The 55,734-nt window shown below is 61.9% G+C and carries 53 protein-coding genes (1 of these 53 only partly in view); 34 read left to right on the top strand and 19 right to left on the bottom strand.

The window, feature by feature from the left end; genetic code table 11:
* Nucleotides 1-12: 12 nt before the first annotated feature.
* Nucleotides 13-522 carry a winged helix-turn-helix transcriptional regulator gene (locus HMPREF9695_RS07305; protein ID WP_006020188.1) on the top strand — a complete coding sequence of 170 codons (510 nt, stop codon included), beginning with the start codon at nucleotides 13-15 and terminating at the stop codon, nucleotides 520-522.
* Between the two features lie 21 nt (nucleotides 523-543).
* On the opposite strand, the gene fabF is transcribed toward HMPREF9695_RS07305, so the two are convergent.
* The 3 genes from fabF to HMPREF9695_RS07320 all read right to left on the bottom strand — a co-directional run bounded on the left by fabF (nucleotide 544) and on the right by HMPREF9695_RS07320 (nucleotide 4,086).
* Nucleotides 544-1,806: a beta-ketoacyl-ACP synthase II gene (gene fabF, locus HMPREF9695_RS07310; RefSeq protein ID WP_024921319.1), complete on the bottom strand. Its 1,263-nt coding sequence runs from the start codon at nucleotides 1,804-1,806 to the stop codon at nucleotides 544-546.
* A 130-nt stretch (nucleotides 1,807-1,936) separates the two neighbouring features.
* Nucleotides 1,937-3,130: an acetyl-CoA C-acyltransferase gene (locus tag HMPREF9695_RS07315; protein WP_006020190.1), complete on the bottom strand. Its 1,194-nt coding sequence runs from the start codon at nucleotides 3,128-3,130 to the stop codon at nucleotides 1,937-1,939.
* Between the two features lie 185 nt (nucleotides 3,131-3,315).
* Nucleotides 3,316-4,086: an enoyl-CoA hydratase gene (locus tag HMPREF9695_RS07320; RefSeq protein WP_006020191.1), complete on the bottom strand. Its 771-nt coding sequence runs from the start codon at nucleotides 4,084-4,086 to the stop codon at nucleotides 3,316-3,318.
* 166 nt (nucleotides 4,087-4,252) lie between these two features.
* Here HMPREF9695_RS07320 and HMPREF9695_RS07325 point away from each other — a divergent pair, with 166 nt between their 5' ends.
* The 9 genes from HMPREF9695_RS07325 (at nucleotide 4,253) to HMPREF9695_RS07365 (ending at nucleotide 14,225) form a co-directional block, all read left to right on the top strand.
* Entirely contained in the window at nucleotides 4,253-4,879 is a 627-nt protein-coding gene (locus tag HMPREF9695_RS07325) for a TetR/AcrR family transcriptional regulator (protein WP_006020192.1), read from the top strand.
* 111 nt (nucleotides 4,880-4,990) lie between these two features.
* Entirely contained in the window at nucleotides 4,991-6,487 is a 1,497-nt protein-coding gene (locus HMPREF9695_RS07330) for a CoA-acylating methylmalonate-semialdehyde dehydrogenase (protein ID WP_006020193.1), read from the top strand.
* 20 nt (nucleotides 6,488-6,507) lie between these two features.
* Nucleotides 6,508-7,653: an isobutyryl-CoA dehydrogenase gene (locus HMPREF9695_RS07335; RefSeq protein WP_006020194.1), complete on the top strand. Its 1,146-nt coding sequence runs from the start codon at nucleotides 6,508-6,510 to the stop codon at nucleotides 7,651-7,653.
* Nucleotides 7,650-8,738 carry an enoyl-CoA hydratase/isomerase family protein gene (locus HMPREF9695_RS07340; protein ID WP_006020195.1) on the top strand — a complete coding sequence of 363 codons (1,089 nt, stop codon included), beginning with the start codon at nucleotides 7,650-7,652 and terminating at the stop codon, nucleotides 8,736-8,738. Before HMPREF9695_RS07335 ends, HMPREF9695_RS07340 begins: the two co-directional genes overlap by 4 nt.
* A gap of 33 nt (nucleotides 8,739-8,771) precedes the next feature.
* A complete protein-coding gene (gene mmsB, locus HMPREF9695_RS07345; RefSeq protein WP_006020196.1) occupies nucleotides 8,772-9,656 on the top strand; it encodes a 3-hydroxyisobutyrate dehydrogenase in 885 nt (294 codons plus the stop codon).
* A 9-nt stretch (nucleotides 9,657-9,665) separates the two neighbouring features.
* Nucleotides 9,666-11,393 carry an AMP-binding protein gene (locus HMPREF9695_RS07350; RefSeq protein WP_006020197.1) on the top strand — a complete coding sequence of 576 codons (1,728 nt, stop codon included), beginning with the start codon at nucleotides 9,666-9,668 and terminating at the stop codon, nucleotides 11,391-11,393.
* Between the two features lie 181 nt (nucleotides 11,394-11,574).
* A complete protein-coding gene (locus HMPREF9695_RS07355; RefSeq protein ID WP_006020198.1) occupies nucleotides 11,575-12,039 on the top strand; it encodes a MaoC family dehydratase in 465 nt (154 codons plus the stop codon).
* Nucleotides 12,040-12,072: 33 nt separating this feature from the next.
* Entirely contained in the window at nucleotides 12,073-13,005 is a 933-nt protein-coding gene (locus HMPREF9695_RS07360; protein ID WP_006020199.1) for an SDR family NAD(P)-dependent oxidoreductase, read from the top strand.
* A 5-nt stretch (nucleotides 13,006-13,010) separates the two neighbouring features.
* Nucleotides 13,011-14,225, top strand: a complete 1,215-nt coding sequence (locus HMPREF9695_RS07365) for a BaiN/RdsA family NAD(P)/FAD-dependent oxidoreductase (protein WP_006020200.1) — start codon at nucleotides 13,011-13,013, stop codon at nucleotides 14,223-14,225.
* Here HMPREF9695_RS07365 and HMPREF9695_RS07370 read toward each other — a convergent pair.
* Entirely contained in the window at nucleotides 14,222-16,042 is a 1,821-nt protein-coding gene (locus tag HMPREF9695_RS07370; protein ID WP_006020201.1) for an ABC-F family ATP-binding cassette domain-containing protein, read from the bottom strand. The genes HMPREF9695_RS07365 and HMPREF9695_RS07370 overlap by 4 nt on opposite strands.
* 15 nt (nucleotides 16,043-16,057) lie before the next feature.
* Nucleotides 16,058-16,525, bottom strand: a complete 468-nt coding sequence (locus HMPREF9695_RS07375; protein WP_006020202.1) for a YaiI/YqxD family protein — start codon at nucleotides 16,523-16,525, stop codon at nucleotides 16,058-16,060.
* A 161-nt stretch (nucleotides 16,526-16,686) separates the two neighbouring features.
* Between HMPREF9695_RS07375 and HMPREF9695_RS07380 the strand changes: the two genes are divergently transcribed.
* Nucleotides 16,687-17,484: a hotdog fold domain-containing protein gene (locus HMPREF9695_RS07380; RefSeq protein WP_006020203.1), complete on the top strand. Its 798-nt coding sequence runs from the start codon at nucleotides 16,687-16,689 to the stop codon at nucleotides 17,482-17,484.
* A 927-nt stretch (nucleotides 17,485-18,411) separates the two neighbouring features.
* Here the strand turns inward: HMPREF9695_RS07380 and HMPREF9695_RS26770 are convergent.
* The gene (locus HMPREF9695_RS26770; RefSeq protein ID WP_157223916.1) at nucleotides 18,412-18,561 is read right to left on the bottom strand and encodes a hypothetical protein; all 150 of its coding nucleotides are present in this window, start codon (nucleotides 18,559-18,561) and stop codon (nucleotides 18,412-18,414) included.
* A gap of 77 nt (nucleotides 18,562-18,638) precedes the next feature.
* Entirely contained in the window at nucleotides 18,639-21,017 is a 2,379-nt protein-coding gene (locus HMPREF9695_RS07385; RefSeq protein WP_006020205.1) for a xanthine dehydrogenase family protein molybdopterin-binding subunit, read from the bottom strand.
* Nucleotides 21,018-21,381: 364 nt separating this feature from the next.
* Between HMPREF9695_RS07385 and HMPREF9695_RS07390 the strand changes: the two genes are divergently transcribed.
* Entirely contained in the window at nucleotides 21,382-22,455 is a 1,074-nt protein-coding gene (locus tag HMPREF9695_RS07390) for a Ppx/GppA phosphatase family protein (protein ID WP_006020206.1), read from the top strand.
* A 136-nt stretch (nucleotides 22,456-22,591) separates the two neighbouring features.
* Nucleotides 22,592-23,290, top strand: coding sequence for an RlmE family RNA methyltransferase (locus HMPREF9695_RS07395; RefSeq protein WP_006020207.1), 699 nt, complete (start codon nucleotides 22,592-22,594; stop codon nucleotides 23,288-23,290).
* Between the two features lie 3 nt (nucleotides 23,291-23,293).
* On the opposite strand, the gene HMPREF9695_RS07400 is transcribed toward HMPREF9695_RS07395, so the two are convergent.
* Nucleotides 23,294-24,757: a DHA2 family efflux MFS transporter permease subunit gene (locus HMPREF9695_RS07400; protein WP_006020208.1), complete on the bottom strand. Its 1,464-nt coding sequence runs from the start codon at nucleotides 24,755-24,757 to the stop codon at nucleotides 23,294-23,296.
* Between the two features lie 328 nt (nucleotides 24,758-25,085).
* On the opposite strand from HMPREF9695_RS07400, the gene guaB reads away from it, so the two are divergent.
* The 3 genes from guaB to HMPREF9695_RS07415 all read left to right on the top strand — a co-directional run bounded on the left by guaB (nucleotide 25,086) and on the right by HMPREF9695_RS07415 (nucleotide 28,556).
* On the top strand, nucleotides 25,086-26,582 hold the full coding sequence (guaB, locus tag HMPREF9695_RS07405; RefSeq protein WP_006020209.1) for an IMP dehydrogenase: 1,497 nt from the start codon (nucleotides 25,086-25,088) through the stop codon (nucleotides 26,580-26,582).
* Nucleotides 26,583-26,749: 167 nt separating this feature from the next.
* On the top strand, nucleotides 26,750-27,373 hold the full coding sequence (locus HMPREF9695_RS07410; RefSeq protein ID WP_041711996.1) for a hypothetical protein: 624 nt from the start codon (nucleotides 26,750-26,752) through the stop codon (nucleotides 27,371-27,373).
* 148 nt (nucleotides 27,374-27,521) lie between these two features.
* Nucleotides 27,522-28,556, top strand: coding sequence for an NADP-dependent oxidoreductase (locus HMPREF9695_RS07415; protein WP_006020211.1), 1,035 nt, complete (start codon nucleotides 27,522-27,524; stop codon nucleotides 28,554-28,556).
* A 167-nt stretch (nucleotides 28,557-28,723) separates the two neighbouring features.
* On the opposite strand, the gene HMPREF9695_RS07420 is transcribed toward HMPREF9695_RS07415, so the two are convergent.
* Both HMPREF9695_RS07420 and HMPREF9695_RS07425 read right to left on the bottom strand, forming a co-directional pair.
* Complete coding sequence (locus HMPREF9695_RS07420; protein WP_006020212.1) at nucleotides 28,724-29,578, bottom strand: metallophosphoesterase family protein; 855 nt, start codon at nucleotides 29,576-29,578, stop codon at nucleotides 28,724-28,726.
* A gap of 183 nt (nucleotides 29,579-29,761) precedes the next feature.
* Nucleotides 29,762-30,286: a hypothetical protein gene (locus HMPREF9695_RS07425; protein ID WP_006020213.1), complete on the bottom strand. Its 525-nt coding sequence runs from the start codon at nucleotides 30,284-30,286 to the stop codon at nucleotides 29,762-29,764.
* A 146-nt stretch (nucleotides 30,287-30,432) separates the two neighbouring features.
* Between HMPREF9695_RS07425 and HMPREF9695_RS07430 the strand changes: the two genes are divergently transcribed.
* Together HMPREF9695_RS07430 and HMPREF9695_RS07435 are read left to right on the top strand one after the other, a co-directional pair.
* On the top strand, nucleotides 30,433-30,780 hold the full coding sequence (locus tag HMPREF9695_RS07430; RefSeq protein ID WP_006020214.1) for a hypothetical protein: 348 nt from the start codon (nucleotides 30,433-30,435) through the stop codon (nucleotides 30,778-30,780).
* 54 nt (nucleotides 30,781-30,834) lie between these two features.
* Entirely contained in the window at nucleotides 30,835-32,136 is a 1,302-nt protein-coding gene (locus HMPREF9695_RS07435; RefSeq protein ID WP_006020215.1) for an RsmB/NOP family class I SAM-dependent RNA methyltransferase, read from the top strand.
* A 4-nt stretch (nucleotides 32,137-32,140) separates the two neighbouring features.
* Here the strand turns inward: HMPREF9695_RS07435 and HMPREF9695_RS07440 are convergent, their stop codons facing one another.
* The gene (locus HMPREF9695_RS07440; RefSeq protein ID WP_006020216.1) at nucleotides 32,141-32,515 is read right to left on the bottom strand and encodes a nuclear transport factor 2 family protein; all 375 of its coding nucleotides are present in this window, start codon (nucleotides 32,513-32,515) and stop codon (nucleotides 32,141-32,143) included.
* Nucleotides 32,516-32,658: 143 nt separating this feature from the next.
* Here HMPREF9695_RS07440 and guaA point away from each other — a divergent pair, with 143 nt between their 5' ends.
* On the top strand, nucleotides 32,659-34,254 hold the full coding sequence (gene guaA, locus HMPREF9695_RS07445) for a glutamine-hydrolyzing GMP synthase (RefSeq protein ID WP_024921339.1): 1,596 nt from the start codon (nucleotides 32,659-32,661) through the stop codon (nucleotides 34,252-34,254).
* 74 nt (nucleotides 34,255-34,328) lie between these two features.
* Here guaA and HMPREF9695_RS07450 read toward each other — a convergent pair whose 3' ends face one another.
* Nucleotides 34,329-35,303, bottom strand: coding sequence for a TY-Chap domain-containing protein (locus tag HMPREF9695_RS07450; protein ID WP_006020218.1), 975 nt, complete (start codon nucleotides 35,301-35,303; stop codon nucleotides 34,329-34,331).
* 128 nt (nucleotides 35,304-35,431) lie between these two features.
* Nucleotides 35,432-36,343 (bottom strand): LysR family transcriptional regulator, encoded by a 912-nt coding sequence (locus tag HMPREF9695_RS07455; protein WP_006020219.1) that lies wholly within the window; start codon nucleotides 36,341-36,343, stop codon nucleotides 35,432-35,434.
* 97 nt (nucleotides 36,344-36,440) lie between these two features.
* On the opposite strand from HMPREF9695_RS07455, the gene ilvD reads away from it, so the two are divergent.
* On the top strand, nucleotides 36,441-38,291 hold the full coding sequence (ilvD, locus tag HMPREF9695_RS07460; RefSeq protein ID WP_006020220.1) for a dihydroxy-acid dehydratase: 1,851 nt from the start codon (nucleotides 36,441-36,443) through the stop codon (nucleotides 38,289-38,291).
* A 71-nt stretch (nucleotides 38,292-38,362) separates the two neighbouring features.
* Here the strand turns inward: ilvD and HMPREF9695_RS07465 are convergent, their stop codons facing one another.
* Together HMPREF9695_RS07465 and HMPREF9695_RS07470 are read right to left on the bottom strand one after the other, a co-directional pair.
* Nucleotides 38,363-38,848, bottom strand: a complete 486-nt coding sequence (locus HMPREF9695_RS07465) for an SRPBCC family protein (protein WP_006020221.1) — start codon at nucleotides 38,846-38,848, stop codon at nucleotides 38,363-38,365.
* A complete protein-coding gene (locus tag HMPREF9695_RS07470; protein ID WP_006020222.1) occupies nucleotides 38,845-39,183 on the bottom strand; it encodes an ArsR/SmtB family transcription factor in 339 nt (112 codons plus the stop codon). Before HMPREF9695_RS07470 ends, HMPREF9695_RS07465 begins: the two co-directional genes overlap by 4 nt.
* Nucleotides 39,184-39,319: 136 nt before the next feature.
* Between HMPREF9695_RS07470 and HMPREF9695_RS07475 the strand changes: the two genes are divergently transcribed.
* The 3 genes from HMPREF9695_RS07475 (at nucleotide 39,320) to HMPREF9695_RS07485 (ending at nucleotide 41,790) form a co-directional block, all read left to right on the top strand.
* On the top strand, nucleotides 39,320-39,916 hold the full coding sequence (locus HMPREF9695_RS07475; protein ID WP_006020223.1) for a 2'-5' RNA ligase family protein: 597 nt from the start codon (nucleotides 39,320-39,322) through the stop codon (nucleotides 39,914-39,916).
* Between the two features lie 30 nt (nucleotides 39,917-39,946).
* Complete coding sequence (locus HMPREF9695_RS07480; RefSeq protein WP_006020224.1) at nucleotides 39,947-40,294, top strand: ArsC family reductase; 348 nt, start codon at nucleotides 39,947-39,949, stop codon at nucleotides 40,292-40,294.
* Between the two features lie 170 nt (nucleotides 40,295-40,464).
* Nucleotides 40,465-41,790, top strand: coding sequence for a dicarboxylate/amino acid:cation symporter (locus HMPREF9695_RS07485; RefSeq protein ID WP_006020225.1), 1,326 nt, complete (start codon nucleotides 40,465-40,467; stop codon nucleotides 41,788-41,790).
* A gap of 25 nt (nucleotides 41,791-41,815) precedes the next feature.
* On the opposite strand, the gene HMPREF9695_RS07490 is transcribed toward HMPREF9695_RS07485, so the two are convergent.
* The gene (locus HMPREF9695_RS07490; protein ID WP_006020226.1) at nucleotides 41,816-42,421 is read right to left on the bottom strand and encodes a PAS domain-containing protein; all 606 of its coding nucleotides are present in this window, start codon (nucleotides 42,419-42,421) and stop codon (nucleotides 41,816-41,818) included.
* 342 nt (nucleotides 42,422-42,763) lie between these two features.
* On the opposite strand from HMPREF9695_RS07490, the gene HMPREF9695_RS07495 reads away from it, so the two are divergent.
* The 8 genes from HMPREF9695_RS07495 to HMPREF9695_RS07530 all read left to right on the top strand — a co-directional run bounded on the left by HMPREF9695_RS07495 (nucleotide 42,764) and on the right by HMPREF9695_RS07530 (nucleotide 50,486).
* Nucleotides 42,764-43,519: an ABC transporter ATP-binding protein gene (locus HMPREF9695_RS07495; protein WP_006020227.1), complete on the top strand. Its 756-nt coding sequence runs from the start codon at nucleotides 42,764-42,766 to the stop codon at nucleotides 43,517-43,519.
* The gene (locus HMPREF9695_RS07500; protein WP_006020228.1) at nucleotides 43,512-44,228 is read left to right on the top strand and encodes an ABC transporter ATP-binding protein; all 717 of its coding nucleotides are present in this window, start codon (nucleotides 43,512-43,514) and stop codon (nucleotides 44,226-44,228) included. The genes HMPREF9695_RS07495 and HMPREF9695_RS07500 overlap by 8 nt, the downstream gene beginning before the upstream one ends.
* A 28-nt stretch (nucleotides 44,229-44,256) precedes the next feature.
* On the top strand, nucleotides 44,257-45,486 hold the full coding sequence (locus tag HMPREF9695_RS07505) for an ABC transporter substrate-binding protein (protein ID WP_006020229.1): 1,230 nt from the start codon (nucleotides 44,257-44,259) through the stop codon (nucleotides 45,484-45,486).
* 86 nt (nucleotides 45,487-45,572) lie between these two features.
* On the top strand, nucleotides 45,573-46,769 hold the full coding sequence (locus tag HMPREF9695_RS07510) for an ABC transporter substrate-binding protein (protein WP_430648570.1): 1,197 nt from the start codon (nucleotides 45,573-45,575) through the stop codon (nucleotides 46,767-46,769).
* A 78-nt stretch (nucleotides 46,770-46,847) separates the two neighbouring features.
* A complete protein-coding gene (locus HMPREF9695_RS07515) occupies nucleotides 46,848-47,711 on the top strand; it encodes a branched-chain amino acid ABC transporter permease (RefSeq protein WP_006020231.1) in 864 nt (287 codons plus the stop codon).
* Nucleotide 47,712: 1 nt separating this feature from the next.
* On the top strand, nucleotides 47,713-48,678 hold the full coding sequence (locus HMPREF9695_RS07520; RefSeq protein WP_006020232.1) for a branched-chain amino acid ABC transporter permease: 966 nt from the start codon (nucleotides 47,713-47,715) through the stop codon (nucleotides 48,676-48,678).
* A 137-nt stretch (nucleotides 48,679-48,815) separates the two neighbouring features.
* The gene (locus tag HMPREF9695_RS07525; RefSeq protein WP_006020233.1) at nucleotides 48,816-49,460 is read left to right on the top strand and encodes a DUF47 domain-containing protein; all 645 of its coding nucleotides are present in this window, start codon (nucleotides 48,816-48,818) and stop codon (nucleotides 49,458-49,460) included.
* A gap of 15 nt (nucleotides 49,461-49,475) precedes the next feature.
* Nucleotides 49,476-50,486: an inorganic phosphate transporter gene (locus HMPREF9695_RS07530; RefSeq protein WP_006020234.1), complete on the top strand. Its 1,011-nt coding sequence runs from the start codon at nucleotides 49,476-49,478 to the stop codon at nucleotides 50,484-50,486.
* Nucleotides 50,487-50,627: 141 nt separating this feature from the next.
* On the opposite strand, the gene sugE is transcribed toward HMPREF9695_RS07530, so the two are convergent.
* The gene (gene sugE / locus HMPREF9695_RS07535) at nucleotides 50,628-50,942 is read right to left on the bottom strand and encodes a quaternary ammonium compound efflux SMR transporter SugE (RefSeq protein ID WP_006020235.1); all 315 of its coding nucleotides are present in this window, start codon (nucleotides 50,940-50,942) and stop codon (nucleotides 50,628-50,630) included.
* 157 nt (nucleotides 50,943-51,099) lie between these two features.
* Here sugE and HMPREF9695_RS07540 point away from each other — a divergent pair, with 157 nt between their 5' ends.
* Entirely contained in the window at nucleotides 51,100-52,719 is a 1,620-nt protein-coding gene (locus HMPREF9695_RS07540) for a peptide chain release factor 3 (protein WP_006020236.1), read from the top strand.
* Between the two features lie 118 nt (nucleotides 52,720-52,837).
* Complete coding sequence (locus tag HMPREF9695_RS07545) at nucleotides 52,838-53,452, top strand: hypothetical protein (RefSeq protein WP_006020237.1); 615 nt, start codon at nucleotides 52,838-52,840, stop codon at nucleotides 53,450-53,452.
* Between the two features lie 62 nt (nucleotides 53,453-53,514).
* Here HMPREF9695_RS07545 and HMPREF9695_RS07550 read toward each other — a convergent pair whose 3' ends face one another.
* Together HMPREF9695_RS07550 and HMPREF9695_RS07555 are read right to left on the bottom strand one after the other, a co-directional pair.
* Nucleotides 53,515-53,970 (bottom strand): SRPBCC family protein, encoded by a 456-nt coding sequence (locus HMPREF9695_RS07550; protein WP_006020238.1) that lies wholly within the window; start codon nucleotides 53,968-53,970, stop codon nucleotides 53,515-53,517.
* 202 nt (nucleotides 53,971-54,172) lie between these two features.
* A complete protein-coding gene (locus HMPREF9695_RS07555) occupies nucleotides 54,173-55,147 on the bottom strand; it encodes a Bug family tripartite tricarboxylate transporter substrate binding protein (RefSeq protein ID WP_006020240.1) in 975 nt (324 codons plus the stop codon).
* Nucleotides 55,148-55,325: 178 nt separating this feature from the next.
* On the opposite strand from HMPREF9695_RS07555, the gene HMPREF9695_RS07560 reads away from it, so the two are divergent.
* Nucleotides 55,326-55,734, top strand: the 5' portion of a protein-coding gene (locus HMPREF9695_RS07560; RefSeq protein ID WP_006020241.1) for an NnrU family protein. The gene runs 176 nt beyond the window's last position; the window shows 409 of its 585 coding nt (coding positions 1-409); its start codon is at nucleotides 55,326-55,328; its stop codon lies off the right edge, out of view.

Raw genomic sequence — 55,734 nt, forward strand, 5'->3', positions numbered from 1 at the left:
GAAATGACTGGTATGCGAGAGCCTTCTTTCAGCCGGTTGAACTGCTCGATCGCCCGTTCGCTCGCCGTGCTCGGCGACGCGTGGTCGCTTTTGATCCTGCGGGATGCGCTGGCGGGCGTCCGCACATTCGAAGGATTTACGAGCGGTCTCGGCATTGCAAGGAATACGCTCACGGATCGGCTCCGGCACCTCGTGGAAGAGGGAATGCTAACCCAGATGGATGTCGGCAAGCGCGGAACGCGCTTTGAATACGTTCCGACAGTGAAGGCGAAGGAATTTCAGGTCGCGCTGATGGCCATCATGCAATGGGGCGACCGCTGGGTGTCGGGGCGCGGCAACGAACCGGCCGTCGCGTTCGACCGCGTCAGCGAGTCGGCAGTTGCACCGCTGGTCTTGCGCTCCACATCAGGACGCACGGTTTCTTCGGACGAACTGATGTATAAGCCCGGACGTGGTGCGACGCCGGTAACGCGAGACTATCTCACCGCGAAGAACAAGCGGCTGACACGCAAGCCAGTTTAGCTTTCCGCGTCTGGCCGCGCCTTACCAGGCGCGGAACAGAACGCTGGCGTTGACGCCGCCGAAGCCGAATCCATTCGACAGTACGTGCTCCATGGCCATCGGCCGTGCGGCGCCACGAACGAGGTCGACACCTTCGGCGGCCGCATCCGGATGATCCAGATTGAGGGTCGCGGGAGCGATCTGATCGCGCAGCGCCAGCACCGAGAAGATCGCTTCGAGGCCGCCGGCTGCACCGAGCAGGTGACCCGTTGCAGATTTCGTGGAGGAGACCGCGACCCGGCCTTCGGTCCCGAACACAGCTTTGATCGCCGCGAGCTCGCCGTTGTCGCCGACAGGTGTCGAGGTCGCATGCGCGTTGAGATGCTGAACCTCGATCGGCGAAATCCCCGCCTGCCGAAGCGCAATCTCGATCGAACGCCGCGCGCCGTCACCGTCTTCCGGTCCGGCGGTCATGTGATAGGCGTCGGACGTGGTGCCGTAGCCGACGAGTTCGGCGATCGGCGTTGCCCCGCGGCTCAGCGCGTGGTCGAGTGTTTCGATGACTAGGATACCCGCGCCTTCGCCCATCACGAAGCCGTCGCGGTCACGGTCGAAAGGGCGCGATGCGCGCTGCGGATCGTCGTTGAAATTGGTCGAGAGCGCGCGTGCCGCGGCGAAGCCGCCGAGGCTGACGCGATCGATGCAAGCTTCCGCGCCGCCGGCGATTGCGACATCCGCTTCACCCGCAAGAAGAAGGCGGGCGGCATCGCCGATGGCTTGAACGCCGGCCGCGCATGCGGTCACGGGTGCACCAAGTGCTCCCTTGAAGCCATGCTTGATAGAAACCTGTCCCGCCGCGAGATTCACCAGGAATGACGGCACGGTGAACGGCGAAAGGCGGCGCACGCCGCGTTCGTCGGCGGTGCGGACCGCATCGACAATGGCGGGAAATCCGCCGACCCCTGAGCCAATAATGGTCGCGGTGCGCTCGCGGGACCGCGCATCTTCCGGCTTCCATCCGGCCTGTGCGATCGCTTCGTCTGCCGCCATCATGGCGAACTGGATGAAGCGGTCCATCTTCTTCTGATCTTTTTTCGGAATTGCGCGATCAGGATCGAATCCGAATTCCGGATCTTCGACGATATCGGGAACGATGCCGCAGGCTTTAACCGGCAGGTCAGCCGCAACATTATCGGACAGTGCGCGGATGCCGGATTGCCCGGCAATCAGCCGCGACCAGTTGGCCTCTACGCCGGCGCCAAGCGGGGACACCGCACCCATTCCAGTGACGACGATGCGTCGTATCGCGCTGTTTCGTTTCACGATCTCACCACAGGTTGCTTGCACACGAACAACGCAGCCCGCTTGTCGGGTATGCGGCACATGGCACCGGCGGAAATCCCGCCGATGCACTACAAGTTTGCGCGGCGCGCGATCAGTTGAGCTTGCGCTCGACTGCGATGGCGGTCGCTTCGCCGCCGCCAATGCAAAGCGAAGCGATGCCGCGCTTGACGTTGTTCTTTTCCATCGCGTGCAGCAGGGTCACGATCAGCCGTGCACCGGTTGCGCCGATGGGGTGACCGAGCGCGCATGCGCCGCCATTGACGTTGAGCTTGTCGCGCGGAATTCCCAGATCGCGTGCGGCCGCCATCGGCACCACGGCGAAGGCTTCATTGATCTCGTAGAGATCGACGTCGCTTGCGGTCCAGCCGATCTTTTCGAGGAGCTTGCGGATCGCCGGAATAGGAGCGGTGGTGAACCAGTCGGGTGCCTGGCTGTGAGTCGAATGGCCCTTGATCTCGGCAAGGATCGGCAGGCCTTCCTTCTCGGCGATCGAGCGGCGGGTCAAAACCAGCGCTGCTGCGCCGTCGGCATTGGCCGAGGAAGCCGCTGGCGTAATGGTGCCGTTGGGCCGGAACGCCGGTTTCAGATTCGGAATTTTCGCCGGATCGACCTTCAACGGATGTTCGTCGTTCTCGACGACGCGAACGCCGGCTTTCTCTTTCACGGAGATAGGCGCGATCTCCTTCTTGAACGCTCCGCTCTCGACGGCATTGCGTGCGCGGGTCAGCGTCTCCATCGCATATTCGTCCTGATCCTTGCGGCTGAACTGATAGGCTTCCGCGGCGGCTTCGCCGAAATCCCCCATCGAGCGGCCGGTCTCATAGGCGTCCTCAAGACCATCCATCATCATGTGGTCGATGATGCGGTCGTGGCCGACGCGATAACCGCCACGCGCCTTTTGAAGCAGATACGGTGCATTGGTCATGCTCTCCATGCCGCCGGAGATGACGATGTCTGCCGAGCCTGCGCTGATGATGTCGTGGGCGAGCATGGTGGCCTTCATGCCCGAGCCGCACACCTTGTTGACGGTGGTGGCTCCGGTGGCATCAGGCAGCTTTGCGCCGCGTGCCGCCTGGCGGGCAGGGGCCTGCCCTTGTCCGGCGGGCAGAACGCAGCCCATGAAAACTTCGTCGATTCGCTCGGGTGAAAGTTTCGCGCGCTCAAGCGCCGCGCCGATGGCGTGCGAGCCAAGATTGTGCGCGCTGAACGAAGACAGGTCGCCCTGAAAGCGGCCAAGGGGAGTGCGGACAGCGGATACGATGACAACGGGATCGGACGTAGACATGCAACTCTCCTGGTTCGCGCACGGAGCAGCGCCGTGTTAGATGACATGCATCATATGAAAAGATGCGGAAATAGCAATCCGCGTGATGACAATAAAAGCATGAATCATATGCGGACAAGCAGCCCGACGTTTAAAACATGCCGTGGCATGCCACAGGCATGAGATATTTTCGTGCGACGGATGAATTATTTTCGTCTGTCGAGAAAGGCCTGCATGTGGCGCTGGGGTTCGCCGGTCAGGAACGACTTTCCGAAGACACCGACACTCAGATTGACGGATTCGGTGAGGGGGAGTTCCTCCCACTGTTTCAGCAAAGCCTTCTGGCTTCGCATGGCCTCCGGTCCGCATTCCGCAATCGCTGAGGCTGTTGCTGCGATCGCTGCGTCGAGATCGGTCTCGGCCACGACCTGATCGACCAGGCCCCAGTTGAGTGCCGTCGGCGCATCGATGGTCGCCGCAGTCAGGATCAGCCAGCGCGCGCGTCCCCAGCCGATCAATCGCGGCAGCAACGCCGCATGGATGACGGAGGGGATGCCGACCTTGACCTCGGGCATGGCGAACTTTGCGTCCTGCGATGCGATGCGCAGATCGCACGCTGCGGCAAATTCGAGTCCGCCGCCGAGGCAAAATCCACGCAAACGCGCGATGACCGGTGCGGGAAATTGCCGAACCGCCTCGCACAGGTCCCGCAGGCCGGTGATGAACTTTTCAGCCGAGGCTTGATCGAGCGTGGCCATCTCCTTGATGTCCGCTCCGCCGATCATGCTTTTCTCGCCGGAGCCTCGCACCACCAGCGCGCGGATGCTGGTGTCTGTGGCGAGAAGCTCGAGTCCCTCGCGAACGCTGCGAATGACGGCCGAGTTCATGATGTTCAGCGGACCCGCATTGCAGATTGTCAATTGTGCGATGCCGTTGTCGCCGCGTGCGACGGTGCAGTGGTCATTGATTGTTTGCATTTTTAGGGAGCCTGACATTTGCGCAGTGCAGCGAGTAGATGCGAATGGTGCGCGATCTCCTTCCTGCCGTCAAATCCGCGCATGGCAGCTATTTTACAGTGCGAAATGAGCGCTTCTGGCTCAGGAATGTGTTATTATATGATCCGGGACATTTGATGAGGCGACGATGCGCTATTCGAAAGATCACAAGGCTGAGACCCACGCCCGGATTGTGAAGAACGCGTCCGTGAGGCTGCGCGAGCGGGGGGCCGCGAGCCTCGGTGTTGCGGAGCTGATGAAGGAATCCGGTCTCACTCACGGCGGGTTCTACGCTCACTTTCCGTCTCGCGACGCCCTGATCAGTGAAGCTTTTGCGTATGCGATGCAGCAGACCACCGGACGTTGGCGCAAGCGCGCGGAGCGGGAGACCGACGGCAGCCGTCTCGCTGCGATCGTGAATGGCTATCTTACAGCCGAGCATCGCGACGACGTTGGCAACGGTTGCGCGTTGCCGTCGCTCGGCACGGAGGTATCCCGTGCCAATCCCAAGACACGCAAGGCTTTTGCCAGCAAAGTCGAAGACATGATTTCGATGGTGGTCGAGCAATTGCCGGAACTGCCGCCGAAGACAGCCCGCCGCGAAGCCATCGGCGTCATCTCGACCATGATGGGGGCGATGATTCTGGCGCGTGCCGCGGGTACGAGTGAGTTCTCCGACGAAATCCTCAGCGCTGGTCGCCAGGCGGCCCTGCGATCCGAGAATGCGGCGAAACCGGGCGCGAAGAAGCCAAAAGCGGCGAAAACCGAGAACTGAGCTACCCGGTCTCTTTGCATTGCGCGCCACCGTGCTGTGCGCAGAACCCGGTTCCTAACTCGGTATTCGCGATGCTAAAAGCCTCCAAACACACGCTTTTGGAGGATACGCATGCGCACGATCGGTCATTTTATTGGCGGCAAAGAGGTCAAGGGCACGTCGGGGCGTTTTGGGGACGTGTTCGAGCCGATGACGGGCGAGGTGCAGGCGCAGGTTGCGCTGGCGACCAAGGCCGAGGTGCGCTCTGCGGTCGAGAATGCGAAGGCTGCACAGGAAGCGTGGGCCAACACCAACCCGCAGCGCCGCGCGCGGGTGATGATGAAGTTCCTCGAACTGGTGCAGCGCGACTACGACAAGCTGGCGGAACTTCTGGCGCGCGAGCACGGCAAGACGGTGCCCGACGCCAAGGGCGACATCCAGCGCGGGCTGGAAGTGGTAGAGTTCGCCTGCGGCATTCCGCACCTGATGAAGGGCGAGTACACCGAAGGCGCCGGCCCCGGCATCGACATCTATTCGATGCGCCAGGCGCTCGGCGTGGTGGCCGGCATCACCCCGTTCAACTTCCCGGCGATGATCCCGATGTGGAAGTTCGCCCCGGCGATCGCCTGCGGCAACGCCTTCATCCTGAAACCCTCGGAGCGCGATCCGGGCGTGCCGATGGCACTGGCGGCGCTGATGATGGAGGCGGGACTGCCCGCCGGCATTCTCAACGTGGTCAACGGCGACAAGGAAGCGGTTGACGCGATCCTCGACGATCCGGACATCAAGGCCGTCGGCTTCGTCGGCTCCTCGCCGATCGCGCAGTATATCTATGAGCGTGCCGCGCAGACCAACAAGCGGGCGCAGTGCTTCGGCGGCGCCAAGAACCACGCCATCATCATGCCGGATGCCGACATGGACCAGACCGTCGATGCGCTGATCGGCGCAGGCTACGGTTCGGCGGGCGAACGCTGCATGGCGATCTCGGTGGCGGTGCCGGTGGGCAAGACCACTGCGGACCGGCTGATGGAGAAGCTGATCCCGCGGGTCGAGGGTCTGAAGATCGGTCCTTCGACCGATCCAAGCGCCGACTTCGGCCCGCTGGTGACCAAGGCCGCGCTGGATCGCGTCAAGGATTACGTCGAGATCGGCATCCAGGAAGGCGCCAAGCTTGCTGTCGACGGCCGCGGCTTCAAGATGCAGGGCTACGAGAAGGGCTTCTACATGGGCGGCTGTCTGTTCGACAATGTCACGAAGGACATGCGGATCTACAAGGAAGAGATCTTCGGCCCCGTTCTGTCTGTGGTGCGCGCCCACGATTACAGCGAGGCGCTGGCGCTGCCGTCGGATCACGACTACGGCAACGGCGTTGCGATCTTCACCCGCGACGGCGACGCGGCGCGCGACTTCGCGGCCAAAGTCAATGTCGGCATGGTGGGCATCAACGTTCCGATCCCGGTGCCGATTGCCTACTACACGTTCGGCGGCTGGAAGAAGTCTGGGTTCGGCGATCTCAACCAGCATGGACCGGACTCGATCCGCTTCTACACCAAGACCAAGACCGTCACCTCGCGCTGGCCATCCGGCGTCAAGGACGGCGCTGAGTTCACCATCCCAACGATGAACTAAATCCAGCAAGCGAGCCCGCCATGCAATTCGCCCTGACCGAGGATCAAATCGCGGTTCGCGACATGGCGCGCGAGTTTGCCGCCGAGAAAATCGCTCCCTTCGCGCAAAAGTGGGACGAGGAAAAGTTTTTTCCCGTCAACGTGATGCGCGAAGCGGCAGCGCTCGGCATGGGCGGCATCTATATCCGTGACGATGTGGGCGGCTCGGCGCTGACGCGGTTCGACGCCGCGCTGATCTTCGAGGCGCTCGCGACCGGATGCCCGACGGTGTCGTCATTCATTTCGATCCACAACATGGCATCGTGGATGATCGATGCCTACGGCTCCGATGCGCAGCGGCAGAAGTGGCTGCCGCGTCTGTGCACCATGGAACTGATCGCGAGCTACGCTCTGACCGAGCCGGGCGCAGGCTCGGATGCCGCCGCGCTTTCGACCCGCGCGGTGCGTGACGGCGATCACTACGTTCTCAACGGACAGAAGCAGTTCATTTCCGGCGCTGGAACCAGCGACATCTATGTCGCGATGGTTCGCACCGGCGGTGAAGGCGCACGTGGCGTCTCCACACTGGTGATCGATCGCGACACGCCGGGCGTCTCGTTCGGCGCGAACGAGCGCAAGATGGGCTGGAACGCGCAGCCGACCCGTGCGGTGATTTTCGAGAACGCCCGCGTGCCGGTTGCAAATCGCCTTGGCGAGGAGGGTATCGGCTTCAAGGTCGCAATGGCTGGTCTTGATGGCGGACGTCTCAACATTGCGGCGTGTTCGCTCGGCGGCGCGCAATCGGCGCTCGACAAGTCGCTCGCTTATACAAAGGAGCGCAGGGCCTTCGGCCAGCGCCTCGATGAATTCCAGGCCTTGCAGTTTCGGCTCGCCGATATGGCGACCGAACTGGAAGCCGCGCGGACGTTCCTGTGGCGGGCCGCGGCGGCGCTCGATCGCAAGGACCCCGATGCGACCATGCTCTGTGCCATGGCCAAGCGCTTCGGCACCGATGCAGGTTTCGAGATTGCCAATCAGGCGCTGCAATTGCACGGCGGTTATGGCTATCTGGCGGAGTATGGAATCGAGAAGATCGTCAGGGATCTGCGTGTGCACCAAATTCTCGAAGGAACCAATGAAATCATGCGCGTGATTGTCGCCCGCAAGCTGGTCGAGGGCGCGCGATGAGCGCGCACGCGGCGATGACGGAGACGCCCGAGAAGGACGTGATCATTTGCCGCGAGGGCGCGGCGGGAATTATCCGGCTCAATCGTCCCAAGACGATCAATGCACTGACGCTTGAGATGACGCGCGAGATTGTCACCGCGCTTGATGCGTTCGAGACGGACCCCGGTGTATCTCTGGTATTGCTCGAAGGTGCAGGCGAGCGCGGCCTTTGCGCAGGCGGCGACATTCGGGGCCTTTATGAAAGTGCGAAAGCGGGCGGCGATCTCGGGCCGGTGTTCTGGCGCGAGGAATACATCCTGAATGCGCGCATTCCCGATTTTCCGAAGCCCTATGTTGCCTACATGGATGGTCTCGTCATGGGCGGCGGCGTCGGTCTCTCGGCGCACAGCGCGCACCGGATCGTGACTGAAAAGACCAAAATGGCGATGCCGGAGGTCGGTCTCGGCTTCTTCCCGGATGTCGGCGGAACCTGGCTGCTGTCACGCGCCCCTGGCGAGATCGGAACCTATTTCGCGCTGACGGGCCAGACGATGAGTGGTGCCGATGCGGTGTATGCAGGCGCCGCGGATGTGCTGATTGCCACGAAAGACTGGCCTGCGCTTCGGGATGCGCTGACCAATGCTCCATTGCAGGCAAGAGATAACGATGTGCGCGGAATTCTGGCGCGTTTTGGCATTCAGGATGGTCAGGCTCCCGTCGCGAAGCACCGCGACCTGATCGATCGCGCGTTCGCTCACGACACAGTCGAAGAGATCGTAACCGCGTTGAAAGGCGACGGCTCGGATTTCGCGCTCGCGGCGCTCAAGGCGCTTTCGGAGAAATCCCCGACAGCGCTCAAGGTGACGCTGGAACTGCTTCGCCGCGCGCGAAATTCCAAATCGCTCAAGGAGTGTCTGATCCGTGAGTACAATTCTGCGCTGGCGGTCTTCACCAGCGCGGAATTCGTAGAGGGCGTCCGCGCCGCGATCATTGACAAGGATCGCAATCCGAAATGGTCGCCTTCGCGGATCGAGGATGTGACGCCGGAGATTGTCGGGAAGTATTTCGCGCCGAATAGCAAGTATAAGCTGGTCTTTCCGGACTGACTGGTTCCAAAGAAGCAATAACGAGGGCAGGAAATGGCAAACATTGCATTCATCGGTCTCGGCAACATGGGCGGACCCATGGCGGCCAACCTCGTCAAGGCCGGGCACAAGGTGCAGGGCTTCGATCTCGCGCAGGCATCCAGGGATGCTGCGAAAGCGGACGGCGTCGGCATCGCCGCCAGCGCCGGTGAGGCCGTCAGGGACGCGCAGATCGTCATCACCATGCTGCCCGCTGGCAAGCATGTGCTGGGCGTTTGGAAAGAGATCATTCCATCGGTCGGCAAGAACACACTCATGATCGACTGCTCGACCATCGATGTGGAAAGCGCGCGGCTGGCGCACGCTCATGCAACAGAACACAACCTGCCATCGATCGACGCGCCGGTGTCCGGCGGCACCGGAGGTGCAAAGGGCGCGACACTGACGTTCATGTGCGGCGGGACCGCTGCTGCTTTCGCGGCCGCAAGGCCTGTCCTTGAGAACATGGGCAAGAAGGTTGTCCATTGCGGCGAGGCCGGTGCAGGGCAGGCGGCCAAGATCTGCAACAACATGATCCTCGGCATCTCGATGATCGGCGTTTCAGAGGCGTTTGCGCTCGGCGAGAAGCTCGGCCTGTCGCATCAGGCGTTGTTCGATGTGGCCTCCACGTCGTCGGGCCAGTGCTGGTCGCTGACGTCCTATTGCCCCGTGCCGGGGCCGGTTCCGGCTTCGCCCGCAAACAACGATTACAAGCCGGGCTTTGCCGCGGCGCTGATGCTGAAAGACCTGCGTTTGTCGCAGGAGGCTGCGAAGGCCGCGGGAGCTGCGACGCCGCTCGGCGCGCACGCCGAAAGTATCTATGATGCGTTCGAGAAGGCCGGCCATGGCGGCGTGGACTTTTCCGGCATCATCAAGCATGTGCGTGGACTGGCGAAATAGGATTCCTTGATGACGACATTCCAGGACGCGCGCGCTTTCCTGCTCAAACATCGCACCGATTACGACAAGGCCGTTGCGGATTTCCGCTGGCCGGATGAGAAGCAGTTCAATTGGGCGCTCGACTGGTTCGATGCCGGGCTGGCGTCCAGTCCCGAGAGCCGGGACCGCACGGCACTCTGGATCGTTGATGCGGCGAGCAGCACCGAGACGAAACTGTCGTTCGCGGAACTGTCGCGCCGCTCAAATCAGACCGCGAACTTTCTGCGTGATCTCGGCCTGAAGCGCGGCGATCACCTGCTGCTGTTGCTCGGCAACGTGGTCCCGCTGTGGGAGACCATGCTGGCTGCGATGAAGCTGGGCGTCATCGTCATCCCCGCGACCACATTGCTGACAGCGGATGAACTGCGTGATCGGCTTGATCGCGGCAAGGCAAAGGCCGTCGTTGCCACGCAGGATCAAGTAGCGAAATTCGAAGGGCTTGGCGGCGCGGATTTCACCAAGATTGTTGTCGCGGCGACAGCCGACCATGAGGGCTGGCGCAAGTTCGAAGACGCGGCGAACTATACGGAGACGTTCACGCCAGAGGGGGCGACGGGCGCGAACGATCCGATGCTGCTCTATTTCACCTCGGGCACCACGGCCAAGCCGAAGCTCGTGCTTCATAGCCACAGCAGCTATCCGGTGGGATCGCTATCCACGATGTACTGGCTCGGCCTTCAGCCGGGCGACATCCACCTCAACATTTCATCGCCGGGCTGGGCCAAGCATGCGTGGAGCTGTTTCTTCTCGCCGTGGAATGCCGGCGCGACCATCTTTATCGTCAATCAACCGCGCTTCGATGCGAAAGGTTTGCTCGCAACGGTTGCCCGCTGCGGTGTGACCACGTTGTGTGCGCCGCCGACGGTGTGGCGGCTGTTCATTCAGGAGCGGCTGGCGGACTACAAGGTCTCGGTGCGCGAGGTTTGCGGCGCAGGCGAGCCGCTCAATCCAGAAGTCATCGATCAGGTCAAGGCGGCGTGGGGCCTCACGATCCGAGACGGTTATGGCCAGACCGAGACCACCGCGCTTGCGGGCAACTCGCCGGGGCAACCGGTGAAGATCGGATCGATGGGCCGGCCGATGCCGGGATATACGGTGCGTGTCGTGGACGCTGACGGCAATCCGGCGAAGGAAGGCGAGGTCTGCCTTGTGCTCGGCGCCAATCGTCCGGCGGGGCTGATGCTCGGCTATCAGGGCGAGGACGGCAAACCGAAAGGTGCAGACGGCGAGGTCTATCAGACCGGCGATGTGGTGTTTCTCGACGACGACGGATACCTGACCTTCGTCGGCCGCTCCGACGATGTGTTCAAGTCCTCCGATTACCGCATCAGCCCGTTCGAACTTGAAAGCGTCCTGCTGGAGCATGATCTGGTCGCCGAAGCCGCCGTGGTGCCAACGCCGGATCCGATCCGTCTTGCGCTTCCGAAGGCTTACGTCTCTGTGGTGTCCGGTACTGCGATGTCCCGCGACACTGCGCTGTCGATCTTCCAGTATGTTCATTCGCGGCTGGCGCCATTCAAACGCATCCGCCGTATCGAACTGGTGACGGAGTTGCCGAAAACGATCTCGGGCAAGATTCGCCGCGTGCAACTGCGCCGCCTCGAGCATGACAACGACCGCAAGGATGCTTTGCGCGGCCAGGAATTCCGGGAGGAGGATTTTCCGGAATTGCAGAGCGGTCAGAGCGCGGCCCGATAACGCCCGGGCGGCTTTCCGTCCCGGCTCCATCTCATAACGTGTTTGAAACGGCATCCATGGTCGCCCTCAGCGAGAGCGAATGCCGCTCATGCAACCGTGCTGGTCAGCAAATTTCGCTTGGCCGGACGGCTGATCTGTGGAATGTGCGAACGCAATTCGAATTTCAGCCGGGAGATGGTTCGTGGGCGCAGCGATGAATCTTGAAGACTACCTGAAGCTTGTGGGCACGGAGCTCGGTGTTTCGGAGTGGCATACCATCGATCAGAAACAGATCGACGCATTCGCCGATGCGACCGAAGACTTTCAGTTCATTCATATCGACCCGGAGCGGGCAAAGCGCGAGACGCCGTTTGGCGGGACCATCGCGCACGGATTTCTCTCTCTGTCGGTGCTGCCGAAGCTCGCCTATGCAACCATGCCGACGCTGAATGGCGCGGCGATGTCGATCAATTACGGTTTCGACAAGATCCGGTTTCTCACGCCCGTCCGCGCCGGCAAGCGTGTGCGCGCGCGGTTCGTGCTGGCGGAGGCGACCATGAAGTCGCCGAAAGAACTGCTGGCACGCACCAACACGACGCTTGAAATCGAGGGTGAGCCCAAGCCTGCGCTGGTCGCGGACTGGCTCGGAATGCACTTCTTCGCATAACGCATTTCTTTCGCCAAACTTTAAGGGACGATCATGGCAATCAGATTCGACGGACGCGTTGCGGTAGTCACCGGCGCAGGTGCAGGCCTCGGACGCGCGCACGCGCTGGGATTGGCCAAGCTTGGCGCTAAGGTCGTCGTCAATGACATGGGTGCGGCCCGCGACGGCAGTGGCGGTTCGGTCAGCCCGGCTGAAGCGGTCGTCGAGGAAATCCGCAAGGCTGGCGGCGAGGCGATGGCGGACGGCGCAGACGTCTCGAACTTCGAGCAGGTCAAGGAAATGGTCGCACGCGCCGCGATGAAGTGGGGCGGCGTCGATCTCATGGTCGCCAACGCGGGCATCCTGCGCGACAAATCGTTTAGCAAGATGGAGCCGGAAGATTTCGCCAAGGTGATCGCCGTGCATCTGACCGGCACCTACAACTGCTGCAAGGCAGTGTGGGACGGCATGCGCGAGCGCAACTATGGCCGCATCGTTCTCACCACCTCGTCGTCGGGCCTGTTCGGCAATTTCGGTCAGGCGAACTACGCCGCCGCCAAAGCCGGCATGGTCGGTCTGATGAATGTGCTTGCCGAGGAAGGCCGCAAGACCAACATCAAGGTCAACACCATCTCTCCGACAGCAGCAACGCGCATGACCGAAGGCCTGATCGGGCCGGAAATCCTTGCTCTGATGAAGCCGGAATCGATTACGCCTGCGGTGCTTTATCTGCTGAGCGAAGACGCACCCACCCGCACCATCATGGGCGCTGGCGCAGGTTCTTTCGCAGTCATCAAGGTGGTCGAGACCGAAGGCCTCAACCTTCCGCAGGATCAGTGGACGCCTGATGCCATCGCCGCGAACTTCGCGAAGATCGGCGACATGTCCACCGCGCGTGATCTTGGCGGCGCGTTCTTCCAGACCTTCAAATATGTAGAGCAGGCCGCGAAGGCAGCCGGTATCAAGCTGCCGTCGATGGGCGGGTAAGCGTCTTGAATATCGCCGTCATCGGTGCCGGTCCTGCGGGGCTGATGGCGGCTGAAGTTTTGAGCGCAGGCGGTGCGCACGTCACCGTCTATGATCGCATGCCGTCGGTCGGCCGCAAGTTCCTGCTGGCCGGGCGCGGCGGCCTCAATCTCACCCACAGCGAACCGCTCGACGCGTTTCTCGGGCGCTATCGCGAAGCCGCCCCGCATCTGCGCCCGGCCATCGAAGCGTTTGCGCCTACGGCGCTCCGCGCATGGAGCGATACTCTCGGCCAGCCGACATTTGTGGGATCGAGCGGGCGGGTGTTTCCGCAAGCGATGAAAGCATCGCCGTTACTGCGCGCATGGCTGCGGCGTCTCGATCAGTCCGGCGTGCAGTTGGCGTTTCGCCATCGCTGGACGGGATGGAGCGCGAATGGCGGGCTGCAGTTCGAGACCCCGGCAGGTCGGACGTCACTTGAGCCCGACGCGACGGTGATTGCGCTCGGCGGCGCAAGCTGGCCCAAGTTAGGCGCAGATGGTGGCTGGATCGATTCGTTCAAGGCGAAGGGCATTGAGATCGCGCCGCTGCGGTCTGCCAATTGCGGCTTCTGCGTTGGATGGTCGGATTTGTTTCGCGACCGCTTTGAGGGGCAGCCCCTGAAAAGCGTTGCATTGTCCTTCGGCGGAGAGACTGTGCGCGGCGAAGCGACGATTACACGCGACGGCATTGAAGGCGGCGCGATCTATGCGCTGTCGGCGCCGTTGCGCGATGCGGTGCTTGCGCATGGCGAGGTCGTGCTCCACGTCGCATTGCGGCCCGATCTTGCGAAACACGATCTGATCGCACGCGTCAGCGCGCCGCGGCAGAAGCAGTCGATGTCGACTTATCTGCGAAAGGTCACAGGTCTTCCGCCGGTCGCCATTGGTCTTTTGCAGGAGGCTGCGATTGCGGGCGGACTGAAACTGTCGGTGATGGATTCCGAAGCGCTCGCCGCCTTGATCGATGCTGTTCCCGTCAAGCTCACCGGCGTCGCACCGCTTGATCGCGCGATTTCAACCGCAGGTGGGATTGCCTTGAACGAGATCGATGCGCAGTTCATGCTGCGAAAAATGCCCGGCGTCTTTGTCGCCGGCGAAATGCTGGACTGGGAAGCGCCGACCGGCGGCTATCTGTTGCAGGCGTGTTTCGCGACAGGCGCTGCTGCCGGACGGGGTGCGCTGAACTATCTGAAGCGCTAAACGCCGCTTTCGATTTCCTCGCGCAACATTTCAAGCTCCAGCCACTTTTCCTCGGCGGCGTCGAGTTCGCCATGCGCCTTGGCGATTGCGGCGGACGCGGCATCGAATGCCTTGCGATCTTTCGCATAGAGCTCGGGATCGTCCAGCAGCTTCTGCTGCTTTGCGATCTCGGCCTGCAGCTTGGCCATCGTCTTCGGCAATGTTTCCAGTGCGTGCTTGTCATTGAAGCTGAGGCGGCGCTTCGATGACGTCGCCGGTGCGTTGGCAGCGCTTTTTGCGGATTTTGACGTTTCGGCGGCCACCGCCTTGATGTTCTTTTCCTGCAAGTCCGCGCCGCGCTGCGCCAGCATATCGGAATAGCCGCCGGCATACTCGACCCATTTGCCGTTGCCTTCGGGCGCAATCACGGATGTCACGACGCGGTCGAGGAAATCGCGGTCATGGCTGACGAGAATGACGGTGCCCTGATAGTCGCTGAGCATTTCCTCCAGAACGTCGAGCGTTTCGAGATCGAGGTCGTTCGTGGGTTCGTCCAGCACCAGCAGATTCGAAGGCTTTGCCAGCGCGCGCGCCAGCATCAGCCGCCCGCGCTCACCGCCTGACAGGACTTCAAGCGGGGTGCGCGCCTGCTCGCTGGCGAAAAGGAAGTCTTTCATATAGCCGATGACGTGCTTGGGCGTGCCATTGACCATGATGCTGTCGCCGCGCCCGCCTGTGAGCGCATCGGCCAGCGTGGTTTTCGGATCGAGGCTTTCGCGATGCTGATCCAGCGTCGCCATCTCGATATTGGCGCCGAGGCGGATGGTGCCGGTGTCCGGCGCATCGCCGCCGGTCAGAAGCCCGATCAGCGTGGTCTTGCCGGCGCCGTTGGGGCCGATGATGCCGATACGATCGCCGCGCGTGACGCGGGTGGAGAAATCATCGACGATCTTGCGCTCGCCGTAGGACTTGCCGATGTGCCTGGCTTCGATCACCAGCTTGCCGGAAGTTTCGGCTTCCGCAGCGGCGAGGTTCGCCTTGCCGGCGGTGCCGCGATAGTCGCGGCGCTGCTGCCGGAGTTCGAACAGGTTGCCAAGGCGCTTGACGTTGCGCTTTCGGCGTCCTGAGACGCCATAACGCAGCCAGTGTTCTTCCATGACAATCTTGCGATCAAGCTTGTGCTGGTCGCGCTCTTCTTCCGCCAGCACCTCGTCACGCCATTCCTCGAATGCGCTGAATCCCTTCTCGATGCGGCGGGTCTGGCCCCGGTCAAGCCAGACGGTGGCGCGCGAAAGATTTGAGAGGAAGCGCCGATCATGGCTGATGATCACCAGCGCGCTGCGGCGGCTGGCGAGTTCGCCCTCTAACCACTCGATGGTGGTGAGGTCGAGGTGGTTGGTCGGCTCATCGAGCAGCAGGATGTCTGGCGAGGGCGCCAGCACGCGCGCCAGCGCCGCGCGGCGCGCTTCGCCGCCGGAGAGATTGGCCGGATCTTCCGTGCCGGTCAGGCCCAGTTGCTCAAGGAGATACTGCGCCTGATAATGGTCGTCGCCGGGATTCATTCCCGCTTCGACATAGGCCAGCGTGGTTTTGAAGCCGTCGAAGTCCGGCTCCTGCGGCAGATAGCGGATGGTCGCGCCGGGCTGCACGAACCGGCTGCCGCGATCGGCTTCCACAAGACCCGCGACGATCTTCAGCAGCGTCGATTTGCCCGAACCGTTGCGGCCGATCAGGCAGACGCGCTCGCCGGCCGAGACGGCAAGCTCGACGCCGGACAGAAGCGGCGTGCCGCCGAAGGTCAGCGCGATGTCTTTCAACTGGATGAGGGGAGGCGCCATATCGTCGGGGTGCTCTTACTTCTGTTGCGCGCGCTGGATGCGGCGGATGGTCTGGTCGAGGGCCGACAGGAACGCCGAGCGGTCGCGCGGCGAGAACGAACGCGGCCCGCCGGTGACTTCGCCGCTGGAGCGCAGGTCGGTCATCAGGTTGCGCACCGCCAGTGTCATGCCGATGGATTCTTCGGAGAACGGCTTGCCGTTCGGGGCGATCACGTCGGCCCCGGCCTTGACGCAGCGCGCCGCCAGCGGGATGTCCGACGTGACGACGATATCGCCTTTTTGCGCGCGTTCCGCAATCCAGTCGTCGGCGGCATCCATCCCCGAACCTGCCGCAACCCGCTCGATCAGCGGATGGTTCGGCACGCGGATGAAATTACCTGCGACCACGCTGACGGGCAGCCCGTGCCGCTCTGCTACGCGGTAAATCTCGTCCTTTACCGGGCAGGCGTCGGCGTCGACATAGATGCGGGTCGTGTGGGTCAAGGCTATTCCGTTCAGGTTTGTGCTGCTGGTAACCCAACGGCGTGAAAATGGCGAGTGGAAGGCCGGGGATGTCGACTGCAAGGCATGCATTGGAACAGCTTGTCTTCGGGCGAGCTTCGCGTACGATTTGGCCAAGAAACGCAGCGAAACCGAGGAAACTGATGACCGCGCTCAAGCCCTACAGCGTCAACGCCTACAATCTGGCCAAAAACTCCGAAAACAAGATGCACGACGATCAGGTCGCGCGCCGCTTTGGATTCCAGGGCGGACTGGTGCCCGGCGTCGATGTGTTCGCCTACATGACCCACATGCCGGTGGCGAAATGGGGCAGGGCGTTTTTGGAACGCGGTCTGATGGATGGCCGGTTCTTCAAGCCGGTCTACGACGGCGAGACGGCGGTTGTGACGGCGGAAGAGATCGACGGCGGTCTTGCCATCAAGATCGAGAGCCGCGGCGAGTTGTGCGCCACCGGGACCGCATCGATGCCATCCGATACACCGAAAATTTCGCTCGGCGATTTCCAGAGCGCTGCGGTTGTCGGCAAGACCGCTCCCGCCAGCGAGACGTCCTACGCGACCGGCAAGTGGCTTTCCATTCCGCCGTTCACGCTGGGCGTGCAGGGTTCAGCCGACTATCTGCGCGACGTGCGTGAGACCGATCCGCTTTATGGAAACGAGAAGATCGTTCACACCGGCATGCTGCTGCGGACCATGAACTGGGCGCTGATGGAGAATGCCATCCTGGGCCCGTGGATTCATGTCGGCAGCACGATCCGTTATCTGGCGACGGCGGCGGTTGAGGACGAACTCACGGTGCGCGCGAAAGTCACCGGCAACTACGATCGCAAGGGCCACAAGTTCGTCGAGCTCGATGGCCTCATCGTTGCGAACGGCAAGACGCCGATCGCACATTGCCAGCATATCGCGATCTACCAGCCGCGCGAGACCATGGCGGCGTAGGTTCGTTCATTCTTGCGTGGGTTCGCGGATCATCAGGCATCTATCAGGCATCGCGTAGTCTCTCTCGACGTCGTCCCCGCGCAGGCGGGGACCCATATTCTTTAAGTCATCGACTTGAGGGAAATGCTCGAGCAATCTTCTCGCTGTCACCACGGCCTGTGGTGGTTACGGGTCCCCGCCTGCGCGGGGACGACGTGGAGTGTGATGTGACAGCTTACGTCACTTCGGCTTTTCCGATTTAATTTTCAAACAGCATGCGCGTGTCGGGCTTGCCCCATTCGCGCCAACGAAAGGCGTGCGCATTCGTTCTCGCGCCTGATCGCGCGAGTTGATCTGTTAGTTGCCCCAAACAACGAGGGGCATGGAGCGCCGCGAGGCGCACCTTTGTATCGTCTCGCTTCCGGCATCGCGTGCGAAGCGATGTGAGGTCCGAAAGCGCATCGCCTTGCGGCGCTCCATTGCGGCGATTTTGGGTGAGGGGACCGTACTTCCGGGTGCGGACGGGGGAGGTTACTCGACCCCTGATCCGGACGGCTTTCGCCGCCTTCGTCCGCTCCGCGTCCAGCCGGCGAACGGCAGAGCCACATAGTTGGCCCGGACGGTGACCCCAGCCTCCCGGACGCGTGTGTGCGAAACACGCGCGCAGGCGCCGCATCCTGCTCCGCTTCAAAGCGCCCTCGAGAAGCGCCCCTCACGACCAGGACGCAGTGAACTTAAGCGCGGTTCAAAGCACGGGGATGCGTATCCCCATCACGAAATGGTGCAGCCATCTGCGCGATAATATCCGCCGTCATTCCGGGGCGCGCGTTGCGCGAGCCCGGAATCCATCGCGGTGTTGGAGAAATGGATTCCGGGTTCGCGCGAAGAGGCGCGCCCCGGAATGACAGAAACAACAGCTGTATCGCTCTGCTTGATCGTGTCCCTGCATCACCACGATATGCGGTGGTTATTGGTCCCCGCTGTCGCGGGGACGACATCGAATGTGTTGAAGCGCTCGACATTCTCCGCCGTCATTCCGGGGCGCGCGGCTTCGCGCGAACCCGGAATCCATGGCCACTCACCGGATGCCCGCATCATCATGGATTCCGGGCCTGCGCCTTCGGCGCATCCCGGAATGACGACTTAATATCTGAGTACGGTAGTGGAACGCCGTCTCACGCTGACTTCTTCGCTTTCCGCCCATCCTGAATCGCGCGCCAGACCTTTTCCGATGTCAGCGGCATGTCGATGCTGGTCACGCCTTCATCTGACAATGCATCGAGCACGGCGTTGACGATGGTCGCGAGGCTTCCGGCGCAGCCCGCTTCGCCGCAGCCCTTGGTGCCAAGCGGGTTCGAGGTCGCCGGCGAGGGGTGGCTGCCCAATGTCATTGACGGAATATCGCCGGCGCGTGGCAGGGCGTAATCCATGAACGAGCCTGTCACCGGCTGGCCGTTATCATCATAGGTCACGCATTCCATCAGCGCCTGACCGATACCCTGCGCGACGCCGCCGTGAATTTGCCCGGCGACGATCATCGGATTGACCACGGTGCCGAAATCGTTGACGCCGCTGTATCGGACGATCTGCACGTTGCCGGTGTCTGGATCGACTTCGACCTCGGCGACGTGGCAGCCGTTGGGGAATGTGGAGGGCACGCCCTGCACGGTGTGGTCGACGTCGAGCGAGGAGGGCACGCCCTCCGGCATTTTCGAATTCCGCAGCTTTGCCGCCAGTTCCATGATGCCTATGCCGCGGTCGGTGCCGGCAATCGTGAAGCGCCCGTTGGCGAATTCCATGTCGCCTTCGGAAGCCTCCAGCACATGGGCAGCCGCCCGCTTGCCTTTCTCGATGACCAGCCTCGAAGAGGCGACGATCGCGGCGCCGCTGGCGGTGATCGAGCGCGAGCCGCCGGTGCCGTTGCCGGTGTGAACGATGTCGCTGTCGCCCTGCGTCAGCTTGATGGCGTCGAACGGCACGCCAAGCTGCGCGGCAAGCACCTGCGCGAATGGCGTGGCATGGCCCTGGCCGTAGTCGAGGGTGCCGGTGATGAGCCTGACCGTCCCGTCGGCTTCAAACACGATCTTGCCGAGCTCCGCGCTCGGCGGCGCGGTGATCTCGAGATAGGAGCCGACGGCGATGCCGCGCAGCTTGCCGCGCTTGCGGCTTTCCTTCCTGCGTTTGGCGAAGCCTGCGACATCAGCCTGTTCGACGGCCTTGCTGAAGACGCCGGGGAAGTCGCCGCTGTCGTAGGTCAGGCCGTTCGCGGCCGCGTAGGGGATCTGTGCGGGCTTGATAAAGTTGCGCTTGCGCATCGCAAGGCGATCGATGCCCATTTCTTCCGCGGCGCGGTCGATCAGCCGCTCCATGAAGTAGTTGGCTTCCGGGCGGCCCGCGCCGCGATAGGCGCCCATGAGCGTCGTGTTGGTCAGCACGCACTTGATGTCGACGCCGATCAGCGGCATGCGATAGACGCTGTTGATATTCTTGGCGATGTTGAGCGACAGCGGAAGCGGCGCGACGCCGGTGATGTAGGCGCCGAGATTGCCGAAGCCGCGCACGCGCACGCCGAGGAATGCGCCGTCAGCAGCAAGGGCGAGTTCGCAATGCACGTCCTGCGCGCGGCCGTGACTGTCGGAGAGAAAGCTGGTCGAGCGCTCGTCCGTCCATTTCACCGCGCGGCCGAGCTCACGGGCGGCATGCAGGATGCAGATGTATTCGGGATAGTTCGCGTTCTTCATGCCGAACGATCCGCCGACATGATGCGTGCGCAGATGAACCTTGTCGTTCGGAACATTCAGGGTTTTCGCCAGCGACGTGCGGTTGCCGGCGACGCCCTGCGTTGGGATTTCGATGGTGAAGCGCTGGCTCTTTTTGTCGTAGCTGGCGAGCGCCGCGCGCGGCTCCATCGCAACCACGGCGAGGCGCGTGTTGACGATGTCAAGGCGGGTGACATGGGCCGCGCGTGCGAATGCGGCATCGAGCGCCGCGTCGTCGCCGGCATGATAATCGAGCACGACGTTGCTGGGGATGTGGTCGTAGAGCAGCGGCGCACCGGGCTTTGCGGCGTCTTCCGCGCTGGTGACGGACGGCAGCGGCTCGATATCGACCACGACCGCTTCTCCGGCGTCGCGCGCCTGCGCCAGCGTTTCCGCGACGACGAACGCAACCGGATCGCCGACAAAGCGCACCTTGTCGGTCATCAGCGGCAGCCGGTTGGTTTGCAGCAGCGGTGAGCCGTCACGGTTCTTCATCGGCAGGCCGACGGTGAAGGGATTGTAGCCGGCCGCGGCGAGGTCCTTGCCGGTCCACACGCCGAGCACGCCGGGCATGGCGCGGGCGGCCTCCACATCGATGCCCTTGATGATGCCGTGGGCGTGGGTGCTGCGGACGATCCAGGCATAGGCCTGGCCCGGCAGGCTGATGTCGTCGGTGTAGGTTCCCTTGCCCCGCACCAGCGTATCGTCCTCCTTGCGCCGGACGGGCTGCCCCACGCCGAATTTTTGCAGTGCGATATCGTTGTCGGAAGAGACGCGGGAGGGGTGATCGAGCATGAAAAATCCGCTGAAAATCACGGTCCGGCGACGAAAATCGCACTCCGGCCGTGGGGTGTGGGCTGCGCGTTAAACTTAAGACGCCTGAATCCCAGCCACAATGCGTGATCGGGTATGCTGCGGTTGCGCCGGGCACGTACGCTGTTAAACTTTATTTGAACAGGATTGCCGTGGCGTGACGCTCACGCCGCAGAGATGGACCAGTGATCCGGTTCTGACATTCGTATCCCGTCTCACCCGGCACTTTACGAATGTCAGAACCATAGGATCACTGGAATTATAACTTGCTAGTGTCCTTTCGTATCCGACGTTCGTTCGGGAGGTGCTGCGGGGTGAATCGAACGTCGGATACGGGACACTAGCTATGAACGAAGACGTGCGGTTGCACGACGGTCGCGAACCGTCCGTCAGCCCGCCAGTACCGGTTTCGGAGGAGGCGCATGGCCGCGGACATCTCCGCGTTCATGGCGGCCCCGCGGCCTATGCCGCCCTCGATCTCGGCACCAACAATTGCCGTCTGCTGATTGCGCGCGTCTCGAACGACGGCTTCCGCGTGATCGACTCGTTCTCGCGTATCATCCGGTTGGGGGAGGGCATCTCGACCACGGGCCGGATCAGCGATGCAGCCATTTCCCGCGCGGTCGGTGCGCTGAGCGTCTGCGGCGACAAGATCCGCGCCAGGGGCGCGAAGCGGCTGCGCACCATCGCGACCGAAGCCTGCCGCGCCGCCGACAACGCCGACGCATTCCTCGACCTGATCGAGCGCGAGACCGGCATCAAGCTTGAAGTTATCGACCGCGAGACGGAATCGACGCTCGCGGTGATCGGCTGTTCGCCGCTGCTCGACCCCCGTGCGAAGGGCGCAATCCTGTTCGACATCGGCGGCGGCTCGACCGAAGTGGTGCGGATCGAGCGCCCGGCGGGCGAGCCGCATGCGCCTCCCTTGAAGGGACCGTGGATTTCACTGCCGCTCGGCGTGGTCACGCTCGCGGAGCGCTTCGGCGGCACCCATGTCAGCCGCGAATCCTATGGCGCGATGGTCGATGAAGTCGCGCAGCATCTTGCGCCCTTCGCAGCCAGCCACGGCCACGATCTGTCCGGCATGCACCTGCTTGGCACGTCCGGTACCGTGACGACGGTTGCAGGCATCCATCTCGGTCTTTCCCACTACGACCGGCGCAAGGTCGACGGTTTGTGGATGAACGATGCCGACATGGACCACGCGATCGCGCGGCTTCTCGACATGACCTATCAGGACCGCGCGCGCAATGCGTGCATCGGCACCGAACGGGCCGATCTCGTGCTTGCGGGTTGTGCCATTCTCGACGCCATCCGCAAGGCGTTCCCGCTGCCGCGCCTGCGCGTCGCCGACCGCGGCCTGCGCGAAGGCATGCTGGTGGAAATGATGCGGGCCGACGGCGCGATCCTGGCCTGCTAAATCCGTTCAGATGCCGTGACGGCGCGGCTGAAACGTCGTAAGGGGTGCGTGAGCGCATCTGCTTTTTGTTCGGCATGATCCTTTCCGAAAACCGGTTCCCACTTTTCGGGGATCATGCCGCTGGAAACCAAGTCTCATGGCGAAAGACACCACCGGACGGCTGCATGTCACAGTGAAGAGCGGCGGCAAGCGCAAGCTGTCGTCGAAACTCTGGCTGGAACGTCAGCTCAACGATCCGTATGTCGTGCAGGCCAAGCGCGACGGCTTCCGCTCGCGCGCCGCGTACAAGTTGCGCGAGATCGACGACAAGCAGCGCTTCCTCAAACAAGGGCAGGTGGTGGTCGATCTCGGCGCAGCGCCCGGCGGATGGAGCCAGATCGCTGCGAAACGCGTCGGCGCGATGGAGGGCAGGGGCAAGGTTATCGCCATCGATCTTCTGGAGATGCCGGAACTTCCGGGTGTGGCGTTCGCACAAATGGATTTCCTCGACGATCGCGCGCCCGAGAAGCTGCGCGCAATGATCGGCGGCGGCGCGGATGTCGTGATGTCGGACATGGCCGCCAACACCACCGGTCACCGCAAGACCGATCAGTTGCGTATCATCGGCCTGGTCGAGAACGCTGCTGCGTTCGCCTGCGAAATCCTCAATCCCGGCGGGACTTTTCTGGCGAAGGTCTTTCAGAGCGGCGCAGAGGCGGACCTGGTGGCGCAGCTCAAACGCGATTTCAAGACTGTGAAGCATGTGAAGCCTGCTGCCAGCCGGCAGGATTCATCCGAGCGCTATGTGCTGGCGCTGGGATTTCGCGGCGACAATGCGCAGAACGAATCGTCTTAGCGATTAACCCAGCTTCTGGTCGCGAGCGTCATGGGTTTGCTCCGCCGCGGCGGCTTCCGCAGCTTGCGGGGTCTCCTCCACTGGCGCCCGATGGCCCGAAATTTCGTGGCCTGCATCCTCGGGCAATTTCCAGAACGAATACGCCGACAGCGCCGACAGCACGGCGACGATCAGGAACGCCGGCCAGAAATCGCCCGCACTGAGTTCCACGGAGTGGTTCGCCGTCATCGTCGCCTCAACTGCGAACGCGCCGACCGCGACGCCCGCTGAAATCGCAAGCTGCTGGTTGACGCTGACAAGCGTCGTCGCGCGGCTCATTTCGCCGGGGGTGACTTCTGCGTAGGCCATGGTGTTGATCGCGGTGAATTGCAGCGAGCGGAAAAAGCCACCGACCACCAGAATGATCATGATCAGCAGCAGCGGCGTCGATGGCGTGAACAGGGCGCAGGCGGCGAGAAAGAACGAACTCACCACCGCGTTGATGACCATGATGTTGCGGAAGCCGAAGGTGCGGATGATCCGCGCGGCAAGAGTCTTCATGCCGAGCGCGCCGACCGCGGAGGCGAATGTCACCAGACCCGACTTGAACGGCGACAGACCGAAACCGACCTGCATCAGGAGCGGCAGCAGGAACGGCAGTGCGCCGATGCCAAGGCGATACATGAAGCCGCCGGTGAGACTGGCGCGCAGGGTCGAGTGCTTGATCAGGGTGAAGTCCAGCACCGGCGATGCGGTGCGCTTGGCGTGATACAGATAGAGACCCATGCTTATCGCGCCGCCCACGATCAATCCGACGACGATTTGCCATGGCAGCAGGCCGAGACCGGCGACCGACAGCCCGAAGGCGAGACCGGCAACCCCCAATCCCGCAAGAACCAGCCCGACCACGTCAAAGCGTTCGGGATTCTCGCTCTTGATAGGATCGATGTACTTCAGCGCCATCCAGATGCCGAGCAACCCGATCGGAATGTTGATCAGGAAGATCCAGTGCCACGAGAAATACGTGGTGATGAAACCGCCGAGCGGTGGCCCGATCACGGGGCCGATCAGCGCGGGCACCGTGACCCACGCCATCGCGTTGACCAGCGCACTCTTGTCGATGGAGCGCAGCAGCACCAGCCGCCCGACCGGCGTCATCATCGCCCCGCCGATGCCCTGGATGATGCGCGCGATGACGAAATCGGTGACCGACGTCGACAGGGCGCAGCCGATCGAGCCGACCATGAATACGCCGATGGCGATGCTGAACACGGCGCGCGCGCCGAAGCGATCGGCAGTCCAGCCGCTTGCGGGAATGAAAACGGCGAGCGAGAGCAGGTAGGATGTGATCGCGAGTTTCAATGTCAGCGGGCTGGTGCCGATGTCGGCGGCGATGGCCGGCAGCGAGGTCGCGATCACCGTCGAGTCCATGTTTTCCATGAACAGCGCGCAGGCCACGATCAGCGGTATCAGGCGTTCCTTCTGCATCGGCTCTGCTGTGTGGAAGGATTTCAAGAAAAGACGGGCGAAAAGAGAATGACCCCTGTTAGGCCAGTCCTGAGGGGCGGGGTCAATAAACTCGCTGTGAGGTGACCCGTTCCGGGAAAGCCTGTTGCCAGAGGGGCTATTGCAGATGTCCCATGCGTAAAAACCTCTGATTTTCGAGCGAAATGCTTTGAAACGTCATGGGGGCGTGCTATCGACCACCGCCAACCCCACTGATGGGCTTCGATTCGAGCGACGCGTTAGCGGACCGCTCGATTTTGCACATCCAGAGGTTTTTACCGCAGCCACGGGCTGCCGAACGGAGTTGGCAATGGCAATCACGCAATCGGGTCAGGGTATTCGCGAAGCATTCACATTCGACGATGTGCTGCTGAAACCCGGTTTGTCTGACATCATGCCGTCCGACGCCGATGTCCGAACCCACCTGACCCGCGCCATTCCGCTCAACATTCCGATCATTGCCTCGGCGATGGACACCGTCACCGAAGCTGCGATGGCGATCGCGATGGCGCAATCGGGCGGTATCGGCGTGCTTCACCGCAACTTCGATCCGGACGGCCAGGCCGCGCAGGTTCGTCAGGTCAAGAAATACGAATCCGGCATGGTGGTGAACCCGCTCACCATCGGACCTGATGCCAAGCTGGTCGATGCGCTGACGCTGATGAAGGATCACGGCATTTCCGGTGTTCCTGTTGTGACCGGCGGCGGCAACGGCCAGCCGGGCAAGCTGGTCGGCATTCTGACCAACCGCGACGTGCGCTTTGCAACCGATCCGGAGCAGAAGGTTTCGGAACTGATGACGCATCAGAACCTCATCACGGTCAGGGAAGGCGTCAGCCAGACTGAAGCCAAGAAGATGCTGCATCAGAACCGTATCGAAAAGCTGCTGGTGGTCGATGACCAGTATCGCTGCGTCGGTCTCATCACGGTCAAGGACATGGAAAAGGCGGTGGCTTATCCGCTCGCGTCGAAGGATGCGCAGGGCCGCCTCCGGGTTGCTGCCGCAACCACCGTTGGCGATGGCGGCTTCGAGCGCACCGAAAAGCTGATCGAGGCGGGTGTGGACGTTATCGTTGTCGACACCGCGCATGGTCATTCCATGCGGGTGCTGGAGGCAGTCAACCGCATCAAGCGGCTGTCGAACGCCGTTCAGGTTGTCGCAGGTAACGTCGCAACCACCGAGGGAACGCAGGCGCTGATCGATTCCGGCGCGGATGCGATCAAGGTCGGCATCGGGCCGGGTTCGATCTGCACCACGCGTATTGTCGCCGGCGTCGGAGTGCCGCAGCTCACCGCGATTATGGATGCGGTGGAAGCTGCGAAGAAGGCGAACATTCCGGTGATCGCCGACGGCGGCATCAAGTATTCCGGCGATCTAGCCAAGGCGCTTGCCGCCGGCGCGGACGTTGCGATGGTCGGCTCGCTGCTGGCCGGTACCGACGAGACGCCGGGCGAAGTGTTCCTTTGGCAGGGCCGTTCCTACAAGGCCTATCGCGGCATGGGCTCTGTCGGTGCGATGGCACGCGGCTCCGCCGATCGCTACTTCCAGCAGGATATCAAGGACACGCTCAAGCTCGTGCCGGAAGGCATCGAAGGGCAGGTGCCTTACAAGGGCCCAGTCGCCAACGTGCTCCATCAGCTCGCCGGCGGCCTGCGCGCCGCGATGGGTTATGTCGGTGCGAAGGATATCGAGGACTTCCACGCCAAGGCGGAATTCGTCCGCATCACCGGCGCGGGCCTGCGCGAAAGCCACGTCCACGACGTCACCATCACCCGCGAAAGCCCGAACTATCCGGGCGGCAGCTAAAAAGCCCGTCCAATTTCGGCCTCAACGGCCTGTCAAAACGCGTACACTGGCGCGGCATCCGTGTTGCTTCGCGCAATATGGCCGCGCTCGTTCAAGCACATCCCTCCCTTATTGAACCGGCCGGGTTCGGCCGCAATGCGTCCAACATTTCAGAAAAGAAGAACACTATGGTTGACTGGACAGACGACAGGATTACCGCGCTCTCCGATCAGGATCTGAAGAACCTGCTGGTTAACGCTGAGCGCAGGTCGGTCGCGGATGTTGCCGATAAGTGCAAGGCGGAGCTTGAGAAGCGCAACGCCGCCAAGCCGCGCAAGGCATCGAAGCCGCGCTCGGAGCTAAAGGAGTTCGAGCACTCGGTGTCGGAACAGCTTGCCGAAGTCGGCAAGCAGATGGCGGCCAAATACGACCTATCCGAGGAGACCGCGAAAGCGAAGTCGGAAGGCGTGAAAGGCTTCAAGGCGCACCGGCTGCTGGACTCGAAAGGCTACGCCAAGCTCGGCGGCATGCAGCGCGACGGCTCGGTCGCGATCGAGCGCTATATCTCCTATCGCCGCGGCGAGAGCACGGCCTATCTCGGGGTGTTTCTCCTCAAGGACGCACCGGCGGAAGATCATGAATTCCATGTGATCGCGCCGCAGGCATTTCTCGACGGCGGCAAGCCGGTCGCCGAAATTCGCCCGACGGCCACGGACAAGCAGAAGCAGCCCGCGGACAGCGGCCTGTCCTTCAAGGACTTGCCGAGCGCTGCGGAGGCGTTCGACAAGGCGCTGGCGAAGCTGGCGGCCTGACGGCGCTCGCGTCACTGACCATTTTTTCTGTTTTAAACGAAAATGAGCGGCATGGATGCCATGCCGCTCCGCCCGCGCGTGGCGACATGGCCATGCGTGGTTCTCTCGGCTAAATAACACTCACGTTCATAGAAACCGAGGAAACACCATGTCCCAGTCAGCCAAGCGTATCGTCCTTGCGTCCCGTCCCGAGGGCGAACCGAAGCCGGGCAATTTTCGGCTTGAGGAATATCCGGTGCCGACGCCGGGCGAGGGGCAGATCCTGCTGCGCACGATCTGGCTGTCTTTGGATCCGTACATGCGCGGCCGCATGAGCGATGGACCGTCTTACTCGGCGCCGGTGCCGATCGACGGCGTGATGGAAGGCGGCACGGTCGCCGAGGTCGTTGCGTCGAACAACCCCGGTTTCGCCAAGGGCGACATCGTGCTCGCGCATTCGGGCTGGCAGCAGTACGGCCTGTCGGACGGCAAGGGACTGCGCAAGGTCGACCCGAAAATCGCGCCGATCTCGACGGCGGTGGGCGTGCTCGGTATGCCGGGCATGACCGCCTACACCGGCCTGCTTGAAATCGGCAAACCGAAGGCGGGCGAGACAGTGGTGGTTGCGGCTGCGTCGGGCGCTGTTGGTTCGGCGGTCGGCCAGATCGCGAAGATCAAGGGCGCGCGCGCGGTCGGCATCGCCGGCGGCAAGGACAAGTGCGATTACGTCAAGAACGAACTCGGCTTCGACGACTGTCTCGACCATCGCGATCCGGACCTGAAGGCCAAGCTGAAGGACGCCTGTCCGAAGGGCATCGACGTTTACTTCGAGAACGTCGGCGGCAAGGTGTTCGATACGGTGTTTCCGCAGTTGAATCCGTTCGCGCGAATCCCGGTGTGCGGACTGATCGCCGACTACAACACCATCTTCGGCAAGGACACGCCGACGCCGCCGTGGGCGAATTCGATCATGCGCGCCATTCTGGTGAAGCGCCTGACATTCCGCGGTTTCATCGTCAGCGACTTCGCGGCGATGTTCCCGGATTTCATCCGCGACATGTCGCAGTGGCTCAAGGAAGGCAAGCTCAAGCACAAGGAGTTCGTCACCGAGGGTATCGAGAGCGCGCCGGAAGCGTTCATCGGCCTGCTCAAGGGTGCGAACTTCGGCAAGCAGCTTGTGCGCGTCGGGCCCGACAAGGTGTAACGCGGCTTCACCTCTCCCGTGGGGAGAGGTCGATGCACGAAGTGCATCGGGTGAGGGCGTACGGTCTCTCGATAGATTCTACGCCCTCACCCCAACCCTCTCCCCACGGGAGAGGGAATTGCATCGCATGTGCATCGAATGCGGTATTTCAGTTCCGACATTCAAGGTCACACCATTGTCGAGGGCTCCAGCACCGAAAACAGATCGAGATTGATCTGCCCCGCCGCGCGAATGTGGCGGACCTCGAAGCCGTCCGGCTGAAAAACGTATTCGACCAGCCCGGTTTCCTTGATGCCGATCAGTTCCTGCTTCGCGTTGGACTTGATCACGAAGGAGGTCGATGGCGCCCAGATGTGGCGCACGTTGCCGAACGTGACGTCCCGGCGCTGATGGACATGGCCGCAGGCCACCAGCCGCGGATTCGCGCCGCCCAGCATATCGACCAGATCGCTGCGCGCTGGCATCGGGACGTAGCGGAATGATGTGGCCGCAAGCTCTGCATCGTCTGGTGAGTCCTTGTAGAGCGGCTTGTGAATGAACAGCGCCACCGGCTTGCCATGGGCTACGGACAATTGCTCGGCGAGCCATTCGCGCTGTTCGGCCTCGCAGGGGAGTGAGGTGTTCATCACCAGCGAGTTCAGTCCGATGAAACACCAGCCCGCTGCATCGAACTGCCAGCGATCTTCGCCGAATGTCGCAATGAAGTTCTGCCGGTTTTCTTCGGAGGCGCGCTGTGTGGGTTGCACGCCGACCAGGGTCGGATTGTCGCCGATGTCGTGATTGCCGGGAAGATACCGGCAGTCGACGGGCAGCGCGTCGTGCAGGGCTTTTGCGAAATCGAGATCGTCCGGATGATCCGGGCCATCGAACGCAACGTCGCCGCTGTTGATGACGATGTCGGGCCTGTTGTCGTCGATGTGCTGGCTCACCCGGTGGAAATTTTCGATGAACTCGGGAAAGCGGGCGCCGAGATGTGTGTCGGTGATCTGGGTCAGACGGAAGCTGGGCTTTACGCTGGACATGGCGAGGCTCCTTTGCGGAGCAACTTACACGCGGCGCATGTCAGTGAGATGGCCTGATGATCAGTGTGGTGCGTTTAAAACGTGCGGAGAAAATGGAAAAATTTTTAGGTGATGAAGTGCGTCCCCGTTGAAAATAGCGATCTTGAAAATGCTTCGGTTATAAAGATTCTGGCGACCGGTGCTTCACAGCACGCGGTAACGGATAGCGAAGGTGTCGTCCGGTCGTCCTCGTGCCGTTTCAGTGTGCGCGCCGGACACGACGCGATCGACCATGTGCCATGGTCCGAATTCATCGGACGGGCTGGGGTTCGGCGGCAGCCGCAGCTTGAATGCGCGCTGCGCCTGACCGGGCAGGCTGAGAATGACCATGCGCTCCGAGGTCCGGAACTTCAGCGGAACGTGACCGCGCAGCACGGCGCGTCCGTCTGCCGTCGCGCGCAGATCGCCATCGAGCTGCGCCAGTGTCTGATTGAGATCGGTCAGGAGCTGCACCTGCGCATCGCGCTTCAGGTCGGCCCCCGCCAGAGCGGGCGGCAGCCGGATTTCAAATTCCACAGCGGGTGCCGTGGCGATGATTCCGAGATGCGTGAGCGCGGCGGTGCGCAGGCTGAAAGCGCCGGCTGCCAGCGCGCCCATCATGAGAACGACGCCGAGGCTGCGCACGGCGACGCCGCGGAGAGTTGTCATGCCCTTTGTTGCGTTGGTCATCTCAGCACCCGGTCTGACCCTGAAAATGGAACTTCTGAGCATTGGTCGTCGTTGTCTGTGGACAGGTTCACAGTCCGCCGGGAATGATTTTCCGGGCGGGCAGAGGCTGCTAAGGCGCGGGCTGCGCCGGATTTGGGGTATTTCAAATGATGATTCAGATGATTCTGCTGCCGACATTCGTTCTGGTCGGCCTGACGTTGCTTGTCCTGTTCTGGCGCGGGCGCGATGGGACAAGGCCTGCCGTGGATGGCGACTGGTTCGGTTATCATCTCCATACGCTGTTTTATGTGGTGGTCGTGCTGGCGATCGAGACCCGGCATGCCGACCTGATCATGGTCTTGCTGGCCTGGGTGTTCGTGGTGCTGCAGGTGTTTCAGGCCGGATTTCTGGTCACCACCGCGAATGCGCGCGGATCGCTGTTTTTCATCTCAGGGGCGCTGGTCCTGCTGGCCATGTGGCTGTATTTCGCCATTCGCGTCTTGTTTCTCATCTGAGACGCGGCTAGGTCAGGCGTCTGTTCTCTGATCTTGCATGCATGAAAGACCACGATGACGCCTGCCGCGCGGCTGTCCGCAGCCATTGAGATTCTTCAAGCGATCGACGCGCAGCGCGTTCCCGCGCCGAACGCGCTGAAGGAGTGGGGCACCGCGCATCGTTTCGCAGGTTCGGGCGACCGCGCCGCGATTGCAGGACTGGTGTTCGACGTGCTTCGCCGCCGCGCGTCGTCGGCGTGGCTGATGGATGCCGACACGCCGCGTGCGCGGCTGCTCGGCATGCTCAAGCTTGAACGCGGGCTCAGCGCCGATGCCGTTGCGGCGCTGTGCGATGGCGGGCGTTTCGCGCCCGAGCCTCTCACGGACACCGAACGCGCCGCATTCACATCGCGGACGCTGAAGGATGCGCCGGCGCACGTCGCGGGCGATTACCCTGAATGGCTCGATGCTCAATTCGCCGCCGTGTTCGGTGATACGCGTGTGGAGGAAGCCACCGCGATGGCCAGTCGTGCGCCACTCGATTTGCGCGTCAACACCCTGAAGGCCAAGCATGAGAAGGTGCTGGGCTCGATGAAGCATCTCGGCGCGCGGGCCACGCCGTGGTCGCCATGGGGATTGCGGATCGATCTCGGCGCCGATGCGCGCAATCCGGGCATCCATTCGGAAGAGGATTTCATCAAGGGCGGTGTCGAGGTGCAGGACGAAGGCTCGCAACTTGCGGCGTTCCTGACCGGGGCGAAGCCCGGCGAGCAGGTGATCGACATGTGCGCAGGCGCAGGCGGCAAGACGCTGGCGCTGGCGGCGATGATGCAGGGCAAGGGCCGGCTGATTGCGACCGACCACGACAAGCGGCAGCTCGCGCCGATCCACGAGCGGCTGTCGCGCGCAGGCGTTCACAACGCCGATGTACGCACGCCGAAGGGCCCCGACGATACGCTGTCCGACATCAAGGCGTCGGCGGATCTCGTGGTGATCGACGCGCCGTGCACCGGCACCGGAACCTGGCGGCGCAATCCCGATGCGAAGTGGCGGATGCGCCCCGGCGCACTGGAGGTTCGCATCAAGGATCAGATCGAAGTGCTGAATCGCGCGGCCTCGCTGGCGAAGCCGGGCGGGCGGATCGCCTACATCACCTGTTCGGTTCTGCCGCAGGAGAACAACGCGCAGGTGAAAGCTTTCACGGCGCGCCATCCGGATTATTCAGTGGTGCCACCTGCGCAGGTGATGTCGGTGCTTTGGGACAAGGCGGACGATTTCGCCGCCGCAACGATCCAGTCGGACGAGGGGTTGCTGATGACCCCGCGCCGGACCGGAACGGACGGGTTTTTTGTGTCGGTGATGAAGCGCCGGACCTGATCTGTCATCCGTGAAGATGGTTGGCCGATCCCTGAACGATCTTGCCGTCTGCATTTAGGCGCAGATATTCGCAGATCTCGTGTCCGAGTTCATCGCGGTAGAACACGACAAGGCTGTCCGGACTGACGAAGGCATTGATCAGCGTGAAATGGAGCTTCGGGCGCAGGGGCAGGGCGCGGCCCCAATAGGCGCGAAGGTTGTCCTTGCCGCGCAGCCGTCCGTTCGGATCGAAACCCAGCTTGATGATCTTGTCCGAGACCATTTCGCTGTCTTCGGCATAGAGCGCCAGGACCCGGTCGAGATCCCGGCTGTTCCAGGCGCCGATCCAGGTGTCCGCGAAGGCGGTGCGTTGTGCCAGCGTCTTCTCCAGAGCTTGCATTTTTCGCTCCCATTTTATAATTAGGTCAGGATTATTGACCTAATTAGAGGCAAGTCAACGGGGAGCTTTTTGATGGGTGGATTGCGCCAGTGGACCCGCTTTGCCGGGTTGCGACTCCGCCCCCCGTCGCGTATTTCCTGCCCATGACAGCACACAGCCAGACCGCTCCAGCGACGCCCGACGTGGCGGCCGCTCACGAAAAGATTCTGATTGTCGATTTCGGCTCGCAGGTGACCCAGCTCATCGCGCGCCGTGTCCGTGAGGACGGCGTTTATTCAGAAATCGTGCCGTTCCAGAAGGCCGAAGCGGCTTTCCGGGAGATGAAGCCTAAAGCCGTGATCCTGTCCGGCGGCCCGGCCTCGGTGCTCGATCAGGATGCACCGTCCGCGCCGATGTCGATCCTGACCGCGGGCGTGCCTGTCCTCGGCATCTGCTACGGCGAGCAGACCATGGCGCAGCAGCTCGGCGGCACGGTCGAGGCCGGGCATCACCGCGAGTTCGGCCGCGCGCTGATCGAGGTCACGGACGATTGTGCGCTGTTCGAGGATGTCTGGAAGGTTGGCGAAAAGCACTACGTCTGGATGAGCCACGGTGACCGCGTCACCAAGCTGCCGGACGGTTTTCGCGGCGTGGCGAAAGCGCCGGGCTCGCCGATCTCCGTGATCGCCGACGACAAGCGCAAGTTCTACGCGATGCAGTTTCATCCCGAAGTGGTGCATACGCCGGATGGCGCAAAGCTGATCAGGAATTTCGTGCGCAAGGTGGCTGGCCTCAAGGGCGACTGGACCATGCGCGCCTTCCGCGAGGAAGCGATTGAAAAAATCCGCGCGCAGGTCGGCAAGGGCAGGGTGATCTGCGGCCTGTCGGGCGGCGTCGATTCATCCGTCGCGGCGATCCTGATTCACGAAGCCATCGGCGATCAGCTCACCTGCGTGTTCGTCGATCACGGCATGCTGCGCAAGGACGAGGCCAAGACCGTCGTCGATCTGTTCCGGCATCATTACAACATTCCGCTGGTTCACGTGGACGCGTCGAAGACCTTCCTCGGCGAGCTTGAGGGCGTCACCGATCCGGAAGTGAAGCGCAAGACCATCGGGCGTCTGTTCATCGATGTGTTCGATGAAGAAGCCAAGAAGATCGGGGGCGCGGATTTCCTCGCCCAGGGCACGCTCTATCCCGACGTGATCGAAAGCGTCTCGTTCACCGGCGGCCCGTCGGTGACGATCAAGTCGCATCACAATGTCGGCGGCCTGCCCGCGCGCATGAAGATGAAGCTGGTCGAACCCTTGCGCGAACTCTTCAAGGACGAGGTGCGCGCGCTGGGCCGCGAACTCGGCCTGCCGGACGTGTTCGTGGGACGCCATCCGTTTCCGGGTCCGGGGCTTGCGATCCGCTGTCCGGGCGAGATCACCCGCGAGAAGCTGGACATCCTGCGCGAAGCCGATGCGGTGTATATCGACCAGATCCGCAAGGCGGGTCTCTACGACACCATCTGGCAGGCGTTCGCGGTGCTGCTGCCGGTGAAGACCGTTGGCGTGATGGGCGACGGCCGCACGTACGAATACGTTGTCGGCCTGCGCGCGGTGACATCCACCGACGGCATGACGGCGGATTTCTATCCGTTCGACATGAAATTTCTCGGCGAGACCGCAACCCGCATCATCAACGAGGTGAAGGGCGTCAACCGCGTGGTCTACGACGTCACGTCGAAGCCGCCGGGGACGATCGAATGGGAATGAGGGGCCGATAAGCGGCGGAGAGCGGGCGAGCCCATGGCGCCAGTCATCGTTGATCCCGAAAAGGTTCGCGCGTTCTACTCCGTCGTCGTTTTGAGCCTGGTCGCGCCCGTGTAGCCGTACGCTTCGTGCAGGATGGTCAATATCTCGCTGGCGATGGCGGCATCCTTGTATTTGTCGAGGGCATAGCTCTTAGAGTAGTTCGGAGCACGGCCGGGATCGGCATATCCAGCGTTGTGTAATCGCGCGATGCGCTCGGGCGTGAGAACAGTTGTCAGCGCCGCCCAGCTTTCCGCCGACTGGGCTTCGCAGTAGATCGCGACAGGCGGGACCTCCGGAGCGCACTGGATGTAGCCTATGCCTGCATCGAACACGGTATAGACACGCCGCGTGGCGTTGATCCGGAGCCGCTGGATTTCGGCGGTTGTGCTCGTGCCATAGATCGCGACCAACTCCGCCGCTGAACTGGCCGTTTGCGTTGTCGCGGCCGGTGGCGTGTAGAAGCATGTCCGCACCGCGGTTGCGCGCATGGACGGCGCGTCGTTCACGCTCCCCGCGAGATTTTGCGAGGGGCCGTTGCGGGGCGGGCAGGGTGTGTCCGCAACCCAACTGGTTGCCACATCCAGGTCATTGACGTTCGCGGCATAAGCTTCGACCAGCGCCCGCACAACGTGATCCGCTGCGCGGTCCGTCGGCATGTCCGCGGGAAATATCTGCACGTAGTTTCCGAAGCTAGGATCGAGTGTCCAGCCGAGTGCTGAAAGCCGGGTCAAACGATCACCGGTCAGCACGCTTTTCAGGGAAGGCTGCATCGACGTTCCCGCCGCTTCGCAGCGGAGGCTGCGATCCGAAATGCGTCTGCATTGAATGTATTTATTGCCGTCCCAGAACGTTGCGTAACCTACACGGCCTGCGCGGACCAGCGAGGTGATGTTCTGCAACGCTTCGTCGATGCGGATATTCGGTGTTTGTGCTGCGCCTGGGCTTGTCGCGGCCCACAATGCAAGTGCCGCGAGCGCCGCCCGCGCGCGCTGAAATCCGAACTGCCCCATGCGCAACCCCCGCAACGCAAAGACCTCGAACTTGCGGCGACTTGCTGGTGTCGCCGTCAGAAAGAAGATTGCATTAAGAAGCGGACGTCAATCCCAAGTTGCTGACCGGCGTGATTTCGCGTGGAAGATTACCCGCCGCCCGCCATTTCCCGCGCGATGCTGACAAAGCGTTCGATGGTTGGCGTGGTGTCGCCGGTGCGCCATGTGATGCCGGTTTCGAGGATCGGCGCGTCGCCCGCCAGATCGACGTAGCGCACGCCGGTGCGCGCCAAATTGCGCAGCGAGGCGGGCACCAGCGCGATGCCCATGCCCGCCGAGACGAGACTGATGATGGTCTGCATCTGGATCGCTTCCTGCGCGATCCGCGCGTGGCCGCCATGCGCCGTATAGTACTCGGTGACGAGATCGTGGAAGGCAGGTGCGCTTTGTCTCGGAAAAATGATGAGCGGCGCGCTCACGACAGACTCCGGCGCGAGACGAGCCTCCGAAAGCGATAGCGTGCCGTCCGCAAGCCAGCTTTCAGGCACGGCGGCGACCAATGGTTCGGTGACGAGCGGCAGATAAGACAGTTGCTTGGGAAGCGCGGAACCCGGGGGCGGGATCACCAGACCGACGTGGCCGTGGCCTTCGAGCAGGTTCGCGATCTGCACGTTGCTGGTCGCCTCGGTCAGCGTGATCTCGACATTCGGGTAGAGCGACGCGTAACCGCGCACCAGCAGCGGCAGAATGCTGTAATCCGCCGTGCTGACAAACGAGAGCGCGAGGCGCCCGGCTGAGCCGTCGCGCAACTGCTGCGCGATCTCCGGCAGGGCATTCACGCCGTCCAGCGCAGCCCGGACACGCGGCAGCCACTCGGCGCCGAAAGGTGTCAGCGCTACGCTGCGTTTGGTGCGCACGAAAAGCGGCGCGCCGAGTTCGCGCTCGAGCAACATGATGGACTGGCTGAGCGGCGGCTGGGTCATGCCGAGGCGTTCGGCGGCCCGGCCGAAGTGCAGGGTGTCGGCGACGGTCACGAAATGCCTGAGCTGGCGGATATCCATTTAATACTCTGAGCGACCTAATTAGCTCCTAATAATATATTTTACAGCAGCAAATAACCCCTTTATTGGAACCGTTCCCATAAAAGAGGAAACAATCATGCCGGCATACCGCTCCAGAACCTCCACCCACGGCCGCAACATGGCCGGCGCACGCGGCCTCTGGCGCGCGACAGGCATGAAGGACTCGGACTTCGGAAAGCCGATCATTGCGATTGCCAACAGCTTCACCCAGTTCGTGCCGGGCCATGTGCATCTGAAGGATCTCGGGCAACTCGTCGCCGGTGAAATCGAGTCCGCCGGCGGCGTCGCGAAGGAATTCAACACCATCGCCGTCGATGACGGCATCGCGATGGGCCACAGCGGCATGCTCTATTCGCTGCCGAGCCGCGAGCTGATCGCTGACGCTGTCGAATACATGGTCAATGCGCACTGCGCCGACGCGCTGGTGTGCATTTCAAATTGCGACAAGATCACCCCCGGCATGCTGATGGCCGCGATGCGGCTCAACATCCCGACCGTCTTTGTTTCGGGCGGTCCGATGGAAGCGGGCAAGGTTGTCGTGAAAGGCACCAAGCGCTCGGTCGATCTGATCGATGCGATGATCGTCGCCGCTGATGACAGCTACACCGACGCGGAAGTTGCCGCGGTCGAGCGTTCGGCGTGTCCGACCTGCGGCTCATGCTCGGGCATGTTCACGGCGAACTCGATGAACTGTCTGACCGAGGCGCTGGGTCTCTCGCTGCCGGGCAACGGTTCCGTGCTGGCGACGCATGCCGACCGCGAGCGGCTGTTCCGCGAGGCGGGCCATGTGATCGTCGATCTCGCGCGCCGCTGGTACGAGCAGGATGACGCGAGCGCGCTGCCGCGTAACATCGCCAACTTCGCCGCGTTCGAGAATGCCATGAGCCTCGACATCGCGATGGGCGGTTCGACCAACACCGTGCTGCACCTTCTGGCTGCGGCACAGGAAGGCGAGGTCGATTTCACCATCGCCGACATCGACCGGCTGTCGCGTCGCGTGCCGTGCCTCTGCAAGGTTGCGCCCGCGAAGAACGACGTTCACATGGAAGACGTGCATCGCGCCGGCGGCGTGATGGCCATTCTCGGCGAACTCGAACGTGCCAACCTGATCGATACCAGCCTGCCGACCGTGCACGCGCCGACCATGGCCGATGCGCTCAACCGCTGGGACATCGGCCGCACCAACAGCGAGTCCGTCCGCAACTTCTTCCGCGCCGCGCCCGGCGGCGTGCCGACTCAGGTCGCTTTCAGCCAGTCCGCACGCTGGGACGAACTCGATACCGATCGCGAGAAGGGCGTGATCCGTTCGGCCGAACATCCGTTCTCGAAGGACGGCGGGCTTGCGGTGCTGTTCGGCAACATCGCGCCGGAAGGCTGCATCGTGAAAACCGCAGGCGTCGATGAATCGATCCTCACCTTCCGCGGCACGGCGCATGTCTTCGAAAGCCAGGACGACGCGGTGTCCGGCATCCTCGGCAACAGGGTGAAGCCGGGTGAAGTCGTTGTGGTGCGCTATGAAGGACCGAAGGGCGGCCCCGGCATGCAGGAAATGCTCTATCCGACCAGCTACCTGAAGTCGAAGGGCCTCGGTAAGGTTTGCGCGCTGGTGACTGATGGCCGGTTCTCGGGCGGAAGCTCGGGTCTGTCGATCGGCCACGTCTCGCCGGAAGCGGCGGAAGGCGGATTGATCGGACTGGTCGAGACCGGCGATCCGATCCTGATCGATATTCCGAATCGCATTATCAGCGTCGAACTCGACGATGCCGTGCTGGCGGCGCGGCGTGCAGCGATGGAAGCCAAGGGCAATGCTGCCTGGAAGCCGGTCGACCGCAACCGTGTGGTGTCGCCTGCGTTGCGCGCTTATGCGGCGCTGACGACCAACGCTTCGCGCGGCGCCGTTCGCGATGTGTCTCAGGTCGAGAAGTAATTCGCATCTGAGAAGTTCTTCGAGCGCCGCTGCCTGTCATAAGGCGGCGGCGTTCTGCCGTGTATGTCAGATTATTTCTTCACATACGCAGCCAGCTTCTCCAGCGTCTGCATGCCGAGTTCGACCGCACCGAACTTCATGACGGCGTTGCGCGCCTCGATGGACGGGAAGACTGACGTCCTGGTCAGCAGCGTACGCTTTGGGCCAAGGGCCTTGAAGGTGGTCGTGACTTCGAATGCGTTCGGATCGTTGTCGATGTCCGAACCGTGGCGATAGTCGAGGCGCTCTCCCGGCTTGATGTCGCGATACTCGATGCGGTTCGGATAATCCGTGCCGTCCGGACCGTGCATCGTGAACCGGAAGAGGCCGCCGACGCGAAAATCCATCGCGAGCACCGTGATGGTGAAGCCGTTGGGGCCGTACCATGTTTTCAACGCTTCGGCCTCGGTGAAAGCGCGGAACAGCACGTCCGGCGGAGCATCGAATTCGCGTTCCATGGTGATGGTGGGCTGATCTGCCGGTGAGCTCGCCCTGACCTTGAGAGTCGTTGCCGTCATGTATCTGTTTCCTTTGCCTGGATGTCTTTCAAATACAGATCGAGCTTGCCGAAGCTCTGCTCCCAGAACTGCCGGTATTGATCGAGCCATTCGGTCGCTTCCTTCAGCGCCTTTGGCTCAAGGCGGCATGGCCGCCATTGCGCCGCCCGTCCGCGTGTGACGAGGCCGGCGGTTTCCAGAACCTTCAGATGCTGGGAGACGGCGGGGAGGCTCATGGCGAACGGCTTTGCCAGTTCCTGCACGGAGGTTTCGCCCAGCGCGAGGCGAGCAAGGATCGCGCGCCGCGTCGGATCGGCGAGCGCCTTGAAGGTCATGTCGAGGGCGTTTGCTGGCATGGTTCAATCTGTATTTAAGTAGATACTTAAATATGATTGGACGACCCGGTCGTCAAGCGGGGAAATTCCGCTTGCATCTTTGGATTGCCTGCAAGAATGTTCATTTTTTGTTCTTTTGCGTAAAGAGGTTCAGATCATGCCCGAACAGTTTGTTTTTCAAGGGTTTGAACCAAAACTACCCACGCTGCCTGAGCCAACGGACGGCCTGTTCCTGGCCGTTGTGCCTCCGGCTGCGATGGCCGACCGCATCGGCGATCTGATTCAGCGGCTTCGCCACAGCCATGGACTGCAGGGCGAGCCGCTTTCACCGTGCAGGCTTCATGTCACGCTGCATTATCTCGGCGCGTACAACGGATTGCCTCAGAATCTCGTCGAGGCGGTTTGCATGGCGGCACCAGGGGTTTCACTGCCGCCGTTCGAGATCAGTTTCGATCGCATCGGGAGTTTCACCAGCAAAAGAAAGACGCGGCCCTTTGTGTTGCGTGCGGGCAGGGACATTGCCGCGATGACGATGTTTCACCGCGCCGTTGGCGAAGCGATGACAAGGGCCGGACTAGGTCGGCGGGTCAGACAGCATTTCACGCCGCACATGACACTGCTTTACGACAGGCGGCTGGTGGACGAGCACCCGATTGAATCGCTCGGCTGGACCGTGACTGATTTCGTTTTCGTGCACAGCCTTATCGGCCAGGGAGTGCACAATCATCTCGCGCGCTGGCCGCTACAGCGCTAAATCCTGTTTCAGAAATGCGAGGGATTGAGCTTGCCCATCACCATCTACGGCATCAAGAACTGCGACACGATGAAGAAAGCCCGCGCGTGGCTGGACGAGCACGGCGTCGACTACACCTTTCATGATTACAAGACGGCAGGCATCGACAAGGACCGCCTTGCACGCTGGAGCAAGGCCGTCGGCTGGGAAACCTTATTGAACCGGGCCGGCACCACGTTCCGTAAACTTCCAGACGCCGAGAAGACCAATCTGACCGAGAAGAAAGCGATGGCGCTGATGCTCGCCCAGCCGTCCATGATCAAGCGTCCTGTTCTTGATGTTGGCGGCAAGCTGCTGGTCGGCTTCAAGCCGGAGAGCTACGCGGCGGCGGTCGAGTAGGCCCGCGCGCAGCCGGCACCGATGTGGTCAAGGCTTTGACCCATGCTTGGCGCGAATAGCCCATAAAATATCGTTGATCCGCGAATTTTCCTTGAGGGGTGCGTCGTTCTGGCGCACGTTCGCCGGACGTGCCATTTTACCGTTTGCTTCCCTCCCTCAGGATCTCTCCGATGACAGTCACCGCCGCGCCATCAGTACCGGCCTCAACAAAATCGCCCTGGTATTCCATTCTCTATGTCCAGGTGCTGATCGCCATCGCACTCGGTGTTCTGGTGGGACATTTTTATCCGGGCACCGGAAAGGCGCTGAAGCCGCTCGGCGACGGCTTTATTTCGCTGATCAAGATGATGATCGCGCCCGTGATTTTCTGCACGGTGGTGCACGGCATCTCCTCGATGGGTGACCTCAAGCGCGTCGGCCGCGTGGGCCTCAAGGCGCTGCTGTATTTCGAGGTCGTCTCGACGATTGCATTGGCCGTCGGACTGCTCGTTGGCGAAATCATCCAGCCGGGCAGCGGCTTCAACATCGATCCGGCGACGCTCGATCCGAAAGCGGTCGCCACGTACGTCCACAAGGCAAGCGAAGACGGCATCGTCGCGCACCTGATGGCGATCATTCCGAACAGCTTCATCGGCGCTCTGGCAAACGGCGACCTGCTGCAGGTTTTGCTGGTTTCGATTCTGTCGGGCTTCGCGATTGCCTTTATGGGGCCTGCAGGCGAGCCCATCGCCAATGCCATCGATATGGCTGCGAAAGTCTTCTTTGGCGTCATCCGCATCATCGTCCGCGCGGCGCCGATCGGCGCGTTCGGTGCGATGGCCTTCACCGTGGGCGCCTATGGGCTCGGCGCGTTGTGGAATCTGGTGGCGCTGATCGGTACCTTCTATCTCACCAGCGTTCTTTTCGTCCTGTTTGTGCTTGGCGGCATCGCGCGGTTTTCGGGATTCTCCATCCTGCGTTTCATTGCTTACATCAAGGATGAGCTTCTGATCGTGCTCGGCACAAGTTCATCGGAGACTGTGCTGCCGAACATGATCAAGAAAATGGAGCGGCTCGGCGCGTCGCGCGGTGTGGTCGGTCTCGTGATCCCGACCGGATACAGCTTCAATCTCGACGGCACCAATATCTACATGACGCTGGCGACGCTGTTCCTCGCGCAGGCGACCAACACGCACCTGACGATCTGGCAGGAGCTCGGCATTCTCGGTGTCGCGATCGTCACCTCGAAAGGCGCATCGGGCGTCACGGGCGCAGGTTTCATTACGCTGGCGGCCACGCTTGCGATCGTGCCGGATATTCCGATCGCATCGCTGGCGATCCTGGTCGGCATCGACAAGTTCATGAGCGAGTGCCGCGCGCTGACCAACCTGATCGGCAACGGTGTCGCGACGGTGGTCATCAGCCGCTGGGAAGGCGAACTCGACAAGGACAAGCTGCACGAAGCGATGGCGCATCCCATCGAACTTGGCGAAGAGATGGAACACATCCGCGCATGATCGCGGATGCCTCGTAAGGATCGCGCTAGACGAACTCGATGGTGTCGCCGGGCGCGATCCGGCCGGGGAGCTTGTGGAACAAGTCCTGGTCGATCACCGAGCGCAATTTGTAACTCGGCGGCACGTCGTTTGCGCGCATCAGGTTTCTGATCTCGAATCCGCCGTCGTCGGAGATCGTCTTCATTGAGGCGATGATCCTGTTGACGCCGTCGCCGTCCGAGAACGGCATCAGCAGCCGCTCGTAGTCGACCTTGCGGCCGTAAAGATCGTTGATCTGCGAAATCGTGAACATCGGAAGCTGCCGCCGGACGCATTCCCGATAGATCGGCATCACGACCGGCGCGAGCTTGACGCCCATATATTCCTCAAGGTCGCGGCCCTTGCCGGCGGTCCCGAATGCGATCGACATCCGGTCGCCGTCGCTTTCAATGAAAAAACGGAGAGTGTCGCCGCCGGAACCTTCGACGACGATATAGACCAGATCCTCGCTCTCGTCGGCGAGACGTTCGGGGCGGTAGTCAGCGAATGCCGGCAGGCGCTCGTGCCTTGCGTAAAGCCGCAGCCAGAAATTCAGCAGCTCGCGCTGCTTGATCGACTTTACGATAGCCGGACCTGCACTTTCGAAATCCATGGCCGAAGGCCCCCGATGGAATTGAGGGAAAGTCCTTGCCAGCAATCATCGGGCTGCGGTCGAAATATTTGGTGAAGAGGGGAGTTGGGCGAATATTAGGCTTAACGATGGGTTTAAGGGCACCCCGGAAGGTGAACTTCAAGCCCTAGACGATGGTAGATGCTATACTTTTTGGAGATTACGCAGTATTCGCTGGGCAGCATTGCAGCTTGCGCATCGCTTACAATTCGCTGCATATTCCCGGCCGAGTGCGGTGCGGGGACGGCGAAACGGCCGAGGAGCGCTGCAACCAAAACGGTCACACGCGGGAAGCCTGCGTGAAGGCTGACAGGGGGAAATTGCTTGTCTGATGAGTTCATCCTTGAAACCAGCGGGTTGACCAAGGAGTTCGCGGGCTTTGTGGCCGTGAGCGACGTCAATCTGAAGGTTCGCCGCGGCAGCATTCATGCGCTGATCGGCCCGAACGGGGCCGGGAAGACGACATGCTTCAATCTGCTGACCAAGTTCCTGAAACCGACGCGCGGCCAGATTCGCTATAAAGGGCAGGACATCACCGCGATGGCGCCCGCCGATGTGGCGCGCCTGGGCCTTGTCCGTTCCTTCCAGATTTCGGCGGTGTTTCCGCACCTCACGGCCCTCGAGAACGTCCGGGTCGCCTTGCAGCGTCAGCATGGTCAGTCGTTCGATTTCTGGCGCTCGAAGTCGGTGCTTGATCGCTTCAATGGCCGTGCGCGGGAACTGCTCGACGATGTTGGCCTGAGCGAATTCGCCAATACGCCGGCGGTGGAAATGCCGTATGGCCGCAAGCGGGCGCTGGAGATCGCAACCACGCTGGCGCTCGATCCGGAAATGATGCTGCTCGATGAGCCGATGGCCGGCATGGGCCATGAAGACATCGACAAGGTCGCCGCGCTGATCAAGCGCATCTCGCAGAAGTATACGATCCTGATGGTCGAACATAATCTGAATGTCGTCGCCCACCTGTCCGATACGATCACCGTGCTGACGCGCGGCAAGGTGCTGGCGGAAGGCGACTACGCGACACTCACCAAGCATCCGCAGGTCAAGGAAGCCTATCTTGGAGCCGGCCATGAATAACGCCGCGGGCTCCCCGGTTCTCACCGTCAAGAATCTCGAAGCGTGGTACGGCGAGTCCCACATCCTGCACGGGATGAATTTCGACGTTCGTTCGGGCGAGGTGGTGACACTGCTCGGCCGCAACGGCGCAGGCAAGACGTCGACGCTCAAGTCGATCATGGGCATCATCGGCAAGCGCACCGGCTCGGTGGCATTCGAAGGCGCCGAACTGATCAAGCTGCCGTCCGAAAAGATCGCGCGTCTTGGCGTCGCGTTCTGTCCCGAGGAGCGCGGCATTTTCGCGAGCCTGGACGTCAAGGAAAACCTGATGCTGCCGCCGACCATCCGCAGCGGCGGTATGACGCTCGATCAGATTTTCGAACTGTTCCCCAATCTCAAGGAACGTCTCGGCAGCCAGGGCACGAAACTGTCCGGCGGCGAGCAGCAGATGCTGGCGATCGCGCGCATCCTGCGCACGGGCGCACGGTTCCTGATGCTGGACGAGCCTACCGAAGGCCTCGCTCCGGTCATCATCCAGCAGATCGGGCACATGATCAAACGCCTGAAGGCGGAAGGGTTCACCATCCTTCTGGTCGAACAGAACTTCCGTTTCGCCTCGACGGTCGCCGATCGCTACTACATCGTCGAGCACGGCAAGATCATCGACGCGTTCGCCAACTCCGAACTCCAGGCCAACATGGACAAGCTGCACACCTATCTGGGTGTCTAAATCGCCGAAAGGCGGGAGGAAGATAATAATGAAATCACGTTTGACCGCACTGATGTTGAGTTCGGCGCTTGTTCTCTCGGGCGCTGGAATGGCAGGAGCGCAAGAAAAGCTCGATAAGAACGTCAAGATCGGAGTTCTGACCGACATGAGCGGTCTTTATTCCGATATTTCCGGTGCGGGTGCCGTCCTCGCCACGCAGATGGCCGTCGAGGATTCCGGGCTGCGTGAGAAGGGCTGGAAAATCGATGTCATCAGTGCCGATCACCAGCTCAAGCCGGATGTGACCGCAGCCATTGCGCGGCAGTGGGCGGACGTGGAGAACGTTGACGCTTATGTCGACGTGGTCGCGTCCAGCACCGCGCTCGCGCTCAATCCGATCGCCGTCGAGAAAAATCGCGTCCACCTGAATTCAGGCGCCGCGACGTCCGCGCTGACCGGTAAGTCGTGCACGCCGAACACCGTTCACTGGGCATACGATACTTATGAAGTCGCCAACGGCACCGGCAAGGCGGTGACCAAGGCTGGCGGCGATACCTGGTTCTTCATCACTGCGGATTATGCGTTCGGCGTCGCGCTGGAAGGCGACACCCGCGCGGTCGTTGAAAAGAACGGCGGCAAGGTACTGGGCGGCGTCAAGCATCCGTTGAATTCGTCGGACTTCTCGTCGTTCCTGCTTCAGGCGCAATCGTCGAAGGCCAAGATCATCGGCCTCGCCAACGCCGGCGGGGACACGACAAACGCCGTCAAACAGGCGGCGGAATTCGGCATCGTGCAGGGTGGCCAGAAGCTGGCATCGCTGCTGCTGTTCATCACCGACGTGCATTCGCTCGGTCTGAAGGTCGCAAACGGTCTGCAGCTGACCGAAAGCTTCTACTGGGACACCAACGACGGTACGCGCAACTTCAGCAAGCGCTTCGCCGCGCGCATGAAGAACGGTGCGATGCCTTCAATGGTGCAGGCGGGCGACTATGCTTCTACGCTGCATTATCTGAAGGCGCTGGAGGCGCTCGGCGGCAATCCGCACGATGGAGTGAAGGCCGTCGCCAAGATGAAGGAATTGCCGACGGACGATCCGCTGTTCGGCAAGGGGGTGGTCCGCGCTGACGGCCGCAAGATTCATCCAGCCTACCTTTTCGAGGTCAAGAAGCCCGAAGAGTCAAAGGGGCCATGGGACTATTATAAGCTCGTGACGACAATCCCTGCCGAAGAGGCGTTCCGGCCTCTGTCGGAAAGTGACTGCCCGCTTGTGAAGAAATAGCACTGCGGTTCGTTCGATCGAAAAAGTACAACCCAAAAATGACGAACAATCTTGGAGGACACGTGAAAACATCAGTCAAGGCACTCATGCTGAGCACGGCACTGATGCTCGGTGCCGCAAGCGGCGCTCTTGCGCAGGACAAGACGGTCAAGATCGGCAACCTGACCGATATGTCTGGTCTCTATTCCGACCTCGGCGGCGTAGGCTCGACACTGGCCGCCCAGATGGCTGTCGAAGACTCGGGCCTGGCTGCGAAGGGCTGGAAGATCGACGTCATCGCCGCCGATCACCAGAACAAGCCTGACGTCGGTTCGACCACCGCCCGGCAGTGGATCGACGTCGAGAAGGTCGACGTGATCGTCGACGTTCTGAACTCGGGCGTTGCGCTCGCCGTTAACAACGTCGTGAAGGAAAAGAATTCGATCCTGCTCGACTCTGGTGCGGGCACCTCGGATCTGACCAACGCTCAGTGCACACCGAACACCATTCACTGGGCTTACGACACCTACATGCTGGCCAACAGCACAGGCACCGCGCTGGCAAAGGCCGGGGGCGATACCTGGTTCTTCCTCACCGCCGACTACGCGTTCGGCGCGGCGCTCGAGCGTGACACCACCGCGGCCGTGACCAAGGCTGGCGGCAAAATCCTCGGCAGCGTCAAGCATCCGCTGAACTCGTCGGACTTCTCCTCGTTCCTGCTGCAGGCACAGGCATCGAAGGCCAAGATCATCGGGCTGGCGAATGCGGGCGGCGACACCACCAACGCCATCAAGCAGGCTGCGGAATTCGGAATCGTGAAGGGTGGCCAGAAGCTGGCCGGCCTTCTGATGTTCATACCCGACGTCCACTCGCTCGGACTTCCGGTGGCGCAGGGCCTGAACTTCACCGAGACCTTCTACTGGGACATGAACGACAGCACCCGCGCATTCTCCAAGCGGTTCTCGGAACGTACGAAGAACAAGAGCATGCCGTCCATGGTGCATGCCGGCGTCTATGCGTCCCTGATCCATTACTTCAAGGCGCTCGAAGCCCTCGGCAACAATCCGCATGACGGCGCCAAGGTCGTCGCCAAGATGAAGGAACTGCCGACCGACGATCCGCTGTTCGGCAAGGGTCTGATTCAGCCGAACGGCCGCAAGATCCATCCGGCCTATCTTTTCGAGGTGAAGACCCCGGCGGAATCGAAGGGCCCATGGGACTACTACAAGCTGGTTGGCACCACGCCGGCGGATCAGGCGTTCCGTCCGCTTTCGGAAAGCACTTGCCCGTTGCTGAAGAAGTAATCGCGATCGCCCGGCGGCCACGCGCCGCCGGGCATCCTCTCGCAAGACTGTCTATCTGACCGCGAAAGAACCGATACGATGCAAGCTCTCTACGCCCAGCTTCTGGTTGGACTGATCAACGGCTCGTTCTACGCGCTGCTGAGTCTTGGGCTGGCCGTGATCTTCGGGATGCTCAATATCATCAATTTCGCGCATGGCGCGCTGTACATGATGGGTGCGTTCGTCGCGTATTTCCTCCTCAATCTTTTCGGGATCGGTTACTGGTGGGCGCTGATCCTGGCGCCGGTGATCGTGGGTGGGTTCGGCATCCTGCTCGAGCGCACGATGCTGCAATGGCTGACAGGCCTCGACCATCTGTACGGGTTGCTGCTGACCTTCGGCCTGGCGCTGATCATCCAGGGCGTGTTCCAGAACTATTTCGGATCGTCCGGACTGCCTTACGCCATTCCCGACCTGCTCAAGGGCGGCGTCAATCTCGGCTTCATGTACCTGCCGATCTATCGCGGCTGGGTCGTCATCTTCTCGCTCGTTGTGTGTATTGCGACCTGGTATCTGATCGAGCGCACCCGGCTTGGCGCCTATCTGCGCGCCGCGACGGAGAATCCGACGCTGGTGCGCGCCTTCGGCATCAACGTGCCACGCATGATCACGCTGACCTACGGTCTCGGCGTCGGTCTCGCCGCGCTGGCCGGCGTGCTCTCTGCGCCAATCAACCAGGTGCGTCCTTTGATGGGCGCGGATCTCATCATCGTCGTGTTCGCCGTGGTGGTGATCGGCGGCATGGGGTCGATCATGGGCTCGATCATCACCGGCTTCGCGCTCGGCGTGATCGAAGGCCTGACCAAGTATTTCTATCCCGAGGCGTCCAACACCGTGGTCTTCGTGCTGATGGTGCTGGTGCTTCTCGTGAAGCCGACTGGACTGACGGGGCGGGCGAATTAACATGACAACGATTACAGACAACGCCGTTCCCGTGAAGGGCCGCACCAGCGACGAAATGATCGCATTCGTCATCATGACGTTGCTGCTGGCCGTTGTGCCGCTGACCGGGCTGTATCCGTATTTTGTGATGCAGGCGCTGTGCTTTGCGCTGTTCGCCTGCGCCTTCAACCTGCTGATCGGTTACGGCGGGCTGTTGTCGTTCGGTCACGCAATGTTCCTCGGCACAGCCGGTTATGTGACCGCGCATGCGCTGAAGGTGTGGGGTGTCTCGCCCGAGATCGGGATTATCCTCGGTGTGGTGGCATCGGCGGCGCTCAGCGTCGTGACTGGACTGATCGCGATCCGCCGGCAGGGCATCTATTTTGCGATGATTACGCTGGCGCTGTCGCAGCTCCTGTTCTTCATCTATCTGCAGACCCCGTTCACCCACGGCGAAGACGGCATCCAGGGCATTCCGCAGGGCCTGATGTTCGGCGTGTTCGATCTGTCCAAGCCGACCACGCTTTATTATGTGGTGCTGGCGATTTTCCTGCTCGGCTTCCTCGTGATCTACCGGGCCATCAACTCGCCGTTCGGCGAGGTGCTCAAGTCGATTCGCGAGAACGAACAGCGCGCGATCTCGCTGGGCTACAAGACCGACCAGTACAAGCTACTGGCGTTCATCCTGTCCGGCACGCTGGCGGGTTTGGCCGGCGCGGTGAAGGTATTCGTGGCGCAGAACGCGTCGCTGACCGACGTGCACTGGACCATGTCCGGCGAAGTCGTGCTGATGACCCTGGTCGGCGGCCTCGGCACGGTGTTCGGGCCGGTGGTGGGGGCGTTCGTCATCATCGCCATGCAGCAGTATCTGGCCGGGTTCGGGCAGTGGGTCACGGTGATTCAGGGCGCGATCTTCGTGATCTGCGTGCTGACCTTCCGCCGCGGCGTCGTCGGCGAAATCGCCCACTATTTCAAGCGATCGCTCTAAACGTCCGATTTCGCGGGGCTTTTTGCTTCGATAAATCAGTGGATGACCGGCGTTTAGACGCCGGGCAGACGCCTGTTGGTCTGCGAAACGGTTTATGACAGATATGTGACAAGTTCTGTCGTGCCGGAGAAAGATCAATGCTGGGCTGGTTTCGTAAGCTGCTCCCTCGGGAGGAGAGATTCTTCGACCTGTTTGCCCGGCACTCCCAGGCCGTCGTGCAAGGCGCCGAGGCGCTGGAGGGAATGATGCGCGGCGGGGAGGAGACCCCGGTCTACTGCCAGCGCGTCAACCAGTTCGAGAACGACGCCGACCAGATCACGCGGGAAGTCCTGACCGCCGTCCGCCGCACCTTCATCACGCCGTTCGATCGCGGCGACATCAAGAACCTGATCACGGCGATGGACGATGCCATCGACCAGATGCAGCAGACCGCCAAGGCGGTGATGCTTTTCGAGGTCCGCACCTTTGAGCCGCCGATGCGCGAGATCGGCGCCATCCTCGTGCAGTGCGCGAATCTCGTCGGCAAGGCCGTGCCGCTGATGCAGGCGATGGGAGCGAACGTCACCACGCTGACCGCTTTGACCGAGGAAATCACGCGGCTTGAAGGCCGGGTCGACGATCTGAACGATATCGGCCTCAAGGAACTGTTCCTCCAGCACCGCGACGGCAACACGATGGACTTCGTGGTCGGGGCGGAAATCTACAAGCATTTGGAAAAGGTCGCCGACCGCTTCGACGACGTGGCCAACGAGATCAACAGCATCGTGATCGAACAAGTTTAAGGTCAGGACCTCGTCGTGGATGCATCGCTTGCTTTCCCCATCCTGGTCGGATTGATCGCCGTCGCGCTGCTGTTCGATTTTCTCAACGGTCTGCACGACGCCGCCAACTCCATCGCCACGATTGTTTCGACCCGCGTGCTGCGGCCGCAATACGCCGTTGCATGGGCGGCATTCTTCAACTTCATCGCGTTCGCGGTGTTCGGCCTGCATGTGGCGCAGACCATCGGCACCGGAATCATCCATCCCGAGGTCATTGATGCACATGTGATCTTTGCCGCGCTGATCGGCGCCATCGTGTGGAATCTGGTGACGTGGGGCCTCGGCATGCCGTCCAGCAGTTCGCATGCGCTGATCGGCGGACTGCTCGGTGCGGGCTTGGCCAAGGCGGGGACTTCGGTCATGGTCTGGAGCGGTTTGTCAAAAACGCTTCTTGCGATTGTGCTCTCGCCGCTGGTCGGATTTTTGCTCGCGCTGTTGCTGACGGCGATTGTGTCATGGGCCGCGGTGCGTTCGACGCCTTTCGCGGTCGATCGCGCGTTCCGTATCTTGCAGTTCGCGTCGGCCTCGCTGTATTCGCTCGGCCATGGCGGCAACGACGCGCAGAAGACCATGGGCATCATTGCGGTGCTGCTGTACTCGCAGGGCTATCTCGGAGGTGAGTTCAGCGTGCCGTTCTGGGTGGTCATCGCGTGTCAGGCGGCGATGGCGCTCGGCACGCTGATGGGCGGCTGGCGCATCGTGCGGACCATGGGCCTGCGCATCACCAAGCTGACGCCGATGCAGGGGTTCTGCGCCGAGACGGGAGGGGCGGCGACCCTGTTCGCCGCGACGTTCCTGGGCGTCCCGGTTTCGACCACCCACACCATCACTGGCGCGATTGTCGGCGTTGGCGCGGCGCGGCGTGTGTCGGCGGTGCGCTGGAATGTGGCGAGTTCGATCGTCTGGGCCTGGATCTTCACGATCCCGGCGGCGGCATTGGTATCCGCGATGACGTACTACGCGACGACACTGGTGGGATGGAAGTAGGACTGGTGAAGTCATCCTTCGAGGCTCGCGCGCTACGCGCTGCTCGCACCTCAGGATGACGTTTCCCAATTCTAATAGATAAGCCGTCACCCTGAGGTGCGCGCCCTTGCGCGCCTCGAAGGGCGACGGCTTATCATCCGCTCAGGCCACGACCTTGAGGCCGACGATTCCGGCGACGATCAGCCCGATGCAGGCGATGCGCATCGTGGTTGCGGGATCACCCAGCAGCCAGATGCCGAGGATGGCAGTTCCGACCGAGCCGATGCCGGTCCAGACCGCATAGGCGGTTCCGACGGGCAGTGTCTTCAGCGACAGGCCGAGCAGGAGCACGCTGGCAATCATGCTGACAATGGTGAGCACCGACGGCATCAGCCGCGTGAAACCGTCGGTATATTTCAGGCCGATGGCCCAGCCGATCTCCAGCAAACCCGCAACGAACAGCATGGTCCATGCCATGGCGAAATACCTCCATAACAGGGCCGTCCCTGCGGATATGTGAGTGAATCGAGGTCGTCCTCGCGGCCCGAACATGGCTTACCGGCAAAGAAGATGCAAGTGCATCTACTTCAAATACCCTTGATCCTGCCGCGTTTCTTTGCCACACGCTCGCATCATGTCCGACACCGCCATTGCCGCCGAGTCTGCCTCGCTGACGCCGCTTGCCGAAGAAGTGGCGCGCCGGCGCACATTCGCGATCATTTCGCATCCCGACGCCGGCAAGACCACGCTGACCGAAAAGCTGCTGCTGTTCGGCGGCGCTATCAATCTCGCGGGACAGGTCAAGGCCAAAGGCGAGCGGCGCAACACCCGCTCGGACTGGATGAAGATCGAGCGCGACCGTGGCATCTCCGTCGTCACGTCCGTGATGACCTTCGAGTTTCAGGGCCACGTCTTCAACCTGCTCGATACGCCGGGCCACGAGGACTTCTCGGAAGATACTTACCGCACGCTGACGGCCGTCGACTCCGCCGTCATGGTGATCGACGCTGCGAAGGGCATCGAGGCGCGCACGCTGAAGCTGATCGAGGTTTGCCGGCTGCGCGACATTCCGATCATCACGTTCGTCAACAAAATGGATCGCGAGAGCCGCGACACGTTCGATCTTCTCGACGAGATCGAGAAGACGCTGGCGCTGGATACGACGCCGATGACCTGGCCGGTCGGCCGCGGCCGCGACTTCATCGGCACCTATGACATCTCGACCGGCGGCATCCGTCTGCTCGAGGGCGGCGGCGCCAAGACCGGCGCTGCCGAGAAGATCGAGATTTCCGACTTGGCCGGCCGCAACGCCAATCTCGATGCCGGCGAAATCGCCGACGAACTCGAACTGGTGAAGGAAGCCTCGAAGCCGTTCGACCTGCAGTCGTTCCGCGAAGGCCATATGACGCCGGTCTATTTCGGCAGTGCGCTTCGGAATTTTGGAGTGGGCGATCTCCTGGAAGGTCTCGGCAAGTTCGCGCCGTCGCCGCGTGCGCAGGATGCCGACAAGCGCAAGGTCGAAGCGGAAGAGGCCCGCATGTCGGCCTTCGTTTTCAAAATTCAGGCGAACATGGACCCGAACCATCGCGACCGCATCGCGTTCGCGCGGCTGTGCTCGGGCAAGCTGACGCGCGGCATGAAGGCCAAGCTGGTGCGCACCGGCAAGAACATGAGCCTGTCGTCGCCGCAGTTCTTCTTCGCGCAGGATCGCGCCATCGCGGACGAGGCGTTCGCCGGCGACGTGGTCGGCATTCCCAACCATGGTACGCTGCGGATCGGCGATACGCTGACCGAGGGCGAGGACATTACATTTGTCGGTGTGCCGTCATTCGCGCCGGAAATCCTGCGCCGCGTGCGGCTGACCGATGCGATGAAAGCCAAAAAGCTGAAGGAAGCCTTGCAGCAGATGTCGGAGGAGGGCGTCGTGCAGGTGTTCCGTCCGCGCGATGGCGCCCCCGCGCTGGTCGGCGTGGTCGGCATGTTGCAGCTCGACGTGCTGAAAGCGCGCCTCGACGCGGAATATTCGCTGCCGGTGGATTTCGAGATCAGCGAATTTCAGCTCGCGCGCTGGATTTCGTCCGAGGACAAAAAGAAGCTCGAGACCTTCATTACTGCAAATAACTCCGGCGTCGCCGACGACGTTGACGGCGATCCGGTGTTCCTGGCCAAGAACGAATTCTATCTTGGCTACACCCGCGAACGCGCCGATGGCATTGTGTTCTCGAGTATCAAGGATGTGAAGAAGAAGGCCTAAGCGCGTCTTCGTGACGAACTCAATTTTCAAACAGCCGTGACTTGCGTTTCAACTGCGGTTGATTCCATACGAAGACAGCATACGTCTGGTTCCGTTGCCGGGACCGACAGGCCGTTCCATGCTGCGGCGCATACCATTTTTCATTCTTTTCGTTCTCGGGGCCGTGGCCACCGCCACGCCGTCTTTCGCCCAGTCGCTGCGCGAGATGAACCCGACGCCGTTTTCACATTCGCCATGCAGCGTGCTCGGCGAGGGACCATGCACACCCTATTTCTGCAGCACGTTCAATAACGGCCCATGCATTCCGGAGATCGATTATCCCTATGGGCAGAACCTGCAAGTCACTGTGTTGAGCAAGCCGGACGACAAGGACGCGCCGAAATACGTCAAGCCTGATCACGACCTCGATACTATCGGCGATCTGTTCGCAGCGCTTCGCTCATGCTGGATGCCGCCGCCAGAAAAAGAGGCGCAGCCGGGGATGCAGATGTCGGTGAAATTCTCCTTCAAGCGCGACGGCGGCCTGATCGCGCCGCCGCGGGTGACCTATTTCACGCCTGGCGCTTCCGTGCAAACCCGCGACGTCTATCTCGGCGCGATCAATACGTCGCTCGGAAACTGTGCGCCGTTATCACTGACCAAAGGGCTCGGCAGCGCCATTGCGGGGCGGCCAATCATGATACGTTTCGTCGACAACCGCACGCTCAAGTCGGACAGCCCGCCGCAACCTTGAATCTGCCGGCCAGCGATCTGGTATGGGTCAATATTTTACTGCGTCTGTCACGCGCTGATCGGTCAGCGCGCTCGCTTCTCCACATTCGCCTTGATATTTGCGAGGCCCACAGCCGCTTCCGCATCCATGTTGGCGATCTGCTCGTCGGTCGGCGGCTTTTTGCGCGCGGGGTTGCGCAGGGTGCGGGTGAACTTGGTGCCGCCCGCGACATCCTCGCAGGTATACTGAACCACGATGGGGCCGATGAAATCGGTCTCGGCCTGCACGATCCACAGCTTCGGGCTGACGCAGGCGCGCACGATCCAGTTCAGCGACACTTCGCCCGAGCGGATGTGCCATTTCTCGTGAAACAGTTCGCCGGTGTCCAGCGGACGGTTCTCGCTGTCGATGTGGTGCGAGGCCGCGAGCCATTCCGGCCACGACTGCGGATTGGTCACGTAGTCGAACACCGCCTTTGCGGGCGCATTGATGACGATGTCGTGGCTGCGCTCGAAGGCGACGGTGGCGGGGGCGTTCATGGCGTTTCTTCCTTTCCGGATTTTCTTATTTTGCCTGCGACGTCGTTCGCCTTCAGGTTGTCATTGCCGGGCTTGACCCGGCAATCCATCTTCAAGATCCATTTTTCGAAGAGATGGATACGCGGGTCAAGCCCGCGTATGACGCGGCAGTAGATTGGATGGATTTTGCAAGTACTGGGATTTCGCGAAGAGCAGATTATTCCTAGTTGATCCTGATGTCGCCGCGCTTGATGACATCGGACCACAGCCTGATCTCGGCGTTCATCCGCGCGCGCAAGGCGCCCGGTGTGGATGGAACCGGCTCCATCAACTGCGTTTCCAGCCGCTCGCGCACGCTTGGTTTGGTCAGGATATCGTTCACCTCGTCATTGATCTGCGCGACGAATGCGGGCGGCGTGCCGGCAGGCGCGATCAGCGCATTCCATGCATCGGATTCGACGTCGATGCCGCTTTCCTTGAGTGTCGGCACGTCGGGCAGAAAGCGCGAGCGCTGCGCGGTCGCGACCGCGAGGATTTTGACCTGACCGGCCGCGAGTTGCGGCGTTACCGCGATGGCGGGCAGGCATGCGGCCTGTACGTCGCCGCGGATCACGGCGGTGACTGCCTGCGGCGATCCGCCATAGGGGATATGCACCATGGTGGCGCCTGCACGCTGTGCGATCGCTTCCATGGTCAGATGGGACAGCGATCCCGCGCCGATCGAGCCGAAGGCGAGGGGCGTTCCCTTGCGTTTGAGCATCGCCAGAAATTCGGCAACCGAATTGACGTTCAGGCTCGTGGGCACGACAAGCACACTCGGCAGCGAGGTGAGCATCGTCACTGGCGCGATGTCCTTGGCGGGGTCGTAAGGCAGTTTCGAGAACAGCAGCGTGTTGATGGCGAGCGGTCCGCCGAGACTGATGCCGAGTGTCGCGCCGTCGGGCTCAGCCTTGGCGACGGCGTCTGTGCCGATATTGCCGCCGGCGCCCGGCTTGTTCTCGACAATGAAACTTGCGCCCGGATGGCGTGCCTGAAGGTCGTCGGCGACAATCCGCCCAACCAGATCGGGCGTCGAGCCAGGCGCATAGGGCACGATGATTTTCACGATTTTCGGCGGCCAGGCCGGCTCTGCCGCATGGGCAGTCAAGGGGGGCGCCGCGAGAGCCAGCGCGAGTGCGGCGATTGCAAGGGATTTCATAGGGCCGGGAAGAGTTTGGAGCAGGGTTGCGATGCCGAAGCAGCATTGCGCGCCGCACCCCAAAAGTGATACCGGGGCACAGTGCGGACGGACATTAACAGGGTCTTCCGCGGGGTGGAATGTGCCGTAAGGCGGAGCTGAAAACCGCTGCGGGCAGATCGAGAGGGTGGGGCGCCAAATGGGCTTGTTGATCCTGATCGCCGGATTGTTGCTGTTCCTCGGTGTCCATACACTGACCACGATGCGTGGTCCGCGCGCCATGGTGATCGCGCGGCTCGGCGAGAGCGGTTACAAGATTCTCTACGTACTGGTGTCGTTCGCAGGGCTCGCGCTGATCGTGTGGGGCTTCAGTATTTATCGCGCCACGGGCTGGATCAACGTCTGGTATCCGCCGGTCGCGCTGCGCCATCTCGTGCTGGCGCTGATGCTGCCCGCAGTCGTTCTCGTTGTCGCGTCCTACATCCGCGGCCGCATCTACACCACGGTGAAGCATCCGATGCTGGCCGGCGTGAAGCTGTGGGCGCTGCTTCATCTTCTTGCTAATGGCGATCTCGGGTCGATCATCCTGTTCGGCTCGATTCTGGCAT

Source organism: Afipia broomeae ATCC 49717, from assembly GCF_000314675.2.
Taxonomy (GTDB): Bacteria; Pseudomonadota; Alphaproteobacteria; order Rhizobiales; family Xanthobacteraceae; genus Afipia; species Afipia broomeae.

What these genes read in the sequence shown, in the direction of transcription:
- HMPREF9695_RS07305 (WP_006020188.1), top strand. Translation starts at nt 13, where the DNA reads ATGCGAGAGCCTTCTTTCAGCCGGTTGAACTGCTCGATCGCCCGTTCG.
- HMPREF9695_RS07315 (WP_006020190.1), bottom strand. Translation starts at nt 3,130, where the DNA reads ATGTCTACGTCCGATCCCGTTGTCATCGTATCCGCTGTCCGCACTCCC.
- HMPREF9695_RS07320 (WP_006020191.1), bottom strand. Translation starts at nt 4,086, where the DNA reads ATGCAAACAATCAATGACCACTGCACCGTCGCACGCGGCGACAACGGC.
- HMPREF9695_RS07325 (WP_006020192.1), top strand. Translation starts at nt 4,253, where the DNA reads ATGCGCTATTCGAAAGATCACAAGGCTGAGACCCACGCCCGGATTGTG.
- HMPREF9695_RS07330 (WP_006020193.1), top strand. Translation starts at nt 4,991, where the DNA reads ATGCGCACGATCGGTCATTTTATTGGCGGCAAAGAGGTCAAGGGCACG.
- HMPREF9695_RS07335 (WP_006020194.1), top strand. Translation starts at nt 6,508, where the DNA reads ATGCAATTCGCCCTGACCGAGGATCAAATCGCGGTTCGCGACATGGCG.
- HMPREF9695_RS07340 (WP_006020195.1), top strand. Translation starts at nt 7,650, where the DNA reads ATGAGCGCGCACGCGGCGATGACGGAGACGCCCGAGAAGGACGTGATC.
- mmsB (WP_006020196.1), top strand. Translation starts at nt 8,772, where the DNA reads ATGGCAAACATTGCATTCATCGGTCTCGGCAACATGGGCGGACCCATG.
- HMPREF9695_RS07350 (WP_006020197.1), top strand. Translation starts at nt 9,666, where the DNA reads ATGACGACATTCCAGGACGCGCGCGCTTTCCTGCTCAAACATCGCACC.
- HMPREF9695_RS07360 (WP_006020199.1), top strand. Translation starts at nt 12,073, where the DNA reads ATGGCAATCAGATTCGACGGACGCGTTGCGGTAGTCACCGGCGCAGGT.
- HMPREF9695_RS07370 (WP_006020201.1), bottom strand. Translation starts at nt 16,042, where the DNA reads ATGGCGCCTCCCCTCATCCAGTTGAAAGACATCGCGCTGACCTTCGGC.
- HMPREF9695_RS07380 (WP_006020203.1), top strand. Translation starts at nt 16,687, where the DNA reads ATGACCGCGCTCAAGCCCTACAGCGTCAACGCCTACAATCTGGCCAAA.
- HMPREF9695_RS26770 (WP_157223916.1), bottom strand. Translation starts at nt 18,561, where the DNA reads ATGATGCGGGCATCCGGTGAGTGGCCATGGATTCCGGGTTCGCGCGAA.
- HMPREF9695_RS07385 (WP_006020205.1), bottom strand. Translation starts at nt 21,017, where the DNA reads ATGCTCGATCACCCCTCCCGCGTCTCTTCCGACAACGATATCGCACTG.
- HMPREF9695_RS07390 (WP_006020206.1), top strand. Translation starts at nt 21,382, where the DNA reads ATGAACGAAGACGTGCGGTTGCACGACGGTCGCGAACCGTCCGTCAGC.
- HMPREF9695_RS07395 (WP_006020207.1), top strand. Translation starts at nt 22,592, where the DNA reads ATGGCGAAAGACACCACCGGACGGCTGCATGTCACAGTGAAGAGCGGC.
- HMPREF9695_RS07400 (WP_006020208.1), bottom strand. Translation starts at nt 24,757, where the DNA reads ATGCAGAAGGAACGCCTGATACCGCTGATCGTGGCCTGCGCGCTGTTC.
- guaB (WP_006020209.1), top strand. Translation starts at nt 25,086, where the DNA reads ATGGCAATCACGCAATCGGGTCAGGGTATTCGCGAAGCATTCACATTC.
- HMPREF9695_RS07410 (WP_041711996.1), top strand. Translation starts at nt 26,750, where the DNA reads ATGGTTGACTGGACAGACGACAGGATTACCGCGCTCTCCGATCAGGAT.
- HMPREF9695_RS07415 (WP_006020211.1), top strand. Translation starts at nt 27,522, where the DNA reads ATGTCCCAGTCAGCCAAGCGTATCGTCCTTGCGTCCCGTCCCGAGGGC.
- HMPREF9695_RS07420 (WP_006020212.1), bottom strand. Translation starts at nt 29,578, where the DNA reads ATGTCCAGCGTAAAGCCCAGCTTCCGTCTGACCCAGATCACCGACACA.
- HMPREF9695_RS07425 (WP_006020213.1), bottom strand. Translation starts at nt 30,286, where the DNA reads ATGACCAACGCAACAAAGGGCATGACAACTCTCCGCGGCGTCGCCGTG.
- HMPREF9695_RS07430 (WP_006020214.1), top strand. Translation starts at nt 30,433, where the DNA reads ATGATGATTCAGATGATTCTGCTGCCGACATTCGTTCTGGTCGGCCTG.
- HMPREF9695_RS07435 (WP_006020215.1), top strand. Translation starts at nt 30,835, where the DNA reads ATGACGCCTGCCGCGCGGCTGTCCGCAGCCATTGAGATTCTTCAAGCG.
- HMPREF9695_RS07440 (WP_006020216.1), bottom strand. Translation starts at nt 32,515, where the DNA reads ATGCAAGCTCTGGAGAAGACGCTGGCACAACGCACCGCCTTCGCGGAC.
- guaA (WP_024921339.1), top strand. Translation starts at nt 32,659, where the DNA reads ATGACAGCACACAGCCAGACCGCTCCAGCGACGCCCGACGTGGCGGCC.
- HMPREF9695_RS07450 (WP_006020218.1), bottom strand. Translation starts at nt 35,303, where the DNA reads ATGGGGCAGTTCGGATTTCAGCGCGCGCGGGCGGCGCTCGCGGCACTT.
- HMPREF9695_RS07455 (WP_006020219.1), bottom strand. Translation starts at nt 36,343, where the DNA reads ATGGATATCCGCCAGCTCAGGCATTTCGTGACCGTCGCCGACACCCTG.
- ilvD (WP_006020220.1), top strand. Translation starts at nt 36,441, where the DNA reads ATGCCGGCATACCGCTCCAGAACCTCCACCCACGGCCGCAACATGGCC.
- HMPREF9695_RS07465 (WP_006020221.1), bottom strand. Translation starts at nt 38,848, where the DNA reads ATGACGGCAACGACTCTCAAGGTCAGGGCGAGCTCACCGGCAGATCAG.
- HMPREF9695_RS07470 (WP_006020222.1), bottom strand. Translation starts at nt 39,183, where the DNA reads ATGCCAGCAAACGCCCTCGACATGACCTTCAAGGCGCTCGCCGATCCG.
- HMPREF9695_RS07475 (WP_006020223.1), top strand. Translation starts at nt 39,320, where the DNA reads ATGCCCGAACAGTTTGTTTTTCAAGGGTTTGAACCAAAACTACCCACG.
- HMPREF9695_RS07485 (WP_006020225.1), top strand. Translation starts at nt 40,465, where the DNA reads ATGACAGTCACCGCCGCGCCATCAGTACCGGCCTCAACAAAATCGCCC.
- HMPREF9695_RS07490 (WP_006020226.1), bottom strand. Translation starts at nt 42,421, where the DNA reads ATGGATTTCGAAAGTGCAGGTCCGGCTATCGTAAAGTCGATCAAGCAG.
- HMPREF9695_RS07500 (WP_006020228.1), top strand. Translation starts at nt 43,512, where the DNA reads ATGAATAACGCCGCGGGCTCCCCGGTTCTCACCGTCAAGAATCTCGAA.
- HMPREF9695_RS07505 (WP_006020229.1), top strand. Translation starts at nt 44,257, where the DNA reads ATGAAATCACGTTTGACCGCACTGATGTTGAGTTCGGCGCTTGTTCTC.
- HMPREF9695_RS07510 (WP_430648570.1), top strand. Translation starts at nt 45,573, where the DNA reads ATGCTGAGCACGGCACTGATGCTCGGTGCCGCAAGCGGCGCTCTTGCG.
- HMPREF9695_RS07515 (WP_006020231.1), top strand. Translation starts at nt 46,848, where the DNA reads ATGCAAGCTCTCTACGCCCAGCTTCTGGTTGGACTGATCAACGGCTCG.
- HMPREF9695_RS07520 (WP_006020232.1), top strand. Translation starts at nt 47,713, where the DNA reads ATGACAACGATTACAGACAACGCCGTTCCCGTGAAGGGCCGCACCAGC.
- HMPREF9695_RS07525 (WP_006020233.1), top strand. Translation starts at nt 48,816, where the DNA reads ATGCTGGGCTGGTTTCGTAAGCTGCTCCCTCGGGAGGAGAGATTCTTC.
- sugE (WP_006020235.1), bottom strand. Translation starts at nt 50,942, where the DNA reads ATGGCATGGACCATGCTGTTCGTTGCGGGTTTGCTGGAGATCGGCTGG.
- HMPREF9695_RS07540 (WP_006020236.1), top strand. Translation starts at nt 51,100, where the DNA reads ATGTCCGACACCGCCATTGCCGCCGAGTCTGCCTCGCTGACGCCGCTT.
- HMPREF9695_RS07545 (WP_006020237.1), top strand. Translation starts at nt 52,838, where the DNA reads ATGCTGCGGCGCATACCATTTTTCATTCTTTTCGTTCTCGGGGCCGTG.
- HMPREF9695_RS07550 (WP_006020238.1), bottom strand. Translation starts at nt 53,970, where the DNA reads ATGAACGCCCCCGCCACCGTCGCCTTCGAGCGCAGCCACGACATCGTC.
- HMPREF9695_RS07555 (WP_006020240.1), bottom strand. Translation starts at nt 55,147, where the DNA reads ATGAAATCCCTTGCAATCGCCGCACTCGCGCTGGCTCTCGCGGCGCCC.